General features: G+C 39.3%; 56 protein-coding genes, 2 pseudogenes and 1 riboswitch (1 of these 59 only partly in view). Of the genes and pseudogenes, 45 read left to right on the top strand and 13 right to left on the bottom strand.

Annotated elements, in window-relative coordinates; genetic code table 11:
* Together pfkB and J7E81_RS06715 are read right to left on the bottom strand one after the other, a co-directional pair.
* Positions 1 to 867, bottom strand: the 5' portion of a protein-coding gene (pfkB, locus tag J7E81_RS06720; protein ID WP_215041393.1) for a 1-phosphofructokinase. The gene continues 51 nt to the left of window position 1, outside the view; only the first 867 of its 918 coding nucleotides appear in the window; the start codon lies at positions 865 to 867; its stop codon lies beyond the left edge, outside the window.
* Positions 864 to 1,613: a DeoR/GlpR family DNA-binding transcription regulator gene (locus J7E81_RS06715; RefSeq protein WP_215041392.1), complete on the bottom strand. Its 750-nt coding sequence runs from the start codon at positions 1,611 to 1,613 to the stop codon at positions 864 to 866. Before J7E81_RS06715 ends, pfkB begins: the two co-directional genes overlap by 4 nt.
* A 308-nt stretch (positions 1,614 to 1,921) precedes the next feature.
* Between J7E81_RS06715 and J7E81_RS06710 the strand changes: the two genes are divergently transcribed.
* From J7E81_RS06710 to J7E81_RS31285, 3 genes and pseudogenes are all read left to right on the top strand, one after another.
* The gene (locus J7E81_RS06710) at positions 1,922 to 2,632 is read left to right on the top strand and encodes a hypothetical protein (protein WP_215041391.1); all 711 of its coding nucleotides are present in this window, start codon (positions 1,922 to 1,924) and stop codon (positions 2,630 to 2,632) included.
* Between the two features lie 717 nt (positions 2,633 to 3,349).
* Complete coding sequence (locus J7E81_RS06705; RefSeq protein WP_215041390.1) at positions 3,350 to 4,186, top strand: pentapeptide repeat-containing protein; 837 nt, start codon at positions 3,350 to 3,352, stop codon at positions 4,184 to 4,186.
* A 56-nt stretch (positions 4,187 to 4,242) separates the two neighbouring features.
* A pseudogene (locus J7E81_RS31285) lies at positions 4,243 to 4,649 on the top strand (HIT family protein); the annotation flags it as partial.
* Between the two features lie 110 nt (positions 4,650 to 4,759).
* Here J7E81_RS31285 and J7E81_RS06695 read toward each other — a convergent pair.
* Positions 4,760 to 5,098, bottom strand: a complete 339-nt coding sequence (locus tag J7E81_RS06695) for a DUF3889 domain-containing protein (RefSeq protein WP_215041389.1) — start codon at positions 5,096 to 5,098, stop codon at positions 4,760 to 4,762.
* 76 nt (positions 5,099 to 5,174) lie between these two features.
* Between J7E81_RS06695 and J7E81_RS06690 the strand changes: the two genes are divergently transcribed.
* The 15 genes from J7E81_RS06690 (at position 5,175) to J7E81_RS06620 (ending at position 17,750) form a co-directional block, all read left to right on the top strand.
* Positions 5,175 to 5,855, top strand: a complete 681-nt coding sequence (locus tag J7E81_RS06690; protein ID WP_215041388.1) for an alpha/beta family hydrolase — start codon at positions 5,175 to 5,177, stop codon at positions 5,853 to 5,855.
* A complete protein-coding gene (locus tag J7E81_RS06685) occupies positions 5,855 to 6,364 on the top strand; it encodes a GNAT family N-acetyltransferase (protein WP_215041387.1) in 510 nt (169 codons plus the stop codon). Before J7E81_RS06690 ends, J7E81_RS06685 begins: the two co-directional genes overlap by 1 nt.
* Positions 6,365 to 6,545: 181 nt before the next feature.
* On the top strand, positions 6,546 to 6,728 hold the full coding sequence (locus J7E81_RS06680; RefSeq protein WP_215041386.1) for a hypothetical protein: 183 nt from the start codon (positions 6,546 to 6,548) through the stop codon (positions 6,726 to 6,728).
* Positions 6,729 to 6,988: 260 nt separating this feature from the next.
* Complete coding sequence (locus J7E81_RS06675) at positions 6,989 to 8,230, top strand: MFS transporter (RefSeq protein ID WP_215041385.1); 1,242 nt, start codon at positions 6,989 to 6,991, stop codon at positions 8,228 to 8,230.
* An 88-nt stretch (positions 8,231 to 8,318) separates the two neighbouring features.
* Positions 8,319 to 8,864, top strand: coding sequence for an HD domain-containing protein (locus tag J7E81_RS06670; RefSeq protein ID WP_215041384.1), 546 nt, complete (start codon positions 8,319 to 8,321; stop codon positions 8,862 to 8,864).
* Positions 8,865 to 8,938: 74 nt separating this feature from the next.
* Positions 8,939 to 9,394 carry a DUF2269 family protein gene (locus J7E81_RS06665; RefSeq protein WP_215041383.1) on the top strand — a complete coding sequence of 152 codons (456 nt, stop codon included), beginning with the start codon at positions 8,939 to 8,941 and terminating at the stop codon, positions 9,392 to 9,394.
* Positions 9,395 to 9,534: 140 nt separating this feature from the next.
* Entirely contained in the window at positions 9,535 to 9,960 is a 426-nt protein-coding gene (locus J7E81_RS06660; protein ID WP_215041382.1) for a DUF4395 domain-containing protein, read from the top strand.
* Positions 9,961 to 10,107: 147 nt separating this feature from the next.
* Entirely contained in the window at positions 10,108 to 11,106 is a 999-nt protein-coding gene (locus J7E81_RS06655) for a glutathione S-transferase family protein (RefSeq protein ID WP_215041381.1), read from the top strand.
* Between the two features lie 29 nt (positions 11,107 to 11,135).
* Positions 11,136 to 11,657: a GNAT family N-acetyltransferase gene (locus J7E81_RS06650; protein WP_215041380.1), complete on the top strand. Its 522-nt coding sequence runs from the start codon at positions 11,136 to 11,138 to the stop codon at positions 11,655 to 11,657.
* A 320-nt stretch (positions 11,658 to 11,977) separates the two neighbouring features.
* Entirely contained in the window at positions 11,978 to 12,148 is a 171-nt protein-coding gene (locus J7E81_RS06645) for a YezD family protein (protein ID WP_215041379.1), read from the top strand.
* 131 nt (positions 12,149 to 12,279) lie between these two features.
* A complete protein-coding gene (locus J7E81_RS06640; RefSeq protein WP_215041378.1) occupies positions 12,280 to 13,359 on the top strand; it encodes a sulfate ABC transporter substrate-binding protein in 1,080 nt (359 codons plus the stop codon).
* Between the two features lie 59 nt (positions 13,360 to 13,418).
* Complete coding sequence (gene cysT, locus J7E81_RS06635; protein ID WP_215041377.1) at positions 13,419 to 14,240, top strand: sulfate ABC transporter permease subunit CysT; 822 nt, start codon at positions 13,419 to 13,421, stop codon at positions 14,238 to 14,240.
* Between the two features lie 16 nt (positions 14,241 to 14,256).
* Positions 14,257 to 15,144, top strand: coding sequence for a sulfate ABC transporter permease subunit CysW (gene cysW, locus J7E81_RS06630; RefSeq protein ID WP_215041376.1), 888 nt, complete (start codon positions 14,257 to 14,259; stop codon positions 15,142 to 15,144).
* Position 15,145: 1 nt separating this feature from the next.
* Positions 15,146 to 16,216 carry a sulfate/molybdate ABC transporter ATP-binding protein gene (locus J7E81_RS06625; RefSeq protein ID WP_215041375.1) on the top strand — a complete coding sequence of 357 codons (1,071 nt, stop codon included), beginning with the start codon at positions 15,146 to 15,148 and terminating at the stop codon, positions 16,214 to 16,216.
* A 154-nt stretch (positions 16,217 to 16,370) separates the two neighbouring features.
* A complete protein-coding gene (locus J7E81_RS06620) occupies positions 16,371 to 17,750 on the top strand; it encodes a tetratricopeptide repeat protein (RefSeq protein ID WP_215041374.1) in 1,380 nt (459 codons plus the stop codon).
* 115 nt (positions 17,751 to 17,865) lie between these two features.
* On the opposite strand, the gene J7E81_RS06615 is transcribed toward J7E81_RS06620, so the two are convergent.
* Positions 17,866 to 18,849, bottom strand: a complete 984-nt coding sequence (locus tag J7E81_RS06615; RefSeq protein ID WP_215041373.1) for a DUF3231 family protein — start codon at positions 18,847 to 18,849, stop codon at positions 17,866 to 17,868.
* A gap of 324 nt (positions 18,850 to 19,173) precedes the next feature.
* Here J7E81_RS06615 and J7E81_RS06610 point away from each other — a divergent pair, with 324 nt between their 5' ends.
* From J7E81_RS06610 to J7E81_RS06570, 9 genes are all read left to right on the top strand, one after another.
* A complete protein-coding gene (locus J7E81_RS06610) occupies positions 19,174 to 20,211 on the top strand; it encodes a GGDEF domain-containing protein (protein WP_215041372.1) in 1,038 nt (345 codons plus the stop codon).
* Between the two features lie 137 nt (positions 20,212 to 20,348).
* On the top strand, positions 20,349 to 20,957 hold the full coding sequence (locus J7E81_RS06605) for a flavin reductase family protein (RefSeq protein ID WP_215041371.1): 609 nt from the start codon (positions 20,349 to 20,351) through the stop codon (positions 20,955 to 20,957).
* Between the two features lie 590 nt (positions 20,958 to 21,547).
* Positions 21,548 to 23,191, top strand: coding sequence for a M4 family metallopeptidase (locus tag J7E81_RS06600; RefSeq protein WP_215041370.1), 1,644 nt, complete (start codon positions 21,548 to 21,550; stop codon positions 23,189 to 23,191).
* Between the two features lie 474 nt (positions 23,192 to 23,665).
* Positions 23,666 to 23,944, top strand: a complete 279-nt coding sequence (locus J7E81_RS06595; protein WP_215041369.1) for a hypothetical protein — start codon at positions 23,666 to 23,668, stop codon at positions 23,942 to 23,944.
* Between the two features lie 212 nt (positions 23,945 to 24,156).
* The gene (locus tag J7E81_RS06590) at positions 24,157 to 24,378 is read left to right on the top strand and encodes a hypothetical protein (protein ID WP_215041368.1); all 222 of its coding nucleotides are present in this window, start codon (positions 24,157 to 24,159) and stop codon (positions 24,376 to 24,378) included.
* A gap of 163 nt (positions 24,379 to 24,541) precedes the next feature.
* The gene (locus J7E81_RS06585; RefSeq protein ID WP_215041367.1) at positions 24,542 to 25,249 is read left to right on the top strand and encodes an MBL fold metallo-hydrolase; all 708 of its coding nucleotides are present in this window, start codon (positions 24,542 to 24,544) and stop codon (positions 25,247 to 25,249) included.
* Positions 25,250 to 25,261: 12 nt separating this feature from the next.
* Complete coding sequence (locus J7E81_RS06580) at positions 25,262 to 25,834, top strand: TetR/AcrR family transcriptional regulator (RefSeq protein WP_215041366.1); 573 nt, start codon at positions 25,262 to 25,264, stop codon at positions 25,832 to 25,834.
* An 88-nt stretch (positions 25,835 to 25,922) separates the two neighbouring features.
* Positions 25,923 to 26,531, top strand: coding sequence for an exonuclease domain-containing protein (locus tag J7E81_RS06575; RefSeq protein ID WP_215041365.1), 609 nt, complete (start codon positions 25,923 to 25,925; stop codon positions 26,529 to 26,531).
* A 125-nt stretch (positions 26,532 to 26,656) separates the two neighbouring features.
* Positions 26,657 to 27,454, top strand: a complete 798-nt coding sequence (locus J7E81_RS06570) for an endonuclease/exonuclease/phosphatase family protein (RefSeq protein ID WP_215041364.1) — start codon at positions 26,657 to 26,659, stop codon at positions 27,452 to 27,454.
* 159 nt (positions 27,455 to 27,613) lie between these two features.
* On the opposite strand, the gene J7E81_RS06565 is transcribed toward J7E81_RS06570, so the two are convergent.
* The 3 genes from J7E81_RS06565 to J7E81_RS06555 all read right to left on the bottom strand — a co-directional run bounded on the left by J7E81_RS06565 (position 27,614) and on the right by J7E81_RS06555 (position 29,471).
* On the bottom strand, positions 27,614 to 28,036 hold the full coding sequence (locus tag J7E81_RS06565) for a VOC family protein (protein WP_215041363.1): 423 nt from the start codon (positions 28,034 to 28,036) through the stop codon (positions 27,614 to 27,616).
* A gap of 175 nt (positions 28,037 to 28,211) precedes the next feature.
* A complete protein-coding gene (locus tag J7E81_RS06560; RefSeq protein ID WP_215041362.1) occupies positions 28,212 to 28,724 on the bottom strand; it encodes a DinB family protein in 513 nt (170 codons plus the stop codon).
* A gap of 207 nt (positions 28,725 to 28,931) precedes the next feature.
* Positions 28,932 to 29,471 carry a QueT transporter family protein gene (locus tag J7E81_RS06555; protein WP_215041361.1) on the bottom strand — a complete coding sequence of 180 codons (540 nt, stop codon included), beginning with the start codon at positions 29,469 to 29,471 and terminating at the stop codon, positions 28,932 to 28,934.
* Positions 29,472 to 29,477: 6 nt separating this feature from the next.
* A riboswitch (PreQ1 riboswitch) is annotated at positions 29,478 to 29,522 on the bottom strand.
* A gap of 150 nt (positions 29,523 to 29,672) precedes the next feature.
* Between J7E81_RS06555 and J7E81_RS06550 the strand changes: the two genes are divergently transcribed.
* From J7E81_RS06550 to mgrA, 7 genes are all read left to right on the top strand, one after another.
* The gene (locus J7E81_RS06550; protein ID WP_215041360.1) at positions 29,673 to 30,167 is read left to right on the top strand and encodes a hypothetical protein; all 495 of its coding nucleotides are present in this window, start codon (positions 29,673 to 29,675) and stop codon (positions 30,165 to 30,167) included.
* 178 nt (positions 30,168 to 30,345) lie between these two features.
* Positions 30,346 to 31,179 carry a BglG family transcription antiterminator LicT gene (gene licT, locus J7E81_RS06545; RefSeq protein WP_215041359.1) on the top strand — a complete coding sequence of 278 codons (834 nt, stop codon included), beginning with the start codon at positions 30,346 to 30,348 and terminating at the stop codon, positions 31,177 to 31,179.
* Between the two features lie 358 nt (positions 31,180 to 31,537).
* Positions 31,538 to 33,403, top strand: a complete 1,866-nt coding sequence (locus J7E81_RS06540; RefSeq protein WP_215041358.1) for a beta-glucoside-specific PTS transporter subunit IIABC — start codon at positions 31,538 to 31,540, stop codon at positions 33,401 to 33,403.
* Between the two features lie 91 nt (positions 33,404 to 33,494).
* A complete protein-coding gene (locus J7E81_RS06535) occupies positions 33,495 to 34,931 on the top strand; it encodes a glycoside hydrolase family 1 protein (protein ID WP_285291995.1) in 1,437 nt (478 codons plus the stop codon).
* Positions 34,932 to 35,481: 550 nt separating this feature from the next.
* Complete coding sequence (locus J7E81_RS06530; RefSeq protein ID WP_215041356.1) at positions 35,482 to 36,888, top strand: glycoside hydrolase family 1 protein; 1,407 nt, start codon at positions 35,482 to 35,484, stop codon at positions 36,886 to 36,888.
* Between the two features lie 104 nt (positions 36,889 to 36,992).
* The gene (locus tag J7E81_RS06525; RefSeq protein ID WP_215041355.1) at positions 36,993 to 38,657 is read left to right on the top strand and encodes an SWIM zinc finger family protein; all 1,665 of its coding nucleotides are present in this window, start codon (positions 36,993 to 36,995) and stop codon (positions 38,655 to 38,657) included.
* Between the two features lie 101 nt (positions 38,658 to 38,758).
* Positions 38,759 to 39,751: an L-glyceraldehyde 3-phosphate reductase gene (mgrA, locus tag J7E81_RS06520; RefSeq protein WP_215041354.1), complete on the top strand. Its 993-nt coding sequence runs from the start codon at positions 38,759 to 38,761 to the stop codon at positions 39,749 to 39,751.
* 34 nt (positions 39,752 to 39,785) lie between these two features.
* Here the strand turns inward: mgrA and J7E81_RS06515 are convergent, their stop codons facing one another.
* The gene (locus tag J7E81_RS06515; RefSeq protein WP_215041353.1) at positions 39,786 to 40,100 is read right to left on the bottom strand and encodes a DMT family transporter; all 315 of its coding nucleotides are present in this window, start codon (positions 40,098 to 40,100) and stop codon (positions 39,786 to 39,788) included.
* A gap of 2 nt (positions 40,101 to 40,102) precedes the next feature.
* On the bottom strand, positions 40,103 to 40,453 hold the full coding sequence (locus J7E81_RS06510) for a DMT family transporter (RefSeq protein ID WP_215041352.1): 351 nt from the start codon (positions 40,451 to 40,453) through the stop codon (positions 40,103 to 40,105).
* Positions 40,454 to 40,619: 166 nt separating this feature from the next.
* Between J7E81_RS06510 and J7E81_RS06505 the strand changes: the two are divergent.
* A pseudogene (locus tag J7E81_RS06505) lies at positions 40,620 to 41,003 on the top strand (globin domain-containing protein); the annotation flags it as partial.
* Between the two features lie 62 nt (positions 41,004 to 41,065).
* On the opposite strand, the gene J7E81_RS06500 reads toward J7E81_RS06505, so the two are convergent.
* From J7E81_RS06500 to J7E81_RS06490, 3 genes are all read right to left on the bottom strand, one after another.
* Positions 41,066 to 42,364 carry an ABC transporter substrate-binding protein gene (locus J7E81_RS06500; RefSeq protein ID WP_215041351.1) on the bottom strand — a complete coding sequence of 433 codons (1,299 nt, stop codon included), beginning with the start codon at positions 42,362 to 42,364 and terminating at the stop codon, positions 41,066 to 41,068.
* An 88-nt stretch (positions 42,365 to 42,452) separates the two neighbouring features.
* Positions 42,453 to 43,280 carry a carbohydrate ABC transporter permease gene (locus J7E81_RS06495; RefSeq protein WP_215041350.1) on the bottom strand — a complete coding sequence of 276 codons (828 nt, stop codon included), beginning with the start codon at positions 43,278 to 43,280 and terminating at the stop codon, positions 42,453 to 42,455.
* On the bottom strand, positions 43,280 to 44,239 hold the full coding sequence (locus J7E81_RS06490) for a carbohydrate ABC transporter permease (protein ID WP_215041349.1): 960 nt from the start codon (positions 44,237 to 44,239) through the stop codon (positions 43,280 to 43,282). The genes J7E81_RS06495 and J7E81_RS06490 overlap by 1 nt, the downstream gene beginning before the upstream one ends.
* A 217-nt stretch (positions 44,240 to 44,456) precedes the next feature.
* On the opposite strand from J7E81_RS06490, the gene J7E81_RS06485 reads away from it, so the two are divergent.
* The 7 genes from J7E81_RS06485 to J7E81_RS06455 all read left to right on the top strand — a co-directional run bounded on the left by J7E81_RS06485 (position 44,457) and on the right by J7E81_RS06455 (position 53,989).
* Positions 44,457 to 46,277 carry a sensor histidine kinase gene (locus tag J7E81_RS06485; RefSeq protein WP_215041348.1) on the top strand — a complete coding sequence of 607 codons (1,821 nt, stop codon included), beginning with the start codon at positions 44,457 to 44,459 and terminating at the stop codon, positions 46,275 to 46,277.
* Complete coding sequence (locus tag J7E81_RS06480) at positions 46,274 to 47,863, top strand: response regulator (protein WP_215041347.1); 1,590 nt, start codon at positions 46,274 to 46,276, stop codon at positions 47,861 to 47,863. Before J7E81_RS06485 ends, J7E81_RS06480 begins: the two co-directional genes overlap by 4 nt.
* 253 nt (positions 47,864 to 48,116) lie before the next feature.
* Positions 48,117 to 49,130, top strand: a complete 1,014-nt coding sequence (locus J7E81_RS06475; protein WP_215041346.1) for a LacI family DNA-binding transcriptional regulator — start codon at positions 48,117 to 48,119, stop codon at positions 49,128 to 49,130.
* A gap of 10 nt (positions 49,131 to 49,140) precedes the next feature.
* Entirely contained in the window at positions 49,141 to 50,454 is a 1,314-nt protein-coding gene (locus tag J7E81_RS06470) for an ABC transporter substrate-binding protein (RefSeq protein WP_215041345.1), read from the top strand.
* Positions 50,455 to 50,661: 207 nt separating this feature from the next.
* Positions 50,662 to 51,891: a carbohydrate ABC transporter permease gene (locus J7E81_RS06465; RefSeq protein ID WP_251028508.1), complete on the top strand. Its 1,230-nt coding sequence runs from the start codon at positions 50,662 to 50,664 to the stop codon at positions 51,889 to 51,891.
* A gap of 43 nt (positions 51,892 to 51,934) precedes the next feature.
* Positions 51,935 to 52,762 carry a carbohydrate ABC transporter permease gene (locus tag J7E81_RS06460; protein WP_215041343.1) on the top strand — a complete coding sequence of 276 codons (828 nt, stop codon included), beginning with the start codon at positions 51,935 to 51,937 and terminating at the stop codon, positions 52,760 to 52,762.
* 150 nt (positions 52,763 to 52,912) lie between these two features.
* Positions 52,913 to 53,989, top strand: a complete 1,077-nt coding sequence (locus J7E81_RS06455; RefSeq protein WP_215041342.1) for a Gfo/Idh/MocA family protein — start codon at positions 52,913 to 52,915, stop codon at positions 53,987 to 53,989.
* Positions 53,990 to 54,049: 60 nt separating this feature from the next.
* On the opposite strand, the gene J7E81_RS06450 is transcribed toward J7E81_RS06455, so the two are convergent.
* Positions 54,050 to 54,823, bottom strand: coding sequence for an AraC family transcriptional regulator (locus tag J7E81_RS06450; RefSeq protein WP_215041341.1), 774 nt, complete (start codon positions 54,821 to 54,823; stop codon positions 54,050 to 54,052).
* Positions 54,824 to 54,949: 126 nt separating this feature from the next.
* Between J7E81_RS06450 and J7E81_RS06445 the strand changes: the two genes are divergently transcribed.
* The 3 genes from J7E81_RS06445 to J7E81_RS06435 all read left to right on the top strand — a co-directional run bounded on the left by J7E81_RS06445 (position 54,950) and on the right by J7E81_RS06435 (position 57,580).
* Complete coding sequence (locus J7E81_RS06445) at positions 54,950 to 55,711, top strand: sugar phosphate isomerase/epimerase family protein (protein WP_215041340.1); 762 nt, start codon at positions 54,950 to 54,952, stop codon at positions 55,709 to 55,711.
* A 113-nt stretch (positions 55,712 to 55,824) separates the two neighbouring features.
* Entirely contained in the window at positions 55,825 to 56,550 is a 726-nt protein-coding gene (locus J7E81_RS06440; RefSeq protein ID WP_215041339.1) for a ThuA domain-containing protein, read from the top strand.
* Between the two features lies 1 nt (position 56,551).
* Positions 56,552 to 57,580, top strand: a complete 1,029-nt coding sequence (locus tag J7E81_RS06435; RefSeq protein ID WP_215041338.1) for a Gfo/Idh/MocA family protein — start codon at positions 56,552 to 56,554, stop codon at positions 57,578 to 57,580.
* Positions 57,581 to 57,671: the final 91 nt, after the last annotated feature.

Below are 57,671 nucleotides of genomic sequence, written 5' to 3'. Positions count from 1 at the left end.
TTCAGGGGTACATAGACCAATCGAAAAAGCTGTAGCACTTCCTGACGCAACACTAAAGCGGAAGGCTTCTTCAATCGATTTTGTTTTTTCATAGGTTGCTAGAAAACCAGCTACCATTGAATCCCCAGCGCCAACGGAGCTTTTGACTTCTCCCTTTGGAACTGTGGCGATGATGGCTTTGTCTTTGTTAATAAGGACGGCACCTTCACCTGCAAGTGAGACAATCACATTTTGTGCACCTTGTTTAATCAGTTCTCTTCCGTATGGAATGACTTCTTCACAAGTGGAAAGGGTGGTGTCAAATAAATCACCAAGTTCATGATGGTTAGGCTTGATTAAGAAAGGCTGCAATGGAATCACCTTTTTTAACAAGTCTCCTTCTGCATCAACCACAAATTTAATCCCTTTTTCTTTACAAATCTCAGCGAGCTGTTCATATGTGTTCGTTGGCATTTTGGAAGGAATGCTTCCTGCCAAAACAAGAGTATCTTCGCTCGTTAACGCATGAATTTTTTTCTTCAATGCTTCGAAGTTTTCTTTCGTAAGGTTGGGACCGGATGCATTGATTTCTGTTTCTGAGTCAGACTTTACTTTTACATTGATTCTGGTATCGCCATCAACCCTGACAAAATCCGTGTTAATTTCAAGTGACTTTAGATAGTTTTCAATATAATCACCTGTAAAACCGCCGATAAAACCTAGGGCTTTGTTCGTCATGTCTAATCTTTTTAAGACTTGTGAGACGTTAATCCCTTTCCCGCCAGGCAATTTAGTTTCCTTTTTCGTTCTGTTTAATCCGCCTAAAGTGACTTGTTCTAACTCTACGATATAATCAAGTGATGGATTTAGCGTTATTGTATAAATCATGAAGTAACCACCTTTATTTTTGTCTTACTGGAATACTGTTCCTTCGTATCGAGGTCCAACTCATTTGTAAGAATTGTTGCTTCGTGAAGGTCGGTTATTTTTGCAAAAGCAATCTCAGAGAATTTGGACTCATCTGCTAAAATATAGGCCTCACGAGAGAGGTTAATAGCTTGTTGTTTAATCATGGCCTCTTCTTGGTCAGGAGTTGTATACCCTAATTGTGGGTGTATACCATTTACACCCATAAAGCATTTATCAAAACGATACTGTTCGAGGCTCTCAAGTGCACCGCGGCCAACCATAGCTTTGGTGGTAGACTTGATGTGACCCCCTAGTAAATAGGTCTTTATATTTCTGTCGAGAAGCTCGTTTGCATGCATAAGTCCATTTGTTACAACGACTATCTGACTGGGAAGGAAAGGAATCATTTCGAAAATAGTCGATCCTGCATCTAAATAGATACAATCACCTTCTTCAACTAAGCCTCCAGCATATTGAGCGATTTCCCGCTTAGCTTGAAGGTTTTTGGATGATTTCTCGGTCATGCTGGGTTCTTGCAGCTTTCCCTGAAGTCTGGCTGCACCACCATGAACCCTTTTAAGAAATTTGCCTTCTTCTAGTTGGGTGAGATCCCTGCGAATCGTTGATTCCGATGAATTCGTAAGCTCAACTAGTTCATGCAGCTTAACTGAATTCTTTTTCTTTAATATTTCTAGAATAATTTGATGGCGTTCAGGCTCTAACATCCGATTTGCCTCCTATAAAACGCTTTCATACCTTACTTGTAGTTCTATCATACTGATTTTTTCGGAAAAAATCAACCAAAAACTTTCATAAACAATCTATAACATCCAAAAACATTCACCGTTTTGACGTAATTTAAAAAAAGGTTTAAAACCCTATAAAAAGGCAATAAATTAAGTCCCAATGTGATTTATTTGGTATAATAATGTTGATATTGGTAAATTTTACTTGGAAGTTGATGACCGTTTCTTTATTAGTTTTGCCTGTTTTTTAGTTAAAAATATAGGTATTTTGGAAGGGAGTCATTGGAGTGTTATCTTTTGAGGAAAAAAAGGCTATTTTTCATTCATTTAAATTGAAGGAAAAGATGAACGGTAATGGAAAGGTGAGCTTTGTTTATCCTGAAAGTGTTCAAAAGGGCCAGACTTTGGCCACGCAATTACACCCAAGTGGAAATGGCTACGTGATCGGAAAGTATATGTCGGAGGACACCATCAAGAAACACGGTTTTAAAGTGGATCCACGCGGGTGGATCTCTATTAAGGTTTTGTCAAAGGAAGAAATCACGAAAGTTATAACGGAGGCCATCAACTCGATGTCTGGCGGTCCTTTGGAAGTACTGCTTCCAGAGAATGAGGGGGCAGAACAGGAAGTTGAAGAAAGGGACATTTCTTTTGAAGCGGAAGTTCCTGAAAAGACTCCGGATCCTGTGTATGCTTCTGTTTCGGCAGAGGATTTTGCAGAAATAAGAGAAGCGAGGACTGCTGAGGATCCTGAAAAGGTGGCAGCTAAATCTTTGAAAGTGGTAGAAGATCCTGCTGTTGAAAAAATTCCTGCTGGCCGGGCTGAGAGGGAGAATGAAGGGGAGCCTGTCCAACAAGGTACATATGATTTTTATCCGGGTTCGTGTCTGTTTGCCTGGATGGGGCTGACGTTGTCCACTATGGAGTACGGGTATTTGGTGTGGAAGAAGACATTTCAAAATATAGTTGGTGCCGGTTCAACGGGAGAAAAAGATTAAGAGGATTATTTTGGCAGGCACAAGCGATCTGAGATTGCTTGTGCTTTTTTGATGGAAGCTAATGGTCTTAGATAGGAACTAGTCCATCAAATCTCATCTATCAGTCAATTCCCGATTTCTATTGGACAGTATGACTAAGATATTCGAGGCTTTGACCAATAGGAAGGTTCTAAAGGACAGTTGACAAAGGAATCCGTTGAATTTGTCTAATAGAAAGGTTCTATTGGACAGTTTCACTAAGGAATCCGATGAAATTGACCAATAGGAAGGTTCTAAAGGACTGTTTAACTAAGGGATCCGATGAAATTGACCAATAGGAAGGTTCTAAAGGACAGTTTGACTAATAGATTCGATGAAATTGTCCAATAGGAAGGTTCTAAAGGACAGTTTGACTAAGAGATCCGATGATTTTGTCTAATAGAAAGGTTCTAAAGGACAGTTTGACTATGAGATCCGATAACTCTGTCCAATAGATCACCTCGATCGGACAATTTTTATATAGCCGCTACAATTTTCTCGAATAGTATTTAACTATTGATATTTTACAAAGAGACACATTCCATTTTGTCAAATAGACTTCAGCTATAAGTCACATGAGAGAGTCCTCTAGAGACTTTCTACATCGGAATAATCAATCCCAGCTAATCAACTAAAAACTACTCCCGATTCCAGCCATTTTGTTTTATAGTAAAAGGTAACAGAAAGGAAGTGGACCTTTTGTCAAATCATACCGTATTATCACATGAGGACCGCAGTCATGAGCCGCTTCGTGCCAAGTGTGAGGACTGCTTCGGGTTGTGCTGTGTCGCCTTGCCGTTCGCTGCTTCAGCGGACTTTGCTTTAGACAAAGAGGGAGGATCACCCTGCACGAATCTACAATCAGACTTTCGCTGCGGTATCCATCAGCACTTAAGGGAAAAGGGATTCAAAGGCTGTGCAGTTTATGAATGTTTTGGAGCCGGACAAAAAGTCTCTCAAGTTACCTACCAAGGCAAGAACTGGCGCGACAATGAAACATCCAAGGAAATGTTTGAGGTTTTCCCTATCGTTCAGCAGCTCCAGGAGATGCTCTGGTATTTAACTGAAGCCCTATCATTAGAAGCCACCGCCGCCATCCATAGACAACTCCGTCAAGCCATCGATCAAACAGAAAAACTTACATTTCTCAGCCCCAACCAACTTAAGGAACTCTCTGTACCAGGACACAGAGCGGAGATAAATAACTTACTTGTAAAAACAAGCGAGCTAGTCCGTGCCGGTTCGAAACCAAAACGAAAGATAAGTCATGGTGCTGACCTCATCGGAGCTAACTTAAGAAAAGCGGATTTGAGAGGAGCTAACTTACGTGGGGCCTATCTGATTGCGGCGGACCTAAGGGAAGCGGACCTGCGAACCTTAGATTTTATTGGAGCCGACCTGCGCGATGCTAACCTTAGTGGAGCCGATCTGACTGGAAGTATCTTTCTTACTCAAGCACAAGTAAATGCTGCCAAAGGCGATGCCAAGACAAAGCTGCCTCGATTACTCTCGCATCCATCCCACTGGTCAGCCTAATCTTCCTATCATGCTCTATATTAATAAAGCTTGCTGACGAGTAAAGGGGAATAGTAATGAGACAAATCACGTTATCTAACGGAACCACTGTTGAAGTGGAATGTTTAAGCTGTGCATTAACAAGCGGCCTGGTGGAGCCTGATGGTGGAGTTGTCATCGAGACAGAGTATTTTCATGCGCATCAGGATGTCGCTTACCCCATCAAAGGATTAATCATCTTAGCATCAAAGCACATTTTTATTGCTTTGATGAGTTAACGGATGAAGAGAAGCTTGATTACACTAACCCTTTAACAAAAATCAGAAAAGCGCAAAGAGAAGTTCTAGAAATCGACCATGTTTATTACTTTTATAATGAGGATACAACCCGCCATTTTCACACTTGGATGGTCCCCCGCTATAAATGGATGAACGAGTTTGGCCGCTCGGTCGAATCCCTAAGGCCCGTCTTACGCCATGCTAGAATGACCAAGAGAATGTAAACGGGGTAATCGAAGCGATCCTGTTGACAAAGGCATTATGTGAGGAGAGGTAATTGTCTGATCCAAAGGGAGGGAAATACACCCTCCTTCATTTACCGCGTAGTTTCTTTAAAAGTAGTCCTAATCACCTGACTGGTTGCAGGGTTGAACTCAATATCGACAAACACGCCAAATTCCTTTTTGTCATCTTTTAACCAGAGTTTAAATTTTTCAGTGCTGGACCGCGGGCCTGTTACTCTCCCGATATGAAGATAATCAATAATTTTTGCATGAGGATATCGTTCTTGCGTTTTCTTCATTGCGTAGGTACCCCATTTGGCATATGGCGGGATGGGTTTTTGTTGGGCGGCAGCCTCGTGGGGGAACAACTGCCATAATCCCATATCTATAAAAACAAACGTAATCATCAAGCTGATCAGAAGTTTTTTCATATGATTACCCCTTTTTTATTAGGATTACATATCGGGTTATAACTTATGTTGGAAATAATTGAAAGAGGTGAACAAGGTGTATCAAATACAGGAAGGCAATGTTAAGAGAAACGCATTTTCGCTGATTCCCTATACATGGTTTCGAAACCAAGATCCAAATGAGAACCTCTGCATTATGCTGCCTGGACTCGGCTACAATAACCAGCGGCCGCTGTTCCATTATGCAACTGGTTTATGCGTGGAGCAAAATATAGATGTTCTTCATGTGAATTATAGGTTTGCAAAAAATGACCAGTTTAAAAAACTTCCCGAGTCTGAACAAACTCAGTGGATGTACAAAGACGTAAAGGCAACAGTTGAGGAAGTATTAAAGGGTACCGATTATAAGCGCTGTTTCTTATTAAGTAAATCAATAGGAAGCATTCCTATGGCAATTGAATGGTCGAAACGGAACTTTATTCGTAACGCTTTTGGCATCTGGTTGACTCCTCTGCTAAAACAAGATCTTGTTTATGAGGCACTATTACATACTGAACTGCCTTCTTTATGTGTAATTGGTGATCAAGATCATCATTACATCGAAGAGCGTGTTACAATACTTAAAAAGAATGAGCTCCTCAGCACCGTTACCGTTCCAAATGGCGATCATAGTTTGGAAATCAAAGGGGATATCACGGCTTCAATAGATGCATTAAAAATGGTGATGGAATGTGTTCAGACGTTTATAGTCGAAAATAAACAAAGGAGAGCGCGCTAATGGAAATTCGGTTATTAACCCCAGCTGATGCCACAAACTACTGGGTATTACGGCTTGAAGCATTAAAGAACCATCCAGAGGCCTTCTTAACTAGCTATGAGGAATCAGTCACAAGGGAAAACGCTGTGGAACAAACGGCTCGTAACTTTACAGCGGAAGGAAACTATACATTTGGAGCATTCGATAAGGATCAACTAATTGGCGTTGTGACACTTCTTCAAGAAGAACGGATGAAAATTCGCCACCGGGCAAACATTTTTGCCATGTATGTCACCCCTACCAGTCGGAGATTAGGGGCAGGAAAGGCATTAATGACCGCGGCTATTCAGAAAGCAAAGGACATCGGGGGAATAGAACAAATCAATTTAAACGTAACTGCCAGTAATCATAGTGCGAAACAGCTTTATATCCAATTAGGTTTTCAGGAGTTTGGACTTGAAAAGAACGCTTTAAAAATAAATGGAGTATATTTTGATGATGCCTATATGGTGTTGCATTTAAATAGATAGGAATTCGTTGCTTAAGGAACGGGGTATGGGCAAATTATGGAATAACGTTCATACTCCAAAATGGAGGTTATTTTCTTTTATTAGAATTTAATGAAAGCGCTATCAAAGGCGCTGTTCAAGTGATATAATGGAATAGAGGAGCAAGTGTGTCACTTCTTAACAGGAAAGGGGTCGCTTGAGTATGACGGAAAGCATTTATTCTCATTTGAAAAAAAGAGGGGTTGTTGTTCCCGAGCATTACATTCAACCTTTAAAGGCCCAGTGGGATGCGCACCAGATTTTAAATAATAGTCCGAATCTTAATAATTATAAAGAATTTAATCTTAACTCGAACCATTTGAACGAGGAATTTAATCACGAGTAGAGAGAAATTCCACAAAATGACAAAAACCTCTTGATTCTAAAACGGAATTCCAGTAAGATAAACATACGTTATAACGAAAAGGGTGACTTAAAAGTCCAATGATTAACTAGTCCTATTTTTGGAAAAAATTCGGATAACGAACATATTCTGGATAGGATTCGTGCGGACTTTTTAATAAATTTGGCGAAGTAAACGAGTACTTGGCCGTTTTATGTCCTATAGTGCCTCCTGTCCGGTTTGTTGGATAAGGAGGTTTTTTTATGGAACAAGCAAGTGCAAATGTTTCAATGGGGTTATTGTTTAGAAATAGGGTAATTCAGACGTTATTACTCTCGACGTTTTTTCTACAAATTGGGGTTTGGGTAAGGAATTATTCCATTTTGTTATATGTAGTAGAAAAAACAAATGAAGACCCTGTCGCTGTATCACTGATATCGGTAGCGGAGTTTGCCCCAATCTTTCTGTTTTCTTTTATCGGCGGGACCTTTGCTGACCGCTGGAGACCGAAAATGACGATGATATGGTGTGATTTTCTGAGTGCCATTTCCATTTTTGTGGTCTTGCTGGCCCTTTTCTTTGGCGGATGGAAGGTCATCTTTTTTGCAACATTGGTATCATCGATTTTATCCCAGTTTTCACAACCTGCTGGAATGAAGCTTTTTAAGCTTCATGTTAAAGAAGAACTGATTCAAATGGGAATGTCCATTTACCAAACCATCTTTGCTTTGTTTATGATTGTCGGCCCGGTACTTGGTACGTTTGTTTACCAGCATTTTGGAATCAATGCAGCGATTGCCATTATGGGAGTAGCCTTTTTACTTTCAGCAGGGATTTTATTCTTACTGCCGTCCGACTATGATGCAGAAGAAATGTCAGAAGCTACGACCTTACTCCAAGAGATGAAGGCGGGATTCAAATATGTATGGCAGAGCCGTGCCCTTACCATGCTGGGGGGATGTTTTGCGGCGGCGGGCTTGGCGTTGGGGCTTACTCAGCCATTAGCTGTATTTCTCGTAACGGAACAGCTTGGTCTGCCGAAAGAGCAGCTGCAATGGTTGATGGCTGCATTTGGGATCGGAATGATTTTGGGCGGAGGTCTTACAGTCGGGTTTTCGAAAAAGACCCCACCGCAAATTTTGCTTGCGATTGGTATGGGTGTCAGTGCCCTTGGCTTTTTGGTAATGGGGCTTTCCGACATGTTTTGGTTGACCTTGACCGCTCAATTTATCAGCGGTTTGTTTATGCCATGTGTCCATATCGGAATCAATACCATGATTTTAAAGAATACCGATTCAGCCTTTATAGGGCGGGTTAATGGGATATTAAATCCGATTTTTATGGGATGCATGGTGATTACAATGACATCAAGCGGCTGGTTGAAGAAGACTTTTTCCCTAGTTTCAATGTATGAAACGACCGCTTTGCTTTTTGTGATCGGAGTTCTTTTTCTAGTGCCTCTATTCAAGGGTTCTACGATATTGGAAAAAAGTAAAGAAGCTTAATGAACAAAGAGAGGAGCTTGAAGATCCAAGCTCCTTTTAAGTGTATTTTTGTTTAATAAAATTAGGATGTAAAGAAGGAGGTTGACATATGGATGTCATTGAAAAAGCGCTGCAAATTGCAGCCAAAGCCCATGTTAATCAACGCCGAAAAGGAAGCGATATCCCCTATTTTGTGCATCCTGTTGCAGTTGGGATGATTTTAATGAAGGCAGGATACGATGAAACGCTGATTGCAGCCGGTATCCTCCATGATACGGTAGAAGACACCGACATTTCATTGCAAGATATTGAACAGGAATTCGGATTCAAGATTGCCGAAATTGTTCGTGGGTGCTCGGAACCAGATAAATCTTTAACGTGGGATCTACGAAAAAAACATACAATCGAATACCTAAAAAATGCTCCAAGTGATATCAGGGCAGTCGCTTGTGCCGATAAATTACATAACATCCGTTCCATTACGAACGATTATATGCAAGTCGGGAATGAAATCTGGAGTAAATTTAATGCCGGTAAGGAAAAACAAGAATGGTACTATACCCAGATTGTAGAAAGTCTGAGATACCAAAATTCCTTTCCTCTAGTCGAAGAATTGGAAGAAGCGGTCCATTACTTATTTAACAGATGTTCGTAAAAAATTTGCAGGTCAGACTTTACTAGAAAATATGATAGAATGGGAACATTGGAACTGGTGATGGAGGTTTACAAGTGATTACATTCTACAAAATTGTTGTGTTCATTCATATCTTTTCTGCAATCATCGGAATGGGTCCAGGGTTTATTTTAACAACAGTCGTTAAATCAGGAAATACGATGACTGAATTAAAACATTCCTATCGGATTCGACACAAGCTTCATATTTTTGTGATGGCAGGCGGCACATTGCTGCTGATTACTGGCCTAACGATGGGTTTTCTAAATCCCAGCTTGTTTCGGATGGGATGGTATGTGACAAGTTTGGTCTTATTTTTAGCGGCACTTGCAATCGGTCCGCTTGTCTTATCCCCAAGGTCAAAACCTGTAAAAGCATTATTGGCCGCCCATCAAGGTGAGGAGATTCCTGAGGAGTACTGGCGTTTAGCGAAAATTTTATTTCGCTGTGAATACCTAGAAAATTTCATTTTCATCATTATTATCGCTCTTATGATATTAAAACCATACTAATTAAGGAAGGTATCGCATATAAAGGTGCATACCTTTTTTTGTTTTCTAGGATAATGGACAGCTTTTTGACTATACAAAAAATAAAATTCAAGTTAAACTAAAATAAACATATAATTCCAATAAGAAAGGTGGGTATTTTGATGACCGACGATATACGATCAATACCTCGTCCACTTGTAAGAACTAATCAATGGATCATCGTTCTAAGTGTGGTCTTCACATGGGTCTCTGGTATAGAGTGGCTTTTATTAATACCGCTTCTTGCTGGGTTAAGCGGACTTTTATTCGGATTCAATCCGATTATGCAGTTTGCAAAATTATTTTTAAAGAAAGAACCTAAGGCATACATTCCTGAAGATTGGGAGCAGCAACAGTTTAATCAGAAGTTGGCTGTTTCGTGTCTGACTGTAGGTTTTATTAGCTTCTTAGCGGGATGGAATGTGTTAGGCTTTATCTTTACTATTCTAGTTGCAGTGGCAGCTTTTGTCGCCATTCTTGGCTTTTGTATCGGGTGCTTTATCCATTATCAATGGAGACAATATAAATATCGGCGTTCCTCTTTATAGCTGCTCAAAAGCTCTTGCCAGCCGTGCAAGGGCTTTTTTTGAATAAAATTAATTATTTTTAAATATTGGCTATAGTCAGATATTTGTGTTGACTGATAAAAGTTAGAACTACTAAAATTAAATGATCAATAGGAGAGGGTGTTACTAGTGCAGGATAGTGGAAGTGTCGGATCAGTGAAAGAAATAAAAACTGATGGTTCGTTTAATCGCCAAAAGAATACATTTACGACTCCGTTTGGAAATCAGGAGGGAGAATTTGCTGTCGAGGCAGGAAGATACCGCCTATTATGGTCAGCGGTTTGCCCCTGGGCACATCGTTCTGTCATTGCCCGCAGTCTACTTGGGCTGGAAGAGGTGATCAGTTTAGGGACTGCGAGCCCGATGAGGCCCAAATTGCCCCATGTGGATTGGGAATTTTCGTTAGACAAGGATGGTGTCGATCCTGTCTTAGGGATTCGCTATATGAGTGAAATTTATTTAAAAACAGCTCCTGATTATACGGGCAGACCTACCGTACCCGTTATCGTCGATATGAAAGAGCAGAAGGTTGTTAATAACGATTATTTTAAACTAACAAACTATCTCGAAACCGAATGGGCTCCGTTTCATAAAAAGAATGCCCCAGATTTATATCCTGAACACTTACGGGACGAGATTGACCGATTAAATGATGTCATTTTCCATGATGTGAATAACGGGGTTTATAAGTGCGGATTTGCCCAGTCCCAAGAGGCATATGAATTGGCCTACGATACCCTATTTTCAAGATTAGATGAATTAGAAGAGCGCCTTTCAAAACAGCGCTTCTTATTTGGTGATTATATTACCGATGCAGATATCCGGCTTTATGCCACACTTGTCCGCTTTGATGCCGCCTATTACTCTGCTTTTAAGGCTAATCGTAATCGAATCGTTGACTTTCCGAATTTATGGGGATATTTACGAGATCTTTATCAGACTCCTGGTTTTGGCGACACGACTGATTTTGATGCGATTAAAAGGCATTATCATCTATCGAACCATATCTCAAGCAATGACCAAAAAAGTTTTCATATTTTGCCGAAAGGACCTGACCTTTCAGGACTAACTTCCCAGCATAATCGTCAAAATTCAAGTAATAAGCCTGAGAAATTTTTAATAAAATGAGGGAAAGCAGAATAGGAGTATAAAGGATAATGATCATACGTGATGCTGTAGTAAAGGAATTACCGCTGATTCGAGAACAACGAATTCATGCTTATGAAATACATGCAAATAGCATTCCAGAAGGACATTGGGGAGCGTTGAAACAAGCGATTTCATCCGATGCGGATGCCAATCCTGATATTGAACGAATCGTGGCAGAATTAGACGGAAAGATCGTCGGCAGTGTGGTTTTATACCCGGCTAAAATAGATGCCTATGGAGGCAATGTCGAGAACCTAGATTATCCTGAAATCCGCATGCTCGCGGTTGCCCCCGAGGCCCAAGGAAAAGGGATTGCCACGGCGCTTATTTCTGAATGCATCGCCAGGGCAAAAGCCAAAAGCTTTCAGTCAATCGGTTTGCATACCGGAGAATTTATGATCGGTGCAATGAGATTATACGAACGGCTGGGATTTGAGCGTATTCCACAACATGATTTTCAGCCTGCCAATGACGGTATCATTGTAAAGGCCTATCGCCTCAGCTTAGATAAAGAAAACCTATTATATTAATAAAAATATTTTAATAATTTAATAAGATTATCTTAAAACCCACTTGACACCTCGGAAAAGTCAGAATAAAATGGAAATAATTAAAGCCCAAATAATAAATAAAAAAGGTTAAGCTGATTGGTCAACCAAAGGCTTATACTCCCAGACGAGAGTATAAGCCTTTTTGTGTCTAAAGAGAGGAGAGATCAGCCAATGTCGTATCCAATAAGTAAGTGCAGTCCACATTGTAGTCAATCAGATGGAACCTTAAAATTTTTTATTCATAAAACCAAGTATTCTGATGTGATATTAATAAATTAAATTTAAAGGGAGAGGGTCTGATGGCAGCAATAGATCAAGAGAGAACAAAAGTCATTTTAGAGGCATTAAAAAATATTGAGTATGGTTCTGTTACGATTACGATTCACGACGGCTCGATTACACAAATAGATAAAACAGAAAAGACTCGTTTCGAATCAAGACGTTCTACTGCAAAAAATCAAAGAGTATAAGATTAGCCGATCAGACGACTGAAGGCTGCTTAATTTTACCTATGCTTATGGTATGCCTGGAGATAGGCACATCGATTCTTAGGCAGGGGTAAAAATTAGGCAGCTTTTTTTAAATCAGAGGGGGAATCATGATGAAGAAACATTTATACAAATTTACACTGGTATTTGCGTTAATCGCACTTATTTTAGCAGGCTGCAGCAGTAACGAGAAATCTAGTACTGAAACATCCACGAAAAAAGAGAAAACGGCCGCTCAAGAAACAACAAAAAAGAAAGATCCGGTCCAGTTATTAAACGTATCGTACGATCCTACGAGAGAGCTTTATGAACAGTACAATAAGGAATTTACTCAATACTGGGAAAAGAAAACCGGTCAGCAGGTGACCATTCAACAGTCACATGGCGGTTCTGGTAAACAAGGGCGGGCTGTTATTGATGGACTGGAAGCTGATGTGGTAACACTGGCATTGGCCTATGACATTGATGAGATTGCTAACAATGGTTTGCTTGCTAAGGACTGGCAAAAGAATTTAAAGGATAATTCTACACCATATACTTCAACGATTGTTTTCTTAGTTAGAAAAGGGAATCCAAAAGGGATTAAGGATTGGGATGACTTAACAAAGAAAGGAGTATCTGTTATTACTCCGAATCCAAAAACGTCTGGCGGCGCTAGATGGAACTATTTAGCTGCTTGGGCGTATGCACAAGAGAAATTTGGCGGAGATGAAGCCAAAACCAAGAAGTTTATGAGTCAATTATATAAAAATGTCGAAGTATTAGATTCAGGAGCGCGCGGTGCAACGACTACGTTTGTTGAACGCGGAATTGGTGATGTATTAATTGCCTGGGAGAATGAAGCGTATCTCACTTTAAATGAGTTAGGAAAAGATAAGTTTGAGGTTGTGAATCCGTCACTCAGCATTCTTGCGGAACCGCCGGTGGCTGTCGTTGATAAAGTAGCAGATAAAAAGGGGACAAAAGAAGTAGCAAAGGCCTATCTCGAATATTTATACTCCGATAAAGGACAGGAAATTATCGCGAAGAATTACTATCGTCCTCGGAACGAAGAAATTCTGAAGAAATATGCAGATGTCTTCCCACAAATTAAGATGGTCACGATTGATGATTATTTTGGCGGCTGGAAAAAGGCGCAGGAAAAACATTTTAATGATGGCGGGACCTTCGACCAAATTTATCAACCTAAATAAGAAGAATAATAGGGAGCATTCGTGCTCCCTATGTATCTAAATCGGAAGGGGTCAACCTCATGGGTCTTTTTAAAAAGAGAACAGGAGTATTGCCGGGTTTCGGATTATCGCTAGGGTTTACGATGACCTATATTAGTATTCTAGTTATCTTACCTTTATCGATGATTTTTATAAACTCGGCGAAAGCTCCTTGGTCAAAAATTTGGCATACCATCTCGGAGCCAAGGGTTGTGGCGTCCTATCAGTTAAGCATCGGTGCCTCTCTAATGGCGGCAGCGATTAATGTTATTTTTGGAGTTTTAATTGCTTGGGTCTTAGTTCGATACCGTTTTCCCGGTAAGCGTATTATTGATGGGCTCGTAGACTTACCCTTTGCATTGCCAACTGCAATTGCTGGGATAGCCTTAACGACCTTGTATACAGAAAATGGCTGGGTCGGCCAATTTTTAGGCTTTAAAGTGGCGTTCACTTCGCTCGGAATTACAGTGGCCTTAATGTTTATCGGCTTACCATTTGTTGTTCGAACGGTACAGCCCGTGTTGCAGAACGTGGATAAAGAAGTGGAAGAGGCCTCTGCAAGCTTAGGGGCAAACAGGCTCCAAACCTTTGTAAAAGTGGTTATGCCGGAGCTGTTCCCTGCTGCGCTGACAGGCTTTGCTTTAGCATTTGCCAGGTCGCTGGGTGAATATGGATCTGTTGTTTTTATTGCAGGAAATATGCCGATGAAAACAGAAATTACCCCGTTGTTAATCATGACAAAGTTAGAACAATATGACTATGCGGGGGCAACTGCGATTGCCGCTGTCATGCTTGTATTTTCCTTTTGCATGCTGTTGGTTATTAACCTATTACAATGGTGGACCAATCGAAAATTTATTTAATAATGGGGTGTAAAAAATGTCCGGACATGTTCCATTAACATACTCAAATCCACAGATACAGAATTCCAATAAAGAAGCTGAACCGCGTTGGGTTCGTTATTTATTGATTACATTAGCAGTCGGATTTTTAGGGCTGTTTCTGGTTTTACCACTTATTGCTATTTTTATAAAGGCCTTTGATAAAGGCAGTGCTGTATTTTTAGAGGCGATCAGCAATCCAGACGCCATAGCGGCAATCAAATTAACGCTGTTGGTTGCTTTGATTGCTGTACCACTTAATGCCATTTTTGGAGTTGCCTCTGCATGGGCGATAACTAAGTTTAATTTTAAAGGGAAAAGTTTGCTGATTACGATTATTGACCTGCCGTTTGCGATTTCACCGGTTATCGCCGGGCTGGTGTTTGTTTTGTTATTCAGCAGTCACGGATTATTTGGTCCATGGCTCCAGGCGCATGATATAAAAATTATCTTTGCCGTTCCCGGCATTGTCCTGGCAACCTTGCTAATCACACTGCCTTTCGTAGCGCGAGAATTAATTCCATTAATGCAAACACAGGGGACAGCCGATGAAGAGGCCTCGATGACGCTTGGGGCAAGCGGTTGGAAAACGTTTTGGCTGGTAACCCTTCCGAATATAAAATGGGGCTTATTATATGGAGTGATTCTCTGTACGGCCCGTACGATCGGAGAATTCGGTGCGGTATCGGTTGTCTCAGGACATATTCGCGGAATGACGAATACCATGCCGCTTCATATTGAAATTTTATATAATGAATATCAATTTTCAGCAGCCTTTGCTGTCGCATCATTAATGTCACTGTTCGCGATCATCACTTTAGTAGTGAAAAATATCATTGAGTGGAAAGCAAATAAAACCATGAAACCAGAAGAGGGGGAAGCATAAAATGAGCATTCAAATTAATAACATCTCAAAATCGTTCGGAAGCTTTCAAGCCCTCGAACATATTAATCTAGACATACAAACTGGGGAACTGGTTGCACTCCTCGGACCATCTGGTTCTGGGAAAACCTCGCTGTTAAGAATTATTGCTGGACTTGAAGATGCCAGCGATGGTGTGATCTTGTTCGGCGATGAAGATATTACTTTATTGAGTGCAAAAGAACGCAAGGTGGGCTTTGTTTTTCAACATTATGCCTTATTCCGCCACATGACCGTTTTTGATAATATTGCGTATGGTTTAAAGGTCCGTCCGCGTAAAAATAGACCCTCAAAAAGTGAAATAAAGGAAAAAGTCACTGAATTATTGAAACTGGTAAAACTTGAAGCTTTTGCAAATCGATATCCGTCCCATTTATCAGGCGGACAACGGCAGCGTGTCGCTCTTGCCCGGGCATTAGCCGTCGAGCCTAAGGTGCTCTTGTTAGATGAACCGTTTGGCGCTTTGGATGCCAAGGTCCGAAAAGACCTCCGCCGCTGGTTAAGAAGGCTTCATGATGATTACCAGATTACGAGTATATTTGTGACGCATGATCAGGAGGAGGCCCTTGATGTGGCCGACCGGATTGTTGTCATGAATGAGGGGAAAATTGAACAGATTGGCACGCCGGAGGAAGTCTACGAACACCCGAATAGTCCGTTTGTTTATCACTTTTTAGGGAATGTGAATCTCTTTAAAGGCCGTTTGCATAATGGGAAATTGCAGCATGGGGAGTTTGAAGTGGACGCTCCCGAATTTGCAGAGACGCTTAATACTGAAGCGGTTGGGTATGCGAGGCCGCATGATATCAGTATCAAACGGGAATATAGGCAGGATTATGCAGCAGCTAAAGTCAATTATATTCATCAAATTGGTGCAATTGTCCAGGTCGAACTAATAAGAAACGATACTGGCGATTATTTAGAAGCTGAATTAACGAAGGAATATTTTCGAAACCTTGACCTTAAAAATGGGGAAGAGGTATATATAAAACCAAAGCAGTTAAAAGTGTTTATCCCAGAGGATTATTCCATATAGATTTCTGGTGGGCTTTACTTCAAAAATGAGGTAGGCCCCTTTATTTTTTAATTCCCCTAACTGTTAGTAGTTGTTTGATTTAGTACGTCCTTTTCAAACTTATGATATACTTTAAGAAAGAACCAGTTGTCATGTGAGGAAGGGGACGAGTGCAATGGGTAATGAAATGTTGATTAAAGATAAAAAACAAACGGTAAAAGGGACGCTTGCTCGCGGGGCAGTTTTTGCTAGAAGTAAGGTATTCGAGGTTATAACCGAGAATAACGAAAAATGGTATTTAGTCTATTATAAAAACACCTTAGTTTATGGAGCTAAGCTTGACCATATGGAAGAAGGTACATTTATTCAAAAGGTCTTTACCGAGGGAATCGTTCTTGATTCTTCCCATCCAGTTTTAGCAGCACTAATACCCCAATTATCCGTTACCATTCCTACGAAGAGTAAACTTTTCTCCCATCTGCAACTCCATTTCCCGCTTCAGGAAGTTGCCTTTATTGCCACAACACTTGACGCCTTTTATGAAAAAGAACAGGTAATCAGTGTTTTAGATAAAATCTATTTTAACTTTAGACGAAACGGCAAGTTTTTAAAATCCTTTCAAGTTATCCAACTCTTATATAATTTCTCTCCTTCATTAAAATCTGCAAAGGAACGTATGGATTCACATGAATTCCATCCGTATCATCAAATTTATCATTCCAACGATTTATCCACTCTCTATGAAAAAGATCCGTTATTTGTGGAAATACACTGTTTCAGACATCGTTCCCAGCAAAAAGAAAGAGAATTCCTTCTAAACAAACTAGATGGTTTAGCTGCGCTTTTGCTGTGGTTAGAACTCCCGGATGCCGGCAAGATAGAAACATATACAGAAATAGCTCTACAATTTATCACGAAGGAAGACTGGCTACTCCTTTTAAGTCAGGTCCAAATTAATCCATTTAGGTACTTGCTTGAGGCAAAACCCACACTAGAAAAAATGATGCAGGCTGGTAGGGTGGAGAAAGCTGCTACTTGCTTATTCCCATTTATTCAAGACCTGCCAGCGGCTTATGATGACATGCTAGAACAGATTTGGGAAAAATCTGACCCAGACTTTGTCTTAGCACATATTAATGAATGGATTCTTGCTTTGAATCATCTGCCTGATCATCATCCCCATCTGCAATGGGAGGAGAAATTATTTCAATTAACGGTTAAACTGCTAGATTTGTACGATCTTCCTTCGGTTGAGGAAAAACTTCTATCGTTTCAGACTGTCTTCCCAACATCAGAGGTGATTCAAAAAATAAAGGAAATGACCACTTTAGAAGAAAATCCTGATCGGATGATGGATTTGGGTGACTATTATGCTGAATTTAAACAATATGACAAAGCAATTGACTGTTTCGCATGGGAGATGGAGCTGCAGCCACAGAACCCTTCGCCTGTCCGGAAGATTAGTAAAATGTACCAAGCTAAAGGCTTAGTAAAGGAAGCGTCGGCCTATCAGCAAATCTTGAATCAATTATCTTCGAATAAACATATAGGATAAAAAAGGCGTCTAACACCAGTTTTGGTGTGGACGCCTTTTTTATAGGTTGGAGTATAAGTAATACAGCATATTAGGGGTGATTGTCCGAAAAGTAGATAACATACAGCCTTTTACCTTACTTAATTTTACGGGCAGCCATTGGGGGTTGTTCCAGCCATTTATATTCAATCATTAGGTTCAATCCATCATCTAGAAAGGTGCCGGTTTCAATTATTAGGAATCCAAATAAACTGCTTAAATCTCTTCTGACGACAAAACTTAAAGCATTTCCATATCGAGCAATGGCAATTTGAGTAAGTGAAAGCGCCTCAAACATAATCAGGCGGTCGGAAAAAGGGGAAATCGTCGACTCTGTTATCTCAGATTCATACGTAGCTTGAAACGGAAGGTTTTCCGCTGTATTAAAGGACTGAAATTTTTCTACCCTTTTTCCAGCTATATTTTTGCCTCTCCGGCAAATTTTTTGAACCTTTGGATCTTTAGCAATTTGTGAAAATATCATAAACATTGTTTTGGCGAGGACTACACCGCGCAGGCTAAAAATAAGATTATCAATTTCAATCCCGGTAAGCTGTCGTTGGTCACCCCACCAGCCTGACACGAAAGAATGATGCTCAATCATTTCGGGTTGTTTTAGTTCGGGTAGATAAACAGGCTGATGTCCATATCCTTTTTTATGAACTGTTTCCGTAATCATCCGATAAAGCTCCGTTGAATTTTTAAGACATGTTTCAAAAAAAGGTAAAACCTCTGGATGATCTGTTTTTCCCAAGGTTAACCCGTAACCATATATGCCATATTCGGAAAGTACATGGAGGATAAAAAGGATTAGTTTATCAGACATAAGCCGAGGGACCTCTGGACTTACGTCACTTTTTAGACTAAACCCAATGGGCGGAGTAAACCCGGCTTTTGTATATAAAGCAAGACCATCATCCACAATTTTCGTGGCTATTTTTTTAGATTTCTCTAAGATTTTTTTTAAATCTTCGTCTTCCGCGTGAAAATCCCAATAGGCTAATAAACAAAGGTGGGCTTGATTGGCGATAATAAACTGCCATAAATTCGAAATCTCTCCCGCTGTTGGTTTGAGTTCCATAGTACCTCCTAAAAATTCCAATCAAATATAATATAGATTCTGCTATAAATTCGACTGTTATACATGGACTGAGGAAACCGAAAATATCTAAAAGCAGGAAAGTGTGGCACCGAGTTAGAAAAGATAAAGGATTAAAAATTATCATGAATTGGACAAAATACTCCAGTATAAATGAGATAAATGCTATACCAATACTGTGGTAATTCATATAAAATAAGGATGTACAGAATGTAAATATAAGGAATAAAGACAAGCAGATATCCGTTTTTAAGAACTCTTTGGCTGGACTAATCATGATTGATTAGTTAGGGAGATGATTATTTGATGAAAAAACAGTATGATTCACTTGCCGATCTGAAAAGAGGGATCTATCTTTGGATTGTGCCGTTAATTGTAACCGCTCTACTACTAAATACTGTTATGCAAAATAGTCCTATTGTAAATAATATGAGTTTTATCATTAACAATGCGCTGACGATTTGGCTGGTTTTTTGCTGGATTTTAGTAATCAAAAGGCGATGGATTAAGTTTGCTGAGTATTCTTGTTTAGCTTTAATTACGATTTACCATATCGCTACTTTTTTTGATACAGTCTCGCATTATTTGCTCCCAAGTGGAGGAGCTTTAGGAGATTTTATTGTTTGGATGCCTATTTATCTTGCGTTTATTTTCTTAACATTAGGAGTTAAGAAGGGTCTCCCTTTCTCCATACTGATCTTTCTTTTGACACTAGTGGATGGTCTTATTTATTTTGACAGGCTCTCAACCGACTCGCTTGATTCGTTATTACAGTATTATTTTGCGAATTTTGTGTATGTTATTGTTCTTTATTGTGCGCAGCATATTTTTAAAGTATATGCGGAAGCACAACTGATTAAAAAGCATGTCTATTTAGATTCCTTAACAGGGATTGCTAACCGTCATCGAATTGACAGCTGGTTTGAACAAAAACTAAAAGATTCAAAAGAGATGAATATAAGTTTTTCTGTGATTTTCTTCGATATTGATCATTTTAAAATGATTAATGATCAGTTTGGCCATAAAGTTGGAGATGCTATTTTAATAGAGTTAGCGGATTTAATTCAAAAGAATCTTGTTGTCAGAGAATTGTTTGGACGATGGGGCGGCGAGGAGTTTATTATCATTCCCGCTGTTACAGGGAAGGGGGCTATTAATCTTGCAGAATTATTACGAGAAACGGTTGCCCAGCATAATTTTAACAGTGTAGGAAAATTAACAGCAAGCTTTGGCGTTACAGAATCTTTGCCGGATGACACCATTGATTCGTTATTAAGCCGTGTTGATGAGGGGTTATACCAGTCAAAACATCGCGGCCGAAATAAAGTAAGTAGTGTAAGTTAAGAATAGGTGTACCTAGCTGCCATTAGGTGGCTTTTTTTGTATTAATTAAATTTGAAAATGCATTTAATTTGGGGAATACTGTTTTAATAAGTTACATTTGATTTAACTAGCCCATTCTGCAAGGAGAGGATTTCATTATGATCTCGATAGACCCATCCCAAAATACCGAGAGAGAAAATTATAAATTTCTAATCGGCAGTATTATACCAAGACCAATTGCTTTCGTGACATCCATGTCAAACGAGGGTGTTTTAAACGGTGCACCATTTAGTTATTTTAATATTGTTTCAGCCAATCCTCCAATGATATCCGTAGCTATTCAACGCTCTGCCGGGAAGCAAAAGGATACAGCGAGAAATATTATCTGCGCTAAAGAATTTGTTGTGCATATTGTAGATGAACAAAATGTTGAACTAATCAATAAAACGGCCGCCAGCCTCCCGCCCGACCAAAGTGAAATTGACTTAGCCCAATTAACTCCTGTAAAAAGCAATAAGATTTCTACACCGGGTGTTATGGAAGCTAAAGTTAGAATGGAGTGCACATTAGAGCAGGCTTTAGAATTAGGCGGTGAAGATTCTCCGGGATGTGACTTTATCATTGGTAGAATTGTTCAATTTCATATAGAAAGTAGCCTTTATCAAAGTGGGAGAATCGATCCTAAAGGTTTAGCTGCAGTAAGCCGATTGGCAGGTAACAATTATGCGAAAATCGGGGAGATTTTTGAAATCGAAAGACCACAGTAGTTCCAATAGTGAATATCATTAAAAATAACAACGCTCATTTTCTGCTTTGAGCGTTATTTTTATAGGGTAAAAAGCAGTCGTTTGTAAAGGATAAGTTGATTGAATTCTTAGTTGTTTCCAGAGAATATATATAGATAGTTGATTTAAGAGAAAGGGTGAATTCATGTACTTCCTCTATTGGATTTTTAAATGTGGATGGCTGCTGTTCATTATTTTTATTGGGAATATTTATTTAAGCCTTATGGGCTTTTGGTCTGTCATCATTTGCATTGCTGTCTTTTTGGCTGGGAATCATTTGATTAATAAAAGCATGGAAAGGGTCATTTTATCGAGGAAGAAATAGAGTTTAGCGTGTTTTTCAAGAAGGAGAAACGAAGAAAATCAGAAGGATTGATGATGGAATCTTTGAATTATATTAATTTTCCCAACGTTAGAAAATACCAGTGTAAGGATTTTTAATAGAATTTCAAGAATCGACAGTTGACGAGCCCTTTTCTCATCACTTTTTTCCCAATTATGCAGTCGAAGTTACCATGATATGATGTTTTTGCACCCCAAAAAACAATATATTATTAGGAGGCTGGGAAACGATGAAGAAGAGAACATCTATCATGCTAGCATTAGGTTTAACGGTTGGGTCAGTATTGCCGATAACGGCTGCAGCCAATACTACTCCGTATAATGTTACTGCTGCTAAGGATGCAAGTCAGTTTGGCAAGGATGCAAAGGTAACGTGGAAAAAAGGGCAAACCGTTCCCTCCTTCGTCCATGGTAAATTATCTACTAAGGTCTATAAAGATCAAGCATCCGTAAAGCAATTTTTAAAAGATAATAAGTCGCTATATCAATTGGATGCCGATAAAGATTTAACATTGTTAGATGCTCAGACCGACGAGCTTGGCAGCAAGCATTATAATTTTGTTCAATCGGTGCAAGGAATTCCGGTGGATGGGGCCAAATTCAAAGTGCATACCGATAAAAACGGCATCATTACAGCGATTAATGGCGATGTTTTTCCAGCCGCATCCAACTATTTCAAGGGGAACTTGAAAGCTCAGCTAACTAAGGAAGCTGCACTAGAAAAAGCTTGGAAATCTATTCATTTAACAAAAGAGGAAACATTAACAAATGCTGAGGCAGGACCAACTGGTATAAAATTTGAAGATACCGTGGAAAAGGCGGAATTGGTAGTTTATAAAAAAGAAAATGACTTCTATCTGGCCTATAAAACTAACCTGCAATTTATCCAGCCATATGGGGCTAACTGGGTAGTATATGTTGATGCTGTGAATGGGAATGTGCTAGATTCATATAATGCCGTCGCGGACGGTGCCACAACAGGATCTGGATATGGCGTATTAGGGGATTATAAAACTCTAAATACCTATTATTCAAACAGCACTTATTATTTATATGATGTAACAAAGCCGATGTCAGGAGTAATTGAAACGAGAACTGCACAAAGCCGAACCGTGTTACCAGGTAATTACTCAGTTGATGCTGATAATCAATTCAATGCTGTTTCCCAAGGCGCGGATGTCGACGCCAACTACTATGCCGGTAAAGTCTATGATTATTACAAAAATACGTTTAATCGTAATAGCTTTGATAACAATGGTGCAACGATTCGTTCTTCGGTGCACTACAGCCGCAATTACAATAATGCTTTCTGGAATGGTTCACAAATGGTATATGGGGATGGTGACGGTGTAACCTTTAGACCTTTGTCTGGTGCTCTAGATGTCGTCGCCCATGAATTAACACATGCAGTAACAGAAAGAACGGCAGGCTTGGATTATGTGAATCAATCCGGGGCCTTAAATGAGTCAATCTCCGATACGTTTGGGGTATTCCTAGACAAGGGAGATTATTTAATCGGTGAAGACGTGTACACGCCAAGTAAATCAGGCGATGCGCTCCGCAGTTTATCCAATCCAGCTCTTTATGGCCAGCCTGACAACATGAGCAAATATGTCAACACTACTTCTGATAACGGCGGAGTGCATACGAATAGTGGAATCCCTAACAAGGCCGCCTATTTAACGATTTCCAGCTTAGGAACATCCGTTGCTGAAAAAATCTACTATCGTGCGCTTACCGTATACCTAAATCCGCAAAGTAACTTCAGCGATGCACGCGCCTCACTGCTTGCTGCCGCTGCAGACCTATACGGAACAGGCAGCACCCAATACAATGCAGTTGCCTCCGCTTGGAACCAAGTAGGAGTATACTGATGAAAAAATAAGAACAAAAGGTCAGCCATCACACATTGTGGTGGCTGACTTTTTTGTGTGTGAATAGTGAAAATGGTGACAGGCACCAGGCGTTAGGACAAAAAAATAGATTGGTGCCGGCACCAATCCAAAATGGGAAGTTTTAAGAAATGAGCTCCTTCGAACTTATTTCCTAATTAAGTTACTCTTATAATAGTGAAAACTTGTGTAGAAAATAGGGGGAAGTTGTGTGGAAGTTGTGAAGATTTCTAATATGTCTAGGATGTTTTTTACCATTTAATACAACCCCCGCCATAAACGGAGAATCATGGTAGTGTGGATCGCTGACCCAATTGGATATCAATCATCTTCCCTCCTTACTAGGTTTCATTAACTTAACTTTAATAGGTCTAGCGTAGCAATGGGCATCAATCTAGTCCGATTTCGAAGTATAGACATACACTGTTTACAGTTAGATATTAGGAGGGAATTAGAATGGAAGAAAGACAATTTGGGGTTCCTGGTCAAACATATCAACATGGCCAAGGCGGCTATTATCCAGGTCAGGGTTATCATCATGGTCATGGAGGGTATTATCCATATCCAGGTCATGGATATCATCATGGTCATGGAGGTTATTATCCGGGTCATGGTTATCATCATGGTCATGGAGGTTATTATCCAGGTTACGGCTATCACCATGGTCATGGAACCTATTATCCAGGCCAGGGATATCACCATGGCCATGGCACTTATCAACCAGGCCAAAGGTAAAAAGCCTTTATAAACAAACACAGTTAACAAGGTAAAAAAAGTGCCTGACACCCGAAGGGTGTCAGGCACCTTTTTTACCTTTGGGTAGTTGTGTTTATTAAAAAATCCCATATAATAGAATTATCAGTGTTCACAAAATTGTAAAAATAGAATATTGCTAGCGTATAAATAGGAATAAGCATAAAGGACAGAAAATTTGGAGGGATTGTTCAATGGTAAAAGCAGCAGTTGCAGGTGTCATTGGTTTTGTACTTATTTTTATCGAATCGATGATCGTCATGAAATTAAAAGGCTATGAAACGATTGAATATGGAGGCATTGCTCCTTTTATTAATGTCTGGGCAATGAATTTCTTTTTTGTTTATGCTATTCTTACGCAGGTTACAAATTGGTATGTAAACAATCAAGAACTTAATGAGGATAATAGCTTCTAGAAGCCTGCACCATTTCAGGTGAAATAAGATAAGCAGATCTTCTCAATTTGAGAAGGGCTGCTTATTTTTTTTTTTTTTCCAAAAAGTGAATTACCACTTGATTTAACTAATAGCATTAGTTAAAATAAAACTAACGATATTAGTTTTAAGGGGATGAGCAAAAATGAGGCTATTAAAAAAAGGATATGTTTATCAAGTAACATTTATGGCACGTGTTTTTCCGGTTAACTGCTATCTAGTGGAGGAAGAGGATGGGTTAACGTTAATTGATGCTGCCCTAGGTTTTTGTGCAAAGGGAATATTGCAGGCTGCAGAACAAATCGGAAAACCGATTACTAAGATTGTACTAACACACGCTCACGAAGATCATGTGGGTGCACTTGATGCCATCAAATTGGCAAATCCAGAAGTACCTGTTTATATCTCATCCCGTGACTATAGACTAATGAATAATGATCGTTCACTTGATCTGCATGAAGATCAAGCCCCGATAAAAGGGGGAGTTCCGAAAGACCTAAAAACTCGGGCTACTATTTTACTTAAAGAAGGCGATTTAGTTGGCTCATTAACAGCAATTGAAACACCGGGCCATACACCTGGATCGATGTCATTCCTCGATTTGCGGACTAAAGCCTTAATTGCTGGCGATGCCTTTCAAACAAGAGGCGGCATCGCGGTTGCCGGAGATATAAAACCATGGTTTCCATTCCCTGCTTTCGGAACTTGGAGTAAGAAAACGGCTTTAGCAAGCGCCAAAAAATTGCTTAGTTATCAACCAAAGCTGCTGGCGGTTGGCCACGGGGAAATGGTGGAGAATCCAATTACTGTGATGGAAAAAGCAGTGGGAGAGTTTCAGCTGAAAATCGGATAAAGGAGAAGAATGATGTCACCAAGACCGAAAGTCGGACTTGAAATGTCCGCCATACTAGAGACAGCGGGGGAAATAGCCGACCACCAGGGAATGTCTGAGGTTACACTCGCAAACCTTGCAAAGAATTTAGGGATTCGCCCCCCTTCATTGTATAACCATTTTGATGGATTGCCCGGATTACGAAAAAAACTTGCTATTCATAGTATCGACCAATTATATGAAGTAATGGCGGATGCGGCTAAAGGGGCAGCAGGAACGGAAGCGGTCCTTGCCATGAGTAAGGCTTATGTGAATTTTGCCAGAAAGCATCCAGGGATGTATGATGCAACTTTACTTGCTCCAAACCCGGAAGACGAAGAGGTACAACAGGCCGGAGGGAAAATTGTAGACCTTTCAGTCCGTGTCCTGCAAAGTTATCATTTAAAGGGAGAGCAGGCCTTACACACTGTTAGAGGATTACGCAGTATTTTGCATGGTTTCGCTGCATTAGAGCAAAAGGGTGGTTTTAAGATGAATTTGGATTTGGATAATAGTCTGAAAATCATTATTCAAGCATTTCTTAAGGGAATGGTGAGCAGCAGTTAGTTTCATAATTACATCCAAACAATGGTAATGTTCTAATCATTAGAGCTTTGATATAATGGGAATAACTTTACTTTAAGGAATGATCAGTATGCAAAGATCAGAACAATTTGGGTTAATATTAGATGTTGAAACAACCGGCTTGGGACCAACAAAAGACGAAGTGATTGAACTTGCCCTAAAGTTATTTACTTACCGGAGGGAAACGGGAGAAATCATCGAAATCATCGAGGAAGATTCTTTTTTACGTGAGCCCCTTTCAAGGACAGCCCGTAACAATTATGATACTGCCTTTCGGGTCCATGGAATTCCTTATGAGTTAGTAAAAGGGAAAAGCTTCTATGATGTGAAAATTAAAACTTATTTTCATCGTGCTGATACGGTGTTTGCCCATAACGCCTCTTTTGATCGCAGCTTTTTGTACCATATGTATCCTGAAGTTAATGAACTACAGTGGTATTGCACGATGAGAAATATCCCTTGGAAAAACTATGGATTCCCAAATGGAAAACTCCTGACTTTATTACAGGCTCATGATATCACAGATTATCAAACACATAGAGCGCTCGATGACATTACATATCTATTGGATCTGCTCAAGAAAACGAGTCCGAAAGGTAACCTCTATCTCCAAGAAGTCCTTGAAAAAGGATCAATGCGAAAATACCAGCCAACCGCAGCCCGTACAAAACTTGGCTAATAATTGGTGCCTGTCACCATTACTGATATTATCACTATACCAATGTTGAAGACTCATTAATTTATAACATGAAGCTTGTATGTTAAAATATTCACTATGTTAAAATACATCGGGGTATGGTGATTATGAAACTCTTAACATTAAACTGCCATTCGTGGCATGAGGAACATCAGCTTGATAAAATCGCACATTTAGTAGATACAATAATTGAAAACTCTTATGATGTTATTGCCTTGCAGGAGGTAAGCCAGTCAAAAGGTGAAGAGTATGTGGATGGGAAAGTAAAGAAGAATAATTACGTCTACGTTTTGTTACAAGAACTTAAAAAGCGTGGCAATGACGACTATTCGATGGTATGGGATTTGACTCACTATATCAAAAATGGTACCTATGAAGAAGGGGTAGCGATCCTAACCAAGCATCCAATCATTCGGCACCACTCCTTTTATGTATCACAAAGTGAGGATTATGCGGTAAACTGGAAAACCAGAAGAATTGTCGGAGCAACGATAAAGTACAAGGACAAACCTTATACCTTTTATTCTTGCCATATGGGCTGGTGGCATGATGAAGCTGAACCTTTTAAGGCACAGGCTGACAAGATGTTTAAGAAGTTGAATTGGGATGAGCATTTCTTTCTACTTGGGGATTTCAACAACGATGCTTCTCTTAAGGGCGAGGGGTATGAGTATTTGTTGAGTCGTGGTCTTTATGACACATACAATCTTGCTGAAGAAAAAGATGAAGGAATTACCGTTAAGGGGAAAATTGCTGGATGGAGCAATAATAAGCAAGACCTGCGAATTGATTTAATCTTAACCAATCAACCTGTACAAGTAGATTTTTCAAGAGTAATCTTTAACAATCACAATAAAATGGTGGTATCTGACCATTATGGTGTGGAGGCAAAGGTTAACTTATAAACGTAATCAATAGTCACTTGATTTATGAGTGAGCAATGGATAAAAACGAAAAAACAGCTTCGCTGCATAGAAAGCATGCAAAGCCGTTTTTTTTGTTGCTTTCCCGTTATGTATAGTAACTTCATGCTGGATAACTCGTATAGGGAAGTGATTAAAGGATTATCTGCCCTCTGTGAAAACTTGAAAGTTTACACCAAACTTATCCGTAACACTGCCGTATGCCGGACTAAAGAAGGTTTCTTGCAGTGGCATACTCACTTGTCCGCCTTCCTTTAGCGCATCAAAGAATCTATGCGCCTGATCAGCGTCATTTGTGGAAATACATATTGTTACCTGAGTTCCGCTCTGATGTGGCTGGCCAGGGAAAGTATCAGAAAGCATTAGGTCCGTTTCACCAATTTTAATGGTTGCATGACTGACACGGTCCTTTGCCTCAGCTGGCAATGGAAATTCAGGGTTCTCTGGCATCTCACCGAATGATTGGCTGAATATAACCTGAGCTTCTAAAGCCTTTTGATAGAATTCAATTGCTTCTTTTGCATTTCCATTCATTACTAAATAGGGAATTAAACGTAATGTCATTATAAATCAGCTCCTTGCTTAATTGGTAAACTTCACTTTTCATTTAGAACAGAAACAACATTGGTATGAATAAAGATAAGTGAAACAACACAATTCCTATTCTTACCAATAATTTAATTATAAAACAAGGAACTAATGTTCGCAATAGTAATAATGGTGCCTGACACCAATAGTACTATAAGTATCGTTCATTTATTATATTAAGGTGGTGGAGCGCGTGGCCTGCGATGATGTAGGCGAGGGCACGTGTTGAGATATCGGAATTGTTGGCAACTCCAGTTCTCTCCCAAGCTTCTTCTGCCATATTGTTGACGAGTGTAATGGTAGCTTTACGTACAGCTGTGAAGTCTTCAATGATTTGTTTAACAGACAACGTATCAAAGTTAGCTGCGGCTATGTAATCGTTCTCGTTGAAACCAGCAAGTGGTGTGTGATCGCCACGGCCAACTCGCAGCAGACGATAGCTCATAATCCGTTCTGTGTCAGCCATGTGGCCAAGAACTTCTTTGATACTCCACTTCCCTGGAGCATAACGAGATTGTCCAGCTTCCTCGGATAAACCTTCAGCCAAGGAAATCGTTTTCTCCAAATTCTCTTTCAATGTTTCCAATAAGTCCCCATCTGGAACCAAATGTACATACGGCAGGTAATACTCCGGAAATTCACTTACACTTGGACGTTGAATCATCGCAATTTTCCCCCTCATGGCTAAAATTAAAGTAACTATTTACTAATCCCTTTATCAACTAATTGTATAGCCGACTTGCACATTTTATTATAATTTTTCAAAAATTAAATCGCCATCTATCTGCCTAATTTAGTGAAAATTACTTCCCCATATAATCGTAATCAAAAAAAAGAGCTGCCGCAAAAAGCAGCAACTCTCCGTTTAAAATTAAACCATTTTCTCAAAATGGACACGTTTATTTAAAATATACATTACCGGCATACCTACGGCCATAACAACCAATTCACCAATAGCGGTGGTCAGCCATGTGAATAGGAAGGGCAGATCAAAAGCTAAATGCAGTTCAAGCGCAATCAAGAACATCGTGACCGTGAAAACAAGGGTGTTGACGATCATTCTAGCCCAAATTCCTTTAATAAACCGTGAGCAAAGAATGGTAATGACTAAAGCAATCACCGATTGTCCCACTCCAAAAATTAAATCGTAAGCCTTCATTGGCGAAAAAAATAAATTCGTCAAAAATACCCCTAAAACAATCCCGTAAATGTACTTTTTATTAAAAACGACTAAATGATTAAACATCTCCGATACACGGAACTGTACTTGAGTAAACCCAAACGGTTGAATCAATGCAGAAACTGCAATATACAACGCTGCAATAATCCCATTTACGACAATCCCTTGCACATTACTGTGCCCTTTGTCTGTTCTGGCATTTGTACTCGCCGACTGAGCAAATTTCTCCATATTCATTTCTCCTTAGTTTTTTTACGTGGGAGGTTCTCGAACCACGTTAAATTAGAATACTTGCAAACTAATATATTATTATAAAAATAAACATGAGTCAATGACATTATTTTGAAATAATAATATAGAATTATTTTCCAAAATAGTAAATAATACCACTGAATACTGCGCATATTAAAAATAAAAAAGGAATGGCTATAGATGAAGCATAATAAAATGTTTTTATTCGTGTTAATGTTAGTACCCTGGCTGTCGGTGCCAATGCTCGGAAAAAGAAACTTTAAACGCTTTTTACCAGCGGCCTTTTTTATGATGGTCTGGATAGCTGTAGAAAGCATAATGGCCAAAAAAAGAGTCTGGTGGAAATTTTATGAAAAATTAATTCCTAATACAATGGGGGAATTGCCGTTCCTTTTAGGACCGTTTATAATTGGTTCGATATGGATTTTAAAATTTACATTTGGCAACTTCTTTCGCTATCTAATTGTGAACGTAGTCACGGACTTTTTGTTTGTCTATCCCGGCATGTTTGTACTAAAGAGAATGGGTATTGTCACTCTCGTTCGCATGAAGAATTATCAAATGGGAATCTTATTTATGGCCAAATCTGTCCTTATGTACGGATTTCAATACATGGTTGAAAAAGTACGTAAGAAACCCAAATCATTAATCCAACGGCTCCTCCCCAAAAAGTAACAAGGGCTGATTTTCCTATTTATCGTTCTTTTAATTATTGCTTGTCTTCGTAATTGATGTTAAGATTTTATTAATTTAATTTTTATATTATAGGATTGTTACTGTTAAATCAGGCAAAACCTAAGACTAATGCCATTATGGTTAGTTTTAGGTTTTTATTTTTTTAGAGGTGATTGACTTGAAAATTGCGAAAGTAATTAATAATAATGTCATCAGTGTGATCGATGCCCATATGAAAGAACTTGTTGTTATGGGCAGAGGGATTGCGTTCCAAAAAAGACCCGGTGACCTTGTGGACGAATCCAAGATCGAGAAAACGTTTAAGTTAGATAATAAGGATGTCACGGAAAAGTTTAAAACCCTATTGTATGATGTTCCGATGGAATACATGGATGTTTCTGAACGGATTATTTCCTACGCGAAAGAGAGACTGGGCAAAAAATTAAATGACAGTATCTATGTTTCGTTAACGGATCATATCACCTTTGCGATTGAGAGAAGTCAAAAAGGATTAATTATTTCAAATCCATTACTTTGGGAAATCAAACGAATTTATGCTGACGAATATGCGATCGGTTTAAAGGCTATAGCAAAGATTCAAGAAATGCTAGGAATTACTCTTCCGCAGGATGAGGCGGGCTTTATTGCCATGCATATTGTCAATGCAGAGTTAAATGAAGAAATGCCGAATGTCGTGAATATGACGAAATTAATTCAGGATATTCTAAATATTGTTAAGTACCATTTCAAGATAGAGCTTGATGAGGAATCATTGAACTATTTCCGATTTCTGACTCATCTCAAATTTTTTGCACAGCGATTATATACTGATTCTCCGTACAACAACGAAGATGATTTTCTCTATGAAATGGTCAAAGAGAAGCAAAAAGAAGCCTTTGCTTGCGTGCAGAAAATTCGCGATTTTATTGAAAAAACGCATAACCATCAGCTGACAAAAGAGGAAATGGCTTACCTTACTATTCATATTGAACGTGTAGTAAATAGATCCTAAAAAGTTTTTTAGGAGAAAGCGTTGACAGGAAATGAAAGCGTGTGCTACTATGAATTTACAAATTAATATTAATTTTTTAGGATTGTTACTGATCAAGCAGGCAAAACCTAAATTGTATGTTTATCACCTTATGGTGTATAGCGTGCAATTTAGGTTTTTTTTATTTCCTAAGTCGAAGTACAGTTGCAGGAACTGGCCAGAACTTACAGCTGCTTCGGCAGAATAAATTTAATACGTTTATCACAGGATTGTTACTGGTAATGCAGGCAAAACCTAAGAAGCAAGGCTGGGATCATTTGGTCGATTTCATCACTTGTTACTTAGGTTATTTTTTTACAAAAAATCAGGAGGAATCACCATGGACTACAAAAAAACAGCAATAAGCATCCTTGAATTAGTCGGTGGAGAAGGCAATGTTCAAAATGTTATTCATTGCATGACTAGACTACGTTTTAATTTACAAGATCAAACAAAGGTGGACCGTAAACGATTAGAAAAAGTTCCTGGAATTATGGGCACAAATATAAGTGGAGACCAGTTCCAAATCATTATCGGAAATGATGTACCAAAAGTATATAATGCTATTTTAGAAAATAGCGCGATTAAAATTGATAGTAAAAGTAAGAAATCTGAAAAAGGGAAAAATCCAATCAATGCGATCTTTGATGTAATCTCAGGTACGTTCACACCCATCCTGCCTGCGATTGCCGGCGCAGGTATGATCAAAGGGATTCTAGCTATTTTATTAACATTCCATTGGATATCTGATAAGAGTCAAGTATACACAATCTTAAATGCGATTGGTGATGGAGCGTTTTATTTCTTACCGATCTTGCTGGGAGTCAGTGCAGCTAGAAAGTTTGGCAGCAACATTTATGTCGCAGCAGCCATAGGAGCGGCGCTGTTACATCCAACGATAACAGCATTATTAAGTGCAGGTAAGCCGGTTCACTTCCTTGGTCTTCCTGTAACGGCGGTCACTTATTCATCAACTGTTATCCCGATTTTACTGGCCGTCTGGATTGCAGCCTATGTAGAAAAATGGGTTGACCGAATTATTCCTAGCATGTTCAAACTGATCTTTGTCCCAACATTAACATTATTGATTGTTGTCCCAGTTACTTTAATTGCCGTAGGCCCATTAGGTTCGATTATCGGGAACTGGCTTTCAGCAGGTGTAGGAGCATTATTTGATCACGCAGGACTATTTGCAGGAGCACTATTAGGTGGAACATGGTCATTAATCATTATGACAGGTATGCACTATGCGTTTTTGCCGATTGCCATGAACAATATTGCAACTAAAGGGTATGATGTGATTATGCCTTCCATGTTTATGGCTAACATGGGACAAGCTGGAGCAACATTTGCTGTATCTCTACGTTCTAAAAACAAATCGTTTAAATCTTTGGCTATGACTACTAGCTTAACTGCTATTATGGGTGTTACTGAGCCCGCTATGTATGGTGTAAACATGCGCCTTAAGAAACCATTTATCGGTGGCCTTATCGGTGGAGCCGTTGGTGGAGCATATTACAGCGCTCTTGGTGTAAAATACTTTATCCTTGGTGGTAATGCAGGTTTACCAGGATTAGCTTCATTTGTAGGTGACACATTTATCTGGGCAGCTTTAGGATTCCCAATCGCTTTCGCGGCTGGTGCAGTTGCATCATTCTTTATGGGATTTGAGGATGTAGAAAGTGAAGAAGAGCAAGATGCAACAACTGTAGAAGAATCTAACACAGTAGACACTAAAACTGAATTAGTTGTAGCAGCAGAAAAAGTATTCAGCCCTTTAAAGGGTGAAATAAAAACATTAAGTGAAGTAAATGACCCAACGTTCTCGACTGGAATTATGGGTAAAGGTTTAGCGATCCAGCCGCAGGAAGGAAAAGTAGTTTCTCCTGTTACTGGTAGAGTAACAACTATTTTTAAAACAAAGCATGCCATCGGGATTACAAGTGATAATGGCGCAGAAATCTTAATCCATGTTGGTTTGGAAACAGTAAGACTAGAAGGAAAACATTTCACTGCACATGTGAAAGATGGCGACTTTGTTGAAGTGGGCCAAACACTTGTAACCTTTGATATGGATGCTATTAAGGCAGAAGGATATGACTTAATTACACCAGTCATTATAACAAATCCTGATCGCTATCAAACCATTGAACCTGTAAAAAAAGGAAACATTAATGCTCGTGAGGCATTCCTAGCATTGCAGTAAGTTTAGGACAGGGGAATTCCAATTTCCCTTGCTTCCTTCATATATTATTCAACAATTTATAACTAATAAAAAAATTATGAGGTGACTAATGATGATGAATCGTAAATTTCCAGAAGGCTTTTTATGGGGCGGAGCAACTGCAGCCAACCAATTAGAAGGAGCATATCAAGAAGGCGGTAAAGGTTTAAACCTTGCTGACGTGCTTCCTGGCGGGAAAGTTCGTTTAGAACTTCTTATGAAACCTGGTTTTAATTATGAAATTGAGCAAGATAAATACCACTATCCAAACCACGAAGGAATTGATTTTTACCATCGCTATAAAGAAGATATTGCTCTTTTTGCGGAAATGGGTTTTAAGGTATTTCGTATGTCCATTGCTTGGTCACGTATTTTTCCAAGAGGAGACGAAGAAACTCCGAATGAAGAAGGCTTAGCTTTTTATGACCGGGTATTTGATGAGTTACACAAACATGGTATTGAACCAGTGGTGACGATCTCTCACTATGAAACACCTCTACACCTGATTAAAGAATACGGTGCTTGGAAAAACAGAAAGCTCATTGGTTTCTTTGAGCGCTATGTAAGAACCATTTTTAACCGATATAAAAATAAAGTAAAGTATTGGATGACATTTAACGAGATTAATGGAGCAACACATTTCCCACTTTTCGGCTTAGGTTTCTCTGCTTCAAGCGAGGAAGCGCGGTTACAAGAAAGTTTCCAAGGACTGCATCATCAATTTGTGGCTAGTGCCTTAGCTGTAAAAATTGGACATGAAATCATTCCTGGTTCGCAAATTGGCTGTATGCTTGTTTATGCTCCAGTGTATGCTTTCGATAGCAACCCTGAAAATGTCATGTATGCGTTAAAAGAAGAACAAATTTTTAACTACTATTGTGGGGATGTTCAAGTTCGTGGGGAATATCCTGCATTTGCGGATCGTTACTTTAAAGAAAATGGTATTACATTAGATATTCAAGATGGTGATCTGGAAATCATTAAAGAAGGTACGGTTGACTATATTGGATTTAGTTATTACATGTCCCGCACTGAAAGAAAAGAAAAAACGAACGAGGAAGGTGCATCGGGTAACATTATCGGCGGTGTGAAAAATCCGTTCCTTAAAGCAAGTGATTGGGGCTGGGAGATTGACCCAGAAGGTCTGCGAATCTCATTAAACAAACTCTATGACCGCTATCAAGTACCTTTATTTATTGTAGAAAATGGTCTAGGAGCAAAGGATGAAGTAGAAGCAGATGGTTCAATTAATGACGATTATCGCATTGACTATCTAAGAGGACATATTCAAGCGATGGGTGAAGCGATTGAAGATGGTGTTAACCTAATGGGATATACTCCTTGGGGCTGTATCGACCTTGTGAGTGCATCTACTGGTGAAATGTCCAAACGTTACGGATTTATTTATGTTGATCGGCACGACGACGGCAGCGGAACATTAGAACGAAGCAAGAAAAAATCCTTCTTCTGGTATAAAGATGTGATTGCCACTAATGGCGAACAGCTTTAAACCTAAAGCATGCCGGTAAGCCTTAGTTGCTTCCGGCTTTTCTTATTTTGAAGTGGAATTGAGCTTTTGGAATGAATGTTGTGAGATTAAATTCTCCTTAACCTCTGAAGGACATGGCGCGACTGAGTTTCGACAGATAAGAGGGGTTCATAACCCCTGAAGGACAGGTCGCGATTGGATTTCGACAGATAAGAAGGGTTCATAACCGCTGAAGGACACGTCGCAATTTAGTTTCGACAGATAAGAGAGGTTCATAACCCCTGAAGAACATGTCGTGATTGAATTTCGACTGATAAGAAAGGTTCATAACCCTTGAAGGACATGTCGCGATTGGATTTCGACAGATAAGAGGGTTTCTTAACCCCTGAAGGACATGTCGCGATTGAATTTCGACAGATAAGAGGGGTTCATAACCACTGAAGAACATGGCACGATTTGATTTTCGACAGATAAGAGAGGTTCATAACCCCCCTAAGAAATTACACAAGTAAGTTTCTGAAGATAACGGGTTACATAGCCTTAGATAAACATTAATAGGAGGAGAATAAAAATGAAACACACTAAACTTAAACCATTCCCAGCGGACTTTTTCTGGGGAGGCTCCACATCAGCTTACCAAATCGAAGGAGCTTGGAATGAGGATGGAAAAGGCCCTTCAGTCATCGATATGGCCAAATATCCTGAAGGCACAACTGATTTTAAAGTAGCCAGCGATCACTATCATCATTATAAAGAAGATATTGCTCTCCTAGCCGAAATGGGCTTTAAGGCATACCGCTTCTCAATTGCCTGGACACGAATCTATCCTAATGGTTCAGGTGAACTAAACCAAAAGGGAATCGAATTTTACAATAATTTAATCAATGAAATCGTCTCACATGGTATCGAACCAATTGTTACGATGTACCACTTTGACCTGCCATACGCTCTGCAGCAAAAAGGCGGCTGGTCAAACCGGGAAACAATTGATGCTTTTGAAGTCTATGCTCAAACCCTATTTGAAAACTTCGGTGACCGCGTGAACTATTGGTTAACGATTAACGAACAAAATATGATGATCCTCCACGGAGACGCAATTGGAACAGTAGACCCTAACTTAGAAAATCCTAAAAAGGAACTGTATCAGCAGAACCATCACATGCTTGTAGCGCAGGCAAAAGCAATGAATTTATGTCATCAAATGCTGCCAAAAGCAAAAATCGGTCCAGCACCGAACATTGTGTCCATTTATCCAGCTAGCTCGAAGCCTGAGGATATTATGGCGGCTCAAAATTATTCAGCAATTCGTAACTGGCTTTACTTAGATATGGCTGTTTTTGGCCGTTATAATACAACTGCGTGGAATTACTTTGAAGAAAAAGGCTATGTTCCTACCATTTTAGATGGAGATATGGAAGTTTTAGCTAGTGCGAGCCCTGACTTTATTGCCTTTAACTACTATACTTCTCAAACGGTAGCGGCCAGTGAAGATGACGGTTCCGATGTAGGTCATACAGGAGACCAGCATATCACGATAGGAGAGTCAGGCGTATATAAAGGAGCAACCAATCCAAACCTTAAAAAGAATGAGTTTGGCTGGGAGATAGACCCAGTTGGCTTTAGAAACACATTAAGAGAAATTTATGACCGCTATAACCTTCCGCTAATCATAACAGAAAATGGTTTAGGAGCATTCGATAAGCTAGAAGAGGGTGATGTGGTTAATGACCCTTATCGTATTGACTTCTTACAAAAGCATATCGAGCAAATACAGCTAGCAATCACTGACGGTGTTGAGGTATTTGGCTTCTGCCCATGGTCAGCGATTGACCTGATCAGTACCCATCAAGGGTGCAGCAAGCGTTATGGCTTTATCTTTGTGAACCGTGATGAGTTTGATTTAAAAGATTTACGCCGAATTCGCAAGCAAAGTTTTTACTGGTACAAAGAGCTTATTTCTGCAAACGGTGAAAAATGAAATTAATTTAAGAAGAGCTTGTCCTGAGATAGGACAAGCCCTTTTTTTTTAGAGAAAGCTGAAAAATGGTAGAATAATAAATAATTATTCTTAGGGGTGAGTGTATGAAACTAACTAATTTCGAGCAGTGGATTGAAGATAAAGTGCTTGAACGCGGCCAAGGTTATTTTAAAAAAGGAAAGATTCTAAATCTTACTACCTCAGATGACATTCAATATAAGGCCCTAGTAGATGGTTCGGAAGTTTATCACGTTAATATATATCTAAATGGTGATGTCGTAGTCAATGCGTATTGTGATTGTCCATACGACTTGAACGAATATTGTAAGCATAAGGCAGCTGTTCTGTATGCATTAAGAGACAACAGGCCTCAAATACATGATTCAGCGAAAATTGAGGAACAAGAGAAAAGAAGTATCAATTCAATCCTAGTCAGCCAAAACAAAGAGGATTTAATTGACATGATTCTTAAATTAACTGAGGAATTTCCAGAGTTAGAAAAAAGATTGCTCTTTAAGTTTAGTCCTGATAAAGAAGAAATATCCTCTGCCAAAAAGTTAATTCAGGAATATATTAGTGGGGCAAAAAGAAAAGGATTTATTGATTGGCGTCATATAGGCGAGGCACTAAAAGGGGCAGATTTAACACTGCAGAAGGCACAGGAGAAACTAAATACGGGGGACGTACAGAATGCAGTGTTATTGTCCCTTACAGTCTTATCTTCTGTTGTAAAAATGCTTCAGCATGCGGATGATTCCGATGGCTCTGCCGGAAGCACAATAAATTGGGCGCTAGCCATTACGGGAAAGGCAGTTTCAGCAAGTGTTAAACTCTTACCCGAAAAAGAACAAAGGAAACTTTTTGAATCCATCTTAAAAGAATCGCAGAAAGCCATTTACGACGACTGGAGTGACTGGCGGTACGACCTCTTGAGGATTTGTACCTATTATTCGCTTCATAGTGAATTGAGAAAGAAGTTAGAAAAGCAATTAGAAATCCTTTTTGAGCAAGCCGGGACTTCTTGGAATGCTAGGTATGACCTAAAAGAAGTGAAGTTGCTGCAGCTTGAAATAATTGAAAGATGTGAGGGGATGGGTGCAGCTAAGAAGTTTATTTATGAAAATATCCGTTTTAGTGAATTCAGAAAAAAGGCTATTGCTTTGGAGCTGGAATCAGAAGACTATAAAAAAGTGATTCAGCTATGCTTAGATGGGGAGGAAGCGGATAAAGAATATCGTGGGCTTGTTCATGATTGGAAAGAATACCGCTATCAAGCATATGAGTTGATTGGTGATATTGAGGGGCAGAAAAGCCTAGCAAGGGAGCTTTTATTTAAAAATGAATTTAAATACTATCAAAAGTTAAAAGAGTTATATCCCGCAAGTGAATGGGAGGCGATTTTGCGAGGAATTGTTGATGAATTTGGCAAGCAAGAATACCCGCCTTCTTCGTATGTATCGATTTTAATACAGGAGGATTTGAAAGCGGAGCTTTTGCGCTATTGTCAGCACAATAAATTGGTAATTACGGAATATTATCCATATCTAATTAATGAATATCCTAAAGAGGTCAATGATGTGTTTTCTTACTATATAACTCAATCAGCGGATGAAGCGACTGATCGAAAAAAATACCGGAAAGTCTGTGCATTGATTAAAACGTATAAAAAGGCTTGCGGGACAATCGCTTCTCACCATCTTATTACAGAGTTAAGGGAAAAACACAAAAGAAGACCAGCATTTTTAGAGGAATTAGCTAGGATAAGGTAGGGGAGAAAATAGATTTAGTTGCCAAGCAACATTCCTTTAGAAATAAACCCAAGTCGATTATAATAGTGGAAGGGTTTACATAAGGAAAGTGAGGGATTACTATGGTTTACCAAGCAGCAGAAAATCGTTACGAAACCATGAAATACAATCGAACTGGCCGCTCTGGGTTATTGCTACCGGCTATATCTTTAGGACTTTGGCATAATTTTGGCGGCGTCGATACATACGAAAATGGCAGGGACATGTTGAGAAGAGCCTTTGATTTAGGGATTACCCACTTCGATTTAGCCAATAATTATGGCCCGCCGGCAGGTTCTGCGGAAGAAATGTTTGGCCGTATGTTAAAAACAGATTTTGCTCCTTATCGTGATGAAATGGTCATTTCAACAAAAGCAGGCTATTATATGTGGCCTGGTCCATATGGAGATTGGGGTTCCAGAAAATATCTAATCTCTAGCTTAGATCAAAGTCTCAAACGAATGGGCCTTGATTATGTAGACATTTTTTACTCACATCGTCCAGACCCAAATACACCAATCGAAGAAACCATGACCGCTTTAGACTCGATTGTCCGTCAAGGAAAAGCGCTCTATGTTGGAATTTCTAATTACAGTGCCGAGCAGACCACTGAAGCCATTCAAATCTTGAATCAGTTAGGTACACCGCTGCTAATCCATCAGCCTAAATATTCAATGTTTAACAGATGGATTGAGGATGGATTGCAAGATGTATTACAAGAAAATGGAGTTGGCTCAATTGCCTTTAGTCCATTAGCACAAGGTTTGTTAACGAACAAATACTTAACAGGAATTCCAGCAGACTCCCGTGCAGCGAGTCCAACAGGATTCTTGCAAAAAGAACATGTCACACCGGAAGTACTTGAACAAGTCCGGAAATTAAACGAAATGGCTGTTGAACGTGGTCAAAGCTTATCGCAGATGGCGCTTTCATGGGTATTACGAGGCGGCAAAGTGACAACCGTTTTAATTGGTGCGAGCCGTGTCAGTCAAATTGAGGAAAATGTTGCGGCTTTGAACAACCTCGACTTTACAGACGAAGAATTAGCACGAATTGAAGATATCTTAAATAGCTAAAAAAAAATCTGTCAGCGGCCTGCTGACAGATTTTTTAAGATAGGGCATTTAACCCTATAACCCCGATAATAATCAATATAACACTAAATATACGTCCAGCACTTTTAGATTCTCCTAACAGAAACATATTAATGAAAACAGCCCCAGCCGTTCCAATTCCAACCCAAACGGCATAGGCGATACTCAGTTGGAGAAACTGAAACGATCCATATAAAAAGGCAAGCGAAGCTCCGAATCCACCAATATAAATGATTCCATTACGGACATTCTTTTGCTGACTATACAATTTTAGTCCTACAGCACCGGTAACCTCACTCGCAGCAGCTAACAAAACGAATAACCAGCCCATAGTTATGCGGCACCTTTCATGGCGACTTTTTCATCCTTATTATCGGAAAGATTCAAACCAATTACACCAATAATAATGACGGCGATAAAGAGAATTTCCCCCAGGCTGATATTGCCGCCAAAAAGGAATACATCCATTAATACCGTACCAACCGTACCAATCCCCGCAAAAATAGCATAAACCGTACCTGTTGGGAGGGTTTCACAAGCCTTTGGAAGGATATGATAATCCCATAAAATGACAGCTATAACCAATGCCCACTGCCACCACGTATGGGCTGTGTTAAACCCGTAAACCCAGATCCATTCAAACACACATGTTAAAACAACATAGAACCATGCTTTATTCATCATTTGCACCTCTTAGGAGAATAACCATTATATTTTAAGAATACCATAACAAAAATTAGGGTGGACTTAATAACTACTTTCTATAACAGTGATTTACATCACTAAACTCTAGTTAGTTTGCCTTTATTATTATGTAAATAGGGGAAAATTAATAGTGGATGGTGAGAAAATGGAGTATGATTTTAAATCCTTATATAATGAAATTGGCGGACAGGAAACGATTGATAAGCTAGTGAACGCATTTTATCCACGGGTTTATGCCGATCCAGTCCTAGCTCCGCTTTTTCAAGGAAATATGGAAGAAATTAAACGAAAACAGCGAATGTTCTTACCACAATTTTTAGGGGGTCCCGCTCTTTATAGTCAAGAATTTGGTCCTCCGGCGATGAGAGCGCGGCATCTGCCTTTTGAGGTAACACCAACCAGGGCTCAGCATTGGCTGAAATGTATGAAGGAAGCCTTCCAGGAAATTGGTCTTGATCAGAACCCTGCAGGAACAGCCTTTTATGAGCGATTAACGCAAGTAGCTGGAATCATGGTAAACACACCAGATAGGGATAGGAATAAAATAAAGGCTCTTCTCACAGCGAGAGGAGCCTTTACAAATTTATTATCTTACTTTTTTAATTTAGCCCATGTTTCGTCAAGAGCCTTCATAGCTTCTTCTTTTGTTTTTTGACCGCCAACATATGCTTGTAGTGTTGCACCAAATTCTTGTCCAGCACCATCAGGATATTTCATGAACTGCCAAGAATACGTTTTTCCATCCTTAGAATACTTTTGAAGGTCAGCACCTAGAGGTCCAATATCTTCTGCTTTTGCTTCAATTGTTTTAAAAGCAGGAACATATTTGAAATCTTTAACTAAAGCTGTCTTACCTTCTTCAGAAGTTACCATCCAATTTAAGAAATCTTTTGCAGCCTTTTTGTCTGCATTAGGTGCTTTGTTATAAACAACCCAGTTAGTTGGTACGTCAACCATTAATTTATCAGCTTGTGCGGCATCGTCTGTAAGTGCTAAAGGAATAAAGCCGACTTCCATATTTGGACTAATTTTATCCAGCATTGGCTGAATCCAGTTACCTTGTTGTATCATGGCCGTTTCGCCATTAGCAAATTGAGTAACTTCTGTATTGTAGTCAGTCGTTAATGGATTTTTGTTTCCATACTTAACTGTTAAATCAACAAGCTTAAAGTAGTCTTCAAAGTATTTGTTTCCTGCAATCTTTGATTTCCCTTCATTTAAACCAGGGATAAAGTTTTCGTCATCTGCTTGTTGGTAAGCAAATGGTACGTTAAGACCATGGTTTGCTAATACCCACCATTCCGCGTAGCCAACGGAGAAAGGAGTGATTCCTGCAGCTTTAAGCTTCTTCGCTGCTGCTTCTAATTCTGAGTAGGTTTTTGGAAGTTCGGTAATACCCGCTTTTTTAAATAACTTCTTATTGTAAGCAAAACCGTAACCTTCCATGTTCACTGGCTGGCCATAGAGTTTTCCATCCATTGTCATCGGTTTTAACGCATCCTCATAAGCATCCTTTACCCAAGGCTGGTCAGATAGATCTTCCAATTTATCCTTCCAAGTAATCGCTTCTTGGTATCCGCCGTTTCCAAAGATGTCGGGTGCTTTATTTGAAGCGAATTTTGCTTTAAGGGCTGCTGCACCATCAGCACCGCCTCCGACTGATTCGACATTAAAAGTAACGTTTGGATGTTCTTTTGTATATTTATCTGTTAACGCTTTCAACTGATCTGCGATTTCAACCTTACCGTTAAAGATATCAACGACGACTTTCCCATCTTTGCTGCCGCTGTCTTTTTTCGTTCCAGATGCGCTGTCACTGTTGCCGCAAGCTCCTAGAAGAAGTGAAGCCGATAAAATCCCCGCTGCGATTGAATATTTTTTAAAAGCCATTTGTTTTCCCTCCTGAAATTATATATCTATTTTATATATCCCTGCTGTCAGTGCATGCCGACAGCAGAGGTTGACCCCAGTATGAATGTTACTTGATAGAACCGCTTGTAATTCCTTTGATAATGTGTTTCTGCATTGAAAAGAAGAAAATTAACAATGGTATGATACCAAGAACAAGTCCTGCCAAAGCTAAATCCCATTGCTTGGTGTACTGACCAAAGAAGGAGAAGGTCGCTAATGGAATAGTTTTAAATTCTGGATCCTGAAGAACCAGTGATGGTAATAAGTAGTCATTCCATATCCACAAGCTGTTTAAGATGACAATGGTAACGGTGATGGGTTTTAGTAATGGAAAAACAATTCTCCAAAACACTCCAAACCTTGTACATCCATCGATAATGGCTGCCTCTTCAAGTTCTACCGGGATCCCTTTGATGAACCCGTGATATAAGAAGATTGTCATTCCAGAGCCAAAACCTAAGTACATGATAACCAGACCCCAGATACTGTTAAGTAATCCAAAATTACCGGCTGTTTTTATGAGCGGGATCATTATGGATTGAAACGGAATAATCATGGCTGCAACGAAGGTCATGAAAATCACATTACTGATTTTCCTTTTCGTTCTAACCAGCATATACGCTGCCATCGAACAAAAAACAACCAGAACAACGTTACTAATCGCAGTGATAATGACAGAATTCGTAAATACCTTTAGATAGTTTAATTTTTCAAAGGCATTCACATAGTTGTCGAGCATAAGTGTTTTTGGTAAAGCAGACGTGTTCGTTAGAATCTCTGCAAAGGGTTTTAAAGAGTTTGATATCAGATAATAAAATGGGACTAAAAAGACAAGTCCAAGTAGGATGGCAAAGATTTCACCAATAAATGTTTTTCCTGTATACCTGTTTCCCATTATGATTCAACCTCCCTCTTCTTAGAAATTGTTACTTGAAGGATGGTAATTGCAGCAACCACAATGAAGAAAATTAATGCCTTTGCTTCACCGATACCATATCGGTTGTTAACAAATGCTTCCTTATAAATGTTAAGTGCTAACATTTCTGTCGATTTAAACGGTCCGCCGCCAGTTAGGGACAGGTTTGCATCGAAAATCTTAAATGATGAGGCAGTTGTTAAAAATAAACAGACGGTCACGGCCGGAGCTACTAATGGCATTGTTATATGGCGAAGAATCTGCCATCTGTTTGCACCATCGATCTTAGCTGCTTCAATTAATTCTTGCGGAACATTTTGCAAGGCGGCAATATAGATAATCATAATATAGCCTGCTCCTTGCCATACACTGACAATGACAATTCCCCAGAATGCAGTACTAGCATCCCCCAGCCATGGTAATTCGAAAAAAGGAATATGCGTTAACTGTCCAAGTGAGGCAAAGCCTTTAACAAAAATGAATTGCCAGATAAAGCCTAGTAACAGACCTCCAACCATGTTTGGCATGAAGAAAACGGTTCGCAATATATTCCTTGTTTTCAACTTCTGTGTAACTAGAATGGCTAATCCAAAACCAATCATGTTTGTTAAAACGATCGCTACAACGGTATATTTAGTTGTAAGAATAAACGAATCTTGAAATTGCTTGTCCTGTGTAAATAGGTATTTAAAGTTATCGAGACCAACCCATTTGATATCTCCTGTTATTCCGTTCCAATCGGTGAAGGCGTAATAGATACCCGTAAAGAAGGGGATTAGGACAATAATGGTAAATGCTAAAAATACTGGTCCAACAAATAGGGCGAACAACCCTGCATCTTTTAGCTTCTTCTTTTTATTTAAAGAAGATGACTCTGAAATTTTTATTCTAGCTTTACCGGGTAATGCTGAACTTTCTAACTCACTGTGATTATTCACTGACTGCACCTCCTATATCTTCATTTTAGGGATTTTGAAAAATTATGAAACGGCTTACATTGACCAGTAGGGTGGAAAATATTGAACTGTCCATTTTTCCATATTAAAATAGACACCATGTATTACGTTGTTTTCTTGTGCTAAAATGGTGGGGAATTTAGTATTACATAGAAAAGGGGGGAGGCTAGTTCAAGTTTAAGGACTAGCCCAAGAGCTAATGCAATGGGGGATCCGAACTAAACTAATTATCACTTTAATGGCTGTCATCATACTCCCTTTTGGAATTGCGATTACGATCACGTATTATCAAACGACAAAGTCAATAAATGACCGTTTTGTCTCTACGAATCATGATTTAATCGTTAAAGGGGAAGCGGAGCTAAGTACTTATTTAGAAGACGTCGCACAAATGTCGACTGTTTTATATCGATATACTCCATTTATGTCGGTAATGAGGGTTGGGATATCAGACAACCTAAGCAGTAATCAAGAAGAAGTTCGGAGAATGCTCGCCTATACCTTTAATTCCCGGCCAGAAGTCGAACAAATGCTTCTTTATATAGATAAGGGGAAAGATTCCTTTACCAACTATCATTCTAGGATTAGCGGCAGGGGGAAATACGAGAGTATCTTGTCCAATCCCTTCTATGCCCGCTTAAGCCGGTCTCATGACTTTTCCGTTATTGAACCCCCTCATGAGATTTATAGTTACAATAACTTGTCGGTGATTCCTAATTCCGAGAAAAACCAGGTTTTAAGTTTCCATACGATTATAAGAGATGTACCATTAGATACTATTTTAGGTTTTGTATCGATCGATATTAATCTTTCCAAGATAAGAGATATTTCTGGAAGGTTATATACGGATGGGATTGAAGACTTATACATAATGAATGAAGATGGAGTTGTCGTGTATTCTTCAAATAACAACGTAATTGGCAAGGCTAATAAAGATGCGTGGTTTAAGCAACTAAAGAAGGAACCGGAGGCTAATAAAAGTCTTGAGTGGAAAGACGAAAAATTTTCAGGCGTTATTGTCTACCAAAAGTTCTCTGATTCGTTTAAAAATTGGTACATTGTTAAAAGAATTCCTTATGATGTACTTTATCAAGGTGCGAGGCAGACGGTATTTACCAATATAATTATTGTTATTATTACGCTTATTATCGTTTTATTTGCTACTATGTTCATCTCTTTCAGACTTACTGCTCCAATCAAAGTATTAATTGCTAATATGAAAAAAGTAGAAAAAGGTGTGTTTGAAGCAGATTTTGAATCATTAGGAAATGACGAAATTGGGATGCTGGGCAGGCATTTCAAATTAATGATTTCGAAAATAAATGAGTTAATTGAACGTGAATATAAACTGGAGATTGAAAATAAATCTTCCCAGTTAAGGGTTCTCCAGTCCCAAATAAATCCGCATTTTTTATATAATGCGTTTCAGTCGATTGGAACGCTAGCATTAAAATTGAAGGCAGTTCAGGTGTATTCGTTATTAAACTCATTATCGAATATCATGCGTTACAGCATGAATATGAAGGATGATATTGTCCCGTTTTTAGCAGAGGTGAACCATGTTAAATCCTATCTTAATTTACAAAAGCAACGATTTGACGAGCAGTTTGAGTTTGAATTAAATATTGAAAAAGGTATAGAAGAGGTTCTAGTACCAAAAATGATCCTACAGCCGATTGTCGAAAATTGTTTTAAGCACGGCTTTGATCAAAAGCTAGAGAAAGCAACAATTGTCATTACAGCAAGAGGGGAGCATGACGAGTATTTATGCATTTCTGTCCAAGATAACGGAGTGGGTGTTAGGGAGGACGCTCTTGAACAACTTCGCCGGGAATTGGCTGATAACGAGAGTGACGGAAAGTCCAAAAGCACTGGTATTGGTTTAAAAAATATTTATGACCGGTTAAAGATTTATTATAGCAGTCAGGTGGAAATGGAAGTTGACGGCAGCGAAGACGGCGGATTTACGGTTACGATCATCATTCCAAGAGATATAAAAAATGAGGTGGTACATCCATGAAAGTTTTAATCGTCGATGATGAAAAACACGTTCGTGAGGGAATTAATCTGCTCGGGGAATGGGAACAGAATGGGATTACGGAGATTTATGAGGCCAGTAGTGGCGAAGAAGCGATCCGGCTTATCCAAACTCTTCGCCCGGAAATCATTTTTTCTGATATGAAAATGCCCAAGATGGATGGTACACAGTTGTTAGAGTGGATTAAAGAAAATCAGCCAACTAGTAAAACGATTGTGGTAACGGGTTATGATGATTATCACTATATGCGTAAAGCCATTCATTTTGGCAGTTCAGACTATTTATTAAAGCCGGTTGACCCGGAAATATTAAACCAAACGTTGGCAAAAGTGGTGAAGGAATGGATAAAGGAGGAAGAGGAACGAAATAGTAAAACGACCAGCTATCAATTAATAAATGAAATGAAGCCAGTTTACCGGGATCGGAAACTTACTCAATTATTGAATAGTGATAATCTTAAAGAAGAATGGTATGAGGAATTCGGTTTTACTAAAGCACAAAAATACCTTGTCGCGCTGGTCCGGATTAATCGGAAAGCGATAGAGGCTTTTCAAGGAGACAGGGATTTAACGTATTTTACACTTTTGAATGTCATAAATGAGATTTTACAAGAAAAAGAATGTGGTATAGCCTTTCGCTACCTGGCAAATAAAGGTGAAATTGTCATTGTGTTTTGGAATCAATTTGCCCAAATAGAGGAACTGCTGGGACGCATCTATAAAGCGATTCTGAATGTCATAAATGTTTCATGTCATATTGCAGTTGGAATAGAGGTAAATAAAAGGAACAAATTATTGAATTCTTATCAACATGCCAAGCAGGTCCTATTAAACAGCAATGTATTAGATAGTATGGAGAACAAGGTTTACCGGCAAGATGTTCTTCATACGCCTGAATTAAAAAATCTTTATGCCTATTCATCGGAAATTGAATTAGCTGTGCAAGCAAGTGAGATCAGAGCTTTTGAAGATTTGATTAAGAAAATTTCTAAAGATTATACGGAAGGCCATTATTTAGCCTGGAGCCAGCTGCTCCTGCTTGAGAATGAGTATCTCAATATTAGTAATCGCTGGTTTAAACATTTTGATTTAGCCGTGAAAGTGTCGAATCATATTGAATATCGGGTCGATTCATTTTTTAACCAGTATGGTACATTCGAGCTCGAAGCCTATATTGAGCGCACGTTACGGGAAGTTTCCATCTTTTTAAAGAGAGTGAAGCGAAAGACAGTTCAGAAAGGCAACAATGTCATATATGAGATAGAGAAATATTTACAGGCGAACTTTGATCGGGATGTAAAGCTCCAAGAGATATCAGACCAATTTTATATTAGCAGAGAATATATTTCGAGAAAATTCAAGCAAGAGTTTAATGTTAATATTTCCGAGTATGTGATCAAGATCCGCATGGAGCGGGCAAAATCATTATTAAGAAATAGTGAGCTGAAAATCTATGAAATTGCCAATATGATCGGTTACCAGGACGACAAGTATTTTCGAAAGGTATTTAAAAAGGTTGAAGGCGTAACGCCCAATGAGTATCGGGAATTACATATTAATCAGAAATAAGCAGGGCCGAAATCGGATCCTGCTTATTTTTTATCCTTATATAAGTAAACGTTTTTCATTCATGAAGTTATAATTTAGGAAAAGTATTAAACCTTTAAATATATTTTTGAAATCTATCACTTTTCTGTAAATATTTATTGAATTTGGAATAGAAATCCATTAAAGTAAAAATGTAATCGCTTTCTTTATTGTTGAAATCGATTACATAGAAAAAGAATATCTATTTAAAGGAGGGAAAAGGGGGGGATTTTGTTTGGCAACCATTGCTGATGTAGCAAAAAGAGCAGGGCTATCAAGAGCTACCGTTTCTAGGGTGCTTAACAATCACCCGAATGTTACAGAAGGTAAAAAAAGGTTAGTTCATGAAGCAATGGAGTCGTTAAATTATGTTCCAAACACAACAGCTCAGCGGCTTCGAAATCAAAGAACGGACACCATCGCCATAATAGTTCCAGTCCTTACAAATCCATTTTTTGCTTACTTACTGGAATCGATGGATATGGTAGCAACTAAGAACCATCTTCAGTTACTTATTTGCCAAACGAGATATAGCAAACAGAAAGAACTTGATTTTCTGGAGCTATTAAGAACAAAACAAGTAGATGGTTTAATCTTAACTTCCTATGAAAATGAATGGAAAAAAATTGAACCATTTGCATCGTTTGGCCCCATGGTTTTATGCAATGAATATGAAAGAAATACAAAAGTGCCCATCATTCGAATGGATCAATTTGAGGCCGGCTACATAGGAACACGGCACTTGATCGAACAAGGGCATGAGCGAATCGCATGCACCTGTGGCGATAAAAGTAACTTAGCTAAGGATAGACAGGCCGGGTTCAGGAAAGCACTGGCGGAAAAAGGACTATTGGTTCAAGACGAATGGATATTTTCAAATGTATTCGACCTTGAAGACGGTAAAAGGGTTTTTAGAACAATGATGTATTTGAAAGAAGCACCTACGGCAGTTTTTACGGGAAGTGACCAAGTGGCGGCTGGAATGATTATTGCCGCTAAGGCGATGGGTAAAAGTGTGCCGGGTGATATTGCAATCATTGGCTTTGATGACCAGCCAATTTGCAAAGTGGTAGAACCCGCTCTCACAACCATTAGACAACCCATTGAAGAACTTGGAACAACAGCAATGGAAGTAATGATTGATCTTATTGCTTTTAAGAAAGAACTCAACCACCAAGAGATTCTATTACCCTATGATTTGGTAATTAGAGATTCAACAATGTCAAAATTGAAATCGTTTTCAATATAGGGGGAAGAACATGAAAAAGTCTAATAAAGCCAAACTTTTAGCCGTATTTGCCACTTTATCCTTGGCACTTGCTGCCTGTAGTTCCGATCAAACAAGCACAAAGGAAAAGCCAGCTGGTGACAAGACAAAGACTTCGGCCGAGCAAAAAGTAAAACTCGTTTATGCACGCGGAAAGGATGTTACAAAGGGAACAGAAAAAATGGTCGAAGCGTTTGAAGCGACACATCCGAATATTGATATTGAGTTCCGGGAAATGCCCTCCGATACTGGAAAGCAGCATGATGCATATATAACCGCTTTTAATGCAAAATCCTCCGAAATTGATGTTATTGATATGGATGTAATTTGGCCTGCTGAATTTGCTCAAGCTGGCTATGTGCTTCCACTTGACCGCTTTATCCAACAAGATGGAATTGACTTAAATGAATATAACCAGGGAGCATTAGGTGCAGCCCAGTTTAACGGCAAACAATGGGCCCTTCCTAAATTTGTTGATGCAGGACTTCTTTTCTATCGAAAAGATTTAGTAAAAGCAGACGAAGTACCGAAGACGTGGGATGAGCTATTGGCAAAGGCAAAGGAAAAAAAGGGACAGGGCAACACCAAATTTGGTTATGTTTTTCAATCAAAACAGTATGAAGGACTTGTGTGTAACGCTGTAGAATTTGTTGCTTCTTATGGAGGAGCGTTTATCGATAAGAGTGGTAACGTAGCCGTGAATAGTCCTGAAGCAATCAAAGGTTTAAAGAAATTAGTAGAAGTGGCCAAGTCCGATGTAGTACCTGGTAACGTTACTACTTTTACTGAAATTGAATCAGACCAAGCCTTTATTGAAGGCCAAACCGTGTTCTTACGTAACTGGCCATATGAATATGCAAGTGCTAACGACAAAGAAAAATCCAAAATCGTAGACCAGGTAGGTGTAGCACCTCTTCCAGCAGGTGACAAAGGATCTGCGGCGGCATTAGGCGGCTGGATGGCTGGTATCAATAAGTATTCTAAACATCCAAAAGAAGCCTGGGAATTCTTAAAGTTCATGGCTGGTGCTGAAGGTCAAAAGATTGATGCAATTTATGGCGGACATGCCCCAACGATTACAAAGCTTTACCAAGATCAAGAGATTCTAAAAGCTAATCCAACTTTTGCTGATAAAGGCTTCGTAGATGGCTTAAGTGCAGCAGTTTCTCGACCAGTAGCTCCAAATTATCCAGAAATTTCTGAGATTATTCAAATTAATATATCAAAAGCCATTGCAGGGGAACAAACCGTTGAACAAGCGGCTCAAACAATGGAAAAAGAAATGAAGGCGGCCCTAAATCAATAACATTAGAAGCTAGGGGATTAGCATTCACCTTGAAGGCTAATCCTCTTTATTCCCTAAAAAGGAGGGGTTAACATGAAAAATAATGACCTTAATATAAAAACAGATGATTATCAAACATCAGTTACAAATACTTCTATTACCCCGAAAAAGAAAAGAAAGAGGATTTTTACAGAGAAAACAGCAGGGTATTATCTTGTCGCCCCTGCTATGATATTAATTTTCCTCATTGCGATATGGCCTGTTCTGCAATCCTTTTATTTCAGTTTATTTGATTTAAAATTAAACAACCCCACTAAATCGGAAGTCCACTTAAGTTATAATCTCGACTTAGAACGATATCTGAATAACTATCCGTTTTTAATTGGTACGATTGACAATGAAATCAAGAGTGGGAACGGAGCTGAAGAGCTTCAAGCTATTAAAAATCAACTGCAATCATTGGATAAAAAGATTCAAAGCAAATCTGAAATCAGCTCGAAATATACTACTGTAAATGATAAGCTAATGAATTTTGAACAGGTCAACTCCGAAATTAGCATTGCAAAGATTGATCGAACAATGCCAAATGAATATGAAAAAACCTCATTAAAGATTAATAAAAAAATAAAGGCATTGTCCCTTAAAGTTAAGTTTACACAAGAGAAGAAACTTTTAGGTTTAGCTGCTGGATATGGCGATGCTCTCATTCAACCTAACTTTATTGGTTTGCAGCATTACAAAGATAATTTAAGCTCAAGCAGAATGTGGAAAGCGATTGGAAATACTACTACATTTACCATCATTTCTGTTTTGGCGGAACTAGTTTTAGGACTGGCTATTGCCCTATTAATCAATAAGGCATTCATTGGTAGAGGGCTGATTAGGGCGAGTATTCTGATCCCCTGGGCTATTCCGACCGCTGTTTCTGCCCTTATGTGGAAGTTTTTATATGATGGGCAGAATGGGATTATCGCCAAACTGTTTGCCGATTTCGGTTTGGTTGATAAGATGGAAAAACTTCTAGTAACAGATACAGGTGCCATGTTTTCAGTTATCTTTTCTGATGTATGGAAAACCACTCCCTATATGTCATTACTGTTATTGGCAGGACTTCAAACGATTCCAGATTCACTATACGAGGCAGCTTCCATTGATGGAGCAGGAAAGTGGAAGCAATTCACAAAAATTACTTTACCACTATTAAAGTCAAGCATACTTGTTGCACTTCTTTTTAGAACGCTTGATGCATTCCGTGTTTTTGACTTAATTTACGTTCTAACCGGTGGCGGGCCTGCCAATTCTACCGAAACTATTTCTATCCTCGCTTATAAAGTGATGTTTTCTCAAACGAATTTTGGTGATGGTTCTGCCCTCTCTGTCATTGTATTTATTTGTGTCGCCATCATTTCCATGATTTATATCAAATTTCTGGGTAGAGACTTGCTAAATGACAGATAAGGTAGTTTGGGAAGAACGCCATTTTTGAGGGAGGAATTTTAACATGCAGAAAAAAGCGAGTCCATTCTTTTATGTGTTTCTGATCGTCTTTGTCTTTGTTGTCATGTTCCCATTTTTATGGATGCTGATTAGTTCGATAAAACCAGCAACTGAACTTTTCGGGGACAAGGCTTTTACTCCTTATACTTCACATCCGACAATGGAGAATTATAAATCCGTCTTCTTTGAACATCCGTTTTTAAAATATTTATGGAACAGTATTGTGGTTTCAACTGTTACAACTGTGTATGCCGTGACCGTTGCTTCGTTTGCTGCCTATGCGATTGCGAGGCTTCAATTTAAAGGAAAAACATTTATTCTTGGGATTGTCCTATCTGTTTCGATGTTTCCACAAATTGCAACCATTACACCAATTTATATCTTTTTAAAGAACCTTGGATTAACGAACTCCTATTTAGGATTGATTATTCCTTATTCAACCTTTACGCTGCCGCTGTCCATTTGGATTCTAGTCACTTTCTTTCGTAAGATACCACTGGATCTTGAAGAAGCAGCAAAAATTGACGGAGCAACTTTAATGCAAACTTATTGGAAGGTCATCATGCCGCTGGCGTTACCGGGAATATTTACAACTGCGATCCTTGTTTTCATTGCCGCCTGGAATGAGTTCTTTTTTGCCCTTACCATTAATACGGATGATAAGTATAAGACCGTACCGATTGGAATTGCCATGTTCCAAGGGCAATTTACCATTCCATGGGGTGAGATTGCAGCCGCTACAGTTGTAGTAAGTGTTCCACTGGTTATTATGGTTCTAATCTTTCAACGAAGGATTGTATCCGGTTTAACCTCGGGCTCAGTTAAAGAATAATAGCAAAATAGTTCATCTTTTAACTATATAATCTATGTTTTAATTCGCATGTTCATAATAAGATGGAATCAATTATGAAATGTTTTTATAAGTTTATGAGAATACCAAAATGCCTGTAGGAGAATAGGTGTAAAAAAAGGAGAAAATAAGATGACGAATAAACACTATCATTTAGTTATTGTTGGTTACGGCGGTATGGGAAGCTATCATGCAAAGCTATTAAAAGAAAACCAAAACATTGAGGTTGTTGGAACCTATGACATATCTGAGGATAGAAGAACAGCTTCTTTGGCAGACGGCTACAAGGTCTATGAAAGTTTATCTGCCGTTTTGTCTGACGATGTTGTTGATTTTGTTCTAATTGCTACCCCTAATGATGTACATAAAGAAATTGCTATCGCAGCTTTGAACGCAGGTAAGGATGTAATTTGTGAAAAGCCGGTTACTATTTACAGTGAAGAGTTGCTTGAGATTATGGAAGCCGCAAAAATTAATGACCGTGCCTTTATTGTCCACCAGAACCGCAGGTGGGATGAAGACTTCCTAACGATGAAAAAGATTTACGATGAACAGATAATCGGAGATGTTTTTCATATCGAATCACGGGTTCAAGGAGCAAATGGAATTCCTGGAGACTGGCGTCACTTGAAAGAATTTGGCGGCGGGATGCTGCTTGACTGGGGTGTCCATCTATTAGATCAGCTCTTATTTATGGTTGATAGCAAGATTACAAGTGTCTTTGCTAATTTAAGTTACATTCTGGGGGACGAGGTAGATGATGGATTTCAAGTGTTTATTACATTTGAAAACGGTATCACTTCATTGATAGAGGTTGGAACCACCAATTTTATTCAACTGCCGCGTTGGTATACAAAAGGAACCAAAGGTACAGCAGTCATTAACGATTGGGATATTAATGGTAAAGTTGTCACTCAGAATCTGGGCGAAGTAGAAGCCCCTAAACCGATTAAGGCTGGACAGGGCTTAACGAAGACAATGGCACCTCCGTCTGAAAAGTCTGTGACTACATCTGATTTACCTAAAGTAGAAAAAACAATGGAAAGCTTTTATGAAAATGTTGTTTCAGTAGTGGCAGGGAATGCTGAACCAATCGTGAAAAACGAGGAAGTCTTACGTGTCCTGCGATTAATGGAAACAATTTTTAAATCAGCCGAAACTAACCAAGTCATTAAAGACTTTGATCTTGTACCTTCAAAATTGAATTAAGTTAGTTAATAAGAAATCGAAAAGGCTAGAAAACTGATGTTTTCTAACCTTTTCCATCTATTATTCAAGCCGGCGGTACATACCAGGGGCAATACCATACTTCTTTTTAAACACACGATGAAAATAGGGATAGGTGCCAAAACCACAGTCTTCAGCGATTTGTTCAAGTGTTAGCGCAGTGTACTTCATCCGTTCAAGGGCAGCGGATAAGCGAATTTCCTGCGTGTATTCCATGATCGTTTTTCCCACACTGCTTTTAAAAAGATGAACCGACCGGGAGACACTCAATCCTGAATGGCGTGCTACATCCTCGACTTTAAACTGGATTGTCGCATGCTCCTCAATGTATCTCATCATCCGTGTTACTGGATATGGATAATGGTAGGAAGGGACTGTTTCACTAACAGCACGTTCAAGCGTTAAACAAAGGGCTCGGACTAGATAGTCAGCAAGTTCCTCATTCTGATTGGAACCAGGACGTCTCTTTTCAATTAATATCTGACGCCATAGGAGCAGCAGCTTTTCATCTAATTCAATACGGGAAATGGGAGGCTTAGCGGAACGGTTCCACCATTCGTCGAGCCATGCTCCCTCACATCCGATGTGATAGTCTCCGCTAATTTGCCCTTCATTAACAAGTAGTTCGTAATGATCGCCTGGTTTAATTAGAAGGAGATCGCCCTTCTTAAGTTCCATTTTGGTTCCTTTTACGACTACCTCGCATAGCCCTTCTGTTTGCAGTCGAAAAAGATAGGAAGGGTATCCGGATTTATGTTGGGAGTGATATCCCTTTGTATGATAGGAGTAGCCGCAAAAAAGTATGTTTGTGGTCATAATTTTCCTCTTCGCAAAAGATAGCAGAATAGTAGATGTTTTAATTATATCATCTATGTTTAGTAGTAGAAATAAAATATAAGATGTAATCAAATGAGCTAGGTTTCTAGAAATGGAGGACTAAGGATGAGAAATATTCCAGTAGCGGTACAAATGTTCACATTAAGGGAAGAAAGTGCAAAAGATTTTACAGGTACCCTAAAAAAAGTGTCAGAGCTTGGCTTTGATGGTGTTGAGCTTGCTGGTTACCATGGATTAACTCCGATGGAAATAAGAGAGTTATTAGATGAGCTTGGACTTAAAACAGCTGCCTGCCATGTGCCGCTTGAGCAGTTAGAAAACAACCTGGCACAGGTCATTGAAGATCAAAAGATATTAGGAAGTAAGTATGTTGTATGTCCCTATCTAATGCCAGATCGCCGCAGTGAAAGTGACTACAAAGCCCTTATTTCATTTTTAGAACATGCAGGTGAGATTTGTCGTCAGGAGGGGATTTCCCTTTGCTATCATAATCACGATTTTGAACTTGAGCGCTTATCTGATGGAAGAATGGCGCTTGAAGCGATTTTTGAAGAATCAAACCCTGACATGGTAAAGGCAGAGCTTGATATTTACTGGCTGACTAAAGCGGGCCAAAAGCCGGCAGAGTGGATAGAACGATATCAAAATCGAACACCATTAATTCACTTGAAAGACATGACAATCGATGACGAACAATTCTTCGCAGAACTTGGCACAGGCGGCGTTGACCTAGAAGCTGTGCTTAAGAAGGGCGAACAAGTTGATATTCAATGGTGGGTGGTCGAGCAGGATGTAAGCCGGCGGACACCTCTAGAAAGTATCGAAATTAGTATCAATTATTTGAAAACAAAACTGCCGCGTCGCTAGTAAATCATTTTGTTCAATATTTTTCACCCTATTTGTCAATGTAAGCAGTTTCAATTATTCTGGTATTCTCTAAAATAATAGATAAAGTGAACAACGAGAAGGAGTGTTCAAACATGTTGAATGTAACCGTGTGGAATGAAAACCGTCATGAACAAAAAGATCCTGTCGTAAGGGATATTTATCCTAAGGGAATCCATGGAGCCATCGCTGAATTCCTTCAGTCGGAAGGCTTTGATACAAGAACAGCTACCCTTGATGAGCCTGAACATGGTTTGACGGATGATGTCCTCAATACCACAGATGTATTAGTTTGGTGGGGGCATGTCGCTCATAGTGAAGTAAACGATGAAATCGTGGAGAAGGTGCGCCAGCGCGTCCTTGATGGAATGGGGCTAATCGTCCTTCACTCCGGGCATTTTTCAAAAATTTTTAAGACCTTAATGGGAACAAGCTGTGATTTAAAATGGCGCGAAGCGGGCGAAAAGGAACGACTTTGGGTCGTGAGTCCGAGTCATCCAATTACAGAAGGAATCCCTGAATATATCGAATTAGAGCATGAGGAAATGTATGGCGAGCATTTTGATATCCCGCAGCCAGATGAACTAATTTTCACTAGCTGGTTTGAGGGCGGCGAAGTATTCCGCAGCGGCTGTACATACAAGCGCGGAAACGGAAAAGTATTTTATTTCAGACCAGGTCATGAAACCTATCCTACCTATCATAATCAACAAATTCAGCGAGTAATTATTAACGCGGTTAAATGGGCGCAGCCAGTTAAACGAGAACGGCCGGTATACGGAAATTCTAAACCACTTGAGGAAATTAAGGGAGGAAACTAATATGAAAAAGATCAGAGTAGGCGTAATCGGCTGCGGCAGTATTGCCCAGCATCGTCATTTACCAGAGTACCAAGTAAATCCAAATGTAGAGCTTACGGCCGTTTGTGATATTAATCAAGAGCGGGCAATCGAAACAGCCGAAAAATACGGTGTTCTTTCCTATACGGATTTTAACGAGTTGCTAAAAAGTGGTGAGGTGGACGCAGTAAGTGTTTGTACACCAAACTATCTCCATGCCCCTATCACCATTGCTGCTTTAGAAGCAGGTCTTCATGTCCTTTGCGAGAAGCCGATGGCAACCTCTAAAGAAGAAGCTGAAGCGATGATTGCAGCAGCTGAGAAAAACGGAAAAAAATTAATGATTGGTCATAATCAGCGTTTTGTTCCGTCCCATCAAAAAGCCCGCAAGCTGATTGCAAACGGAGAAGCTGGCAGAATTTACAGCTTCCGTACAGCGTTTGGTCACGGCGGTCCGGAAGGCTGGAGTGTTGACGGAAAAGAAAGCTGGTTTTTCGAAAAAGAAAAAGCGTTTGTCGGTGCTATGGGTGACTTAGGTGTCCATAAAACAGATTTATTGCGCTATGTATTAGGAGAAGAAATTGTTGAAGTAGGCGCCTTTGTTGAAACGAATGCAAAGGATTTTGCTGACGTGGATGACAATGCCGTTTGTGTATTGAAAACAGAAAGCGGCATTATCGGTACACTCGCCGCCAGTTGGGCTTACACCGGCAAGGAAGATAACTCTACCATTATTTACGGCGAGAAGGCTATCCTGCGATTAGAAGATGATCCAATCAATTCTCTTGTTGTTCAATATAGCAATGGCGAAGTAGTGAAATATGAGCTAGGGAAAATTCAATCAAATGAAGCGGGGGGGCAAAACAATACCCATGTCATCGAGCATTTTGTAAATGCTATTCTGCTAGATGAAGAGCCTGCAGTACCTGGCGAAGAAGGAATGAAATCACTAGAGGTGATTCTAGGAGCACTGAAGTCAAACGAAACGAAGCAAATTGTCAAAGTAAGATAACGATTAAAAACATAGAGTTGACAGCAAACATAGCGGTCAACTCTGTACTATTTATTGTAATCAAAAAATGTTAATAAAAGTGAGGAGATTA

The organism is Bacillus sp. ISL-18, assembly GCF_018613415.1.
Taxonomy (GTDB): domain Bacteria; phylum Bacillota; class Bacilli; order Bacillales; family Cytobacillaceae; genus Neobacillus.
The sequence above is the reverse complement of the archived record's forward strand: the minus strand, read 5'-3'. Positions and strand labels throughout refer to the sequence as shown.

Coding starts and splice junctions, on each gene's coding strand:
- J7E81_RS06715 (WP_215041392.1), bottom strand. CDS start 1,613: ATGTTAGAGCCTGAACGCCATCAAATTATTCTAGAAATATTAAAGAAA.
- J7E81_RS06695 (WP_215041389.1), bottom strand. CDS start 5,098: ATGAAAAAACTTCTGATCAGCTTGATGATTACGTTTGTTTTTATAGAT.
- J7E81_RS06685 (WP_215041387.1), top strand. CDS start 5,855: ATGGAAATTCGGTTATTAACCCCAGCTGATGCCACAAACTACTGGGTA.
- J7E81_RS06680 (WP_215041386.1), top strand. CDS start 6,546: ATGACGGAAAGCATTTATTCTCATTTGAAAAAAAGAGGGGTTGTTGTT.
- J7E81_RS06675 (WP_215041385.1), top strand. CDS start 6,989: ATGGAACAAGCAAGTGCAAATGTTTCAATGGGGTTATTGTTTAGAAAT.
- J7E81_RS06670 (WP_215041384.1), top strand. CDS start 8,319: ATGGATGTCATTGAAAAAGCGCTGCAAATTGCAGCCAAAGCCCATGTT.
- J7E81_RS06660 (WP_215041382.1), top strand. CDS start 9,535: ATGACCGACGATATACGATCAATACCTCGTCCACTTGTAAGAACTAAT.
- J7E81_RS06650 (WP_215041380.1), top strand. CDS start 11,136: ATGATCATACGTGATGCTGTAGTAAAGGAATTACCGCTGATTCGAGAA.
- J7E81_RS06645 (WP_215041379.1), top strand. CDS start 11,978: ATGGCAGCAATAGATCAAGAGAGAACAAAAGTCATTTTAGAGGCATTA.
- J7E81_RS06640 (WP_215041378.1), top strand. CDS start 12,280: ATGAAGAAACATTTATACAAATTTACACTGGTATTTGCGTTAATCGCA.
- cysT (WP_215041377.1), top strand. CDS start 13,419: ATGGGTCTTTTTAAAAAGAGAACAGGAGTATTGCCGGGTTTCGGATTA.
- cysW (WP_215041376.1), top strand. CDS start 14,257: ATGTCCGGACATGTTCCATTAACATACTCAAATCCACAGATACAGAAT.
- J7E81_RS06625 (WP_215041375.1), top strand. CDS start 15,146: ATGAGCATTCAAATTAATAACATCTCAAAATCGTTCGGAAGCTTTCAA.
- J7E81_RS06620 (WP_215041374.1), top strand. CDS start 16,371: ATGGGTAATGAAATGTTGATTAAAGATAAAAAACAAACGGTAAAAGGG.
- J7E81_RS06615 (WP_215041373.1), bottom strand. CDS start 18,849: ATGGAACTCAAACCAACAGCGGGAGAGATTTCGAATTTATGGCAGTTT.
- J7E81_RS06610 (WP_215041372.1), top strand. CDS start 19,174: ATGAAAAAACAGTATGATTCACTTGCCGATCTGAAAAGAGGGATCTAT.
- J7E81_RS06605 (WP_215041371.1), top strand. CDS start 20,349: ATGATCTCGATAGACCCATCCCAAAATACCGAGAGAGAAAATTATAAA.
- J7E81_RS06600 (WP_215041370.1), top strand. CDS start 21,548: ATGAAGAAGAGAACATCTATCATGCTAGCATTAGGTTTAACGGTTGGG.
- J7E81_RS06595 (WP_215041369.1), top strand. CDS start 23,666: ATGGAAGAAAGACAATTTGGGGTTCCTGGTCAAACATATCAACATGGC.
- J7E81_RS06590 (WP_215041368.1), top strand. CDS start 24,157: ATGGTAAAAGCAGCAGTTGCAGGTGTCATTGGTTTTGTACTTATTTTT.
- J7E81_RS06585 (WP_215041367.1), top strand. CDS start 24,542: ATGAGGCTATTAAAAAAAGGATATGTTTATCAAGTAACATTTATGGCA.
- J7E81_RS06580 (WP_215041366.1), top strand. CDS start 25,262: ATGTCACCAAGACCGAAAGTCGGACTTGAAATGTCCGCCATACTAGAG.
- J7E81_RS06575 (WP_215041365.1), top strand. CDS start 25,923: ATGCAAAGATCAGAACAATTTGGGTTAATATTAGATGTTGAAACAACC.
- J7E81_RS06570 (WP_215041364.1), top strand. CDS start 26,657: ATGAAACTCTTAACATTAAACTGCCATTCGTGGCATGAGGAACATCAG.
- J7E81_RS06565 (WP_215041363.1), bottom strand. CDS start 28,036: ATGACATTACGTTTAATTCCCTATTTAGTAATGAATGGAAATGCAAAA.
- J7E81_RS06560 (WP_215041362.1), bottom strand. CDS start 28,724: ATGATTCAACGTCCAAGTGTAAGTGAATTTCCGGAGTATTACCTGCCG.
- J7E81_RS06555 (WP_215041361.1), bottom strand. CDS start 29,471: ATGGAGAAATTTGCTCAGTCGGCGAGTACAAATGCCAGAACAGACAAA.
- J7E81_RS06550 (WP_215041360.1), top strand. CDS start 29,673: ATGAAGCATAATAAAATGTTTTTATTCGTGTTAATGTTAGTACCCTGG.
- J7E81_RS06540 (WP_215041358.1), top strand. CDS start 31,538: ATGGACTACAAAAAAACAGCAATAAGCATCCTTGAATTAGTCGGTGGA.
- J7E81_RS06535 (WP_285291995.1), top strand. CDS start 33,495: ATGATGAATCGTAAATTTCCAGAAGGCTTTTTATGGGGCGGAGCAACT.
- J7E81_RS06530 (WP_215041356.1), top strand. CDS start 35,482: ATGAAACACACTAAACTTAAACCATTCCCAGCGGACTTTTTCTGGGGA.
- J7E81_RS06525 (WP_215041355.1), top strand. CDS start 36,993: ATGAAACTAACTAATTTCGAGCAGTGGATTGAAGATAAAGTGCTTGAA.
- mgrA (WP_215041354.1), top strand. CDS start 38,759: ATGGTTTACCAAGCAGCAGAAAATCGTTACGAAACCATGAAATACAAT.
- J7E81_RS06515 (WP_215041353.1), bottom strand. CDS start 40,100: ATGGGCTGGTTATTCGTTTTGTTAGCTGCTGCGAGTGAGGTTACCGGT.
- J7E81_RS06510 (WP_215041352.1), bottom strand. CDS start 40,453: ATGATGAATAAAGCATGGTTCTATGTTGTTTTAACATGTGTGTTTGAA.
- J7E81_RS06500 (WP_215041351.1), bottom strand. CDS start 42,364: ATGGCTTTTAAAAAATATTCAATCGCAGCGGGGATTTTATCGGCTTCA.
- J7E81_RS06495 (WP_215041350.1), bottom strand. CDS start 43,280: ATGGGAAACAGGTATACAGGAAAAACATTTATTGGTGAAATCTTTGCC.
- J7E81_RS06485 (WP_215041348.1), top strand. CDS start 44,457: ATGCAATGGGGGATCCGAACTAAACTAATTATCACTTTAATGGCTGTC.
- J7E81_RS06480 (WP_215041347.1), top strand. CDS start 46,274: ATGAAAGTTTTAATCGTCGATGATGAAAAACACGTTCGTGAGGGAATT.
- J7E81_RS06470 (WP_215041345.1), top strand. CDS start 49,141: ATGAAAAAGTCTAATAAAGCCAAACTTTTAGCCGTATTTGCCACTTTA.
- J7E81_RS06465 (WP_251028508.1), top strand. CDS start 50,662: ATGATATTAATTTTCCTCATTGCGATATGGCCTGTTCTGCAATCCTTT.
- J7E81_RS06460 (WP_215041343.1), top strand. CDS start 51,935: ATGCAGAAAAAAGCGAGTCCATTCTTTTATGTGTTTCTGATCGTCTTT.
- J7E81_RS06455 (WP_215041342.1), top strand. CDS start 52,913: ATGACGAATAAACACTATCATTTAGTTATTGTTGGTTACGGCGGTATG.
- J7E81_RS06450 (WP_215041341.1), bottom strand. CDS start 54,823: ATGACCACAAACATACTTTTTTGCGGCTACTCCTATCATACAAAGGGA.
- J7E81_RS06445 (WP_215041340.1), top strand. CDS start 54,950: ATGAGAAATATTCCAGTAGCGGTACAAATGTTCACATTAAGGGAAGAA.
- J7E81_RS06440 (WP_215041339.1), top strand. CDS start 55,825: ATGTTGAATGTAACCGTGTGGAATGAAAACCGTCATGAACAAAAAGAT.
- J7E81_RS06435 (WP_215041338.1), top strand. CDS start 56,552: ATGAAAAAGATCAGAGTAGGCGTAATCGGCTGCGGCAGTATTGCCCAG.